The sequence below is a fragment of the Bacillus sp. LNXM65 genome (genome assembly GCF_002998575.1).
GTDB lineage: Bacteria > Bacillota > Bacilli > Bacillales > Bacillaceae > Bacillus.
Map to the genome: position 1 here is coordinate 227136 of NZ_PVRB01000004.1, position 57671 is coordinate 284806.

A 57671-nucleotide genomic window follows, 5' to 3' on the forward strand; every position below is an offset into this window, starting at 1 on the left:
TTCCGGGAAGCCTTTCTTTTCCATGAGTCCTCGATCCTTTAATTCTTTTTGAGGATACAAAAAGCCATCTGTTGTCACAAGACTCACTTTCAGCCCATCTCCAAGTCTCGATAAAAGCGTTTCAATGATACGAGCCGTTGTACTTTTCCCGACAGCCACACTTCCAGCAATCCCAATTAAAAAAGGGATTTTCGCATGATGCGGGTAGTTTAAAAAGGCATTCACATGCTGATTTTTTTGTTTTTCTGCAAAGACATGCAATGTCAGAAAACGAATAAGTGGTATGTAAATATCTTGAACTTCTTCAAGCGATAAATAGTCATTCAACCCTTGAAGTGCTCTCGCTTCCTCTTCTGAAACAGATACCGGCATATATTTCCCAAGAGCAGACCAAGCCTCTCTTGTATGCCGTGTATATAAAGTATTAAAATCTAGTCGCGTGTCACTCAAAGTCTTTCCCACCAATCTTCACTAAACTCGTAACCAAAAAGACGATAATCCGATTGTAGCTTAAAATGAAGGCGCTGTCTTTATTTTTCAACTAAAGTTTGCTTCTTTTGCGAAAAAAAGCATTAAAAAAAGGAAAATGAGGGTAAATAAGAGTATTCAGTTCGATAGATAGAAGGGAGCACACCAAATGAAATATGTGATGATTGGCGGAGATGCAGCAGGAATGAGCTGTGCTATGCAAATATATAGAGAGGATCCAGAGGCACATATTGTCGCTTTTGAAAAAGGAGAGATTTTCTCATATGGACAGTGCGGCCTTCCCTACTTGATCGGCGGTCTCATTGATCATCACAGCAAGCTGATTGCACGCAGCACTGAAACCTTTCGCGACAAATATGGAATTGATGCTAGATGCTTACACGACGTGACCTCCATTGACCCAAAGCAAAAAACGGTGTCAGGTCATCATACGAAAACAAAAGAACCATTTATCGAAAGCTATGACCGCCTCTTAATTGCGACAGGAGCAAGCCCCGTCACACTGGGTTTAGACAATCAGCCGCTAGAAGGCGTACACGTATTAAAAACCATTCCGCATGCGCTGTCCATTTTAGACCATTTAAAACAAAATATCACACATGTCACCATTATTGGCGGCGGGTATATCGGCTTAGAAATGGCTGAAAATTTAAAAAAGCTGGGAAAAAAAGTACATATCATTCAGCGGGGTTCAACACTAGGTCCGGGCTTTGACCCCGATATGGCAAAGCATCTGAAAGAAGAGGCGGATGCCCAAGGTATTCACGTGACACTTGGGGAAACCGTGCAGACATTAGAGGGCGAGTCACATGTAACAGCTGTTCAAACAGACAAACAAACCATTAAAACGGATATGGTCATCATGGCCATCGGCGTCACACCGCAAACATCCTTTTTAGACAAAACAGGAATCAAGCGTCTTCCAAATGGCGCCATTGTTGTAAACGAATACATGCAAACCAATGTAAAAGACATCTATGCTGCCGGGGATTGCGCAGCAACTTATCACCGCATCAAACAATCACTAGATTATATTCCGCTCGGCACAACGGCGAATAAACAAGGAAGAATCGCTGGTTTTCATATGACGGGAACAAACCGGGCGTTTCAAGGCGTGACTGGAACAGCAGTGATGAAATTTATGAGCATGACAGCAGGACGAACGGGCTTATCAGAAAAGGAAGCACAAGCAGCTGACATTCCTTATTCCACCATCACCATTGACAGTACGGATCACGCTGGATATTATCCAGATGCGCAGAAAATGAAAGTCAAACTGATTTACAGAAGTGATGACTACACCTTGCTCGGTGCCCAAATCATCGGAAGAAACGGTGTAGATAAACGGATCGATGTGATGGCAACTGTCCTTTACCAACAGCTGACCATAACAGATCTTGAAGATTTAGATATTAGCTATGCCCCGCCTTTTAACAGTGTGTGGGACCCGCTTCAGCAAGCAGCAAGGCGGAGATAAAAAGACGGTCACAATGGCGTCTTATCTCAAAAAAAGAAACCAGCTCACGACCGGTTTCTTTTTGTTATTTTTTCATCATCGCTTTGCGTGCTGCTTTTTCAAATAAAAACGGGAATAATTGATACAATTTACTGCCAGCGTTCATCCATCCAGGCAGATTAATCTCTCTTTTTTTCGTCATCATAGCGGATACGACCTTCCCAGCCACCTTGTCCGCACTAAGCATCATGAATTCAACATTCTTCACATATTCACCGCTGCGATCGGCGATGGTAAAAAAGTCAGTGGCGATCGGTCCTGGATTCACCGTGGTGACGTGAATGCCGAGGTCTGCCAGCTCCATTCTAAGGCTGTTTGAAAATCCAAGGACGGCATGCTTTGATGCCGAATAAATGGCTGATTTCGGAGTGGCAATCTTTCCTGCCTGAGAAGCAATATTGATAATATGTCCATGTCCTCTTTGTTTCATCTCTGGAATGACCTTTTTCGTGCAGGCGATTAAGCCAAACACGTTTACTTCAAACATCGACACCATTTCCTCAATGGACGCATCTTCAACGAGATCAAACGCACCAAAACCGGCATTGTTAACCAAAATATCAACAGCCCCCACTTCTTGATATGCGCGATCAATGTCCTCAAGGTGACTGACATCTAACTCCACGATGTGACACACCCCGCCAGCACTCATAATCTTTTCTTTTACACCCGTCAGCTTTTCGATTCGTCTTGCTGAAATAATGATTTCTGCGCCTTCTTCTGCTGCCAAGTACGCCATTTTTTCACCAATGCCCCCAGATGCGCCTGTAATCCATATCCTCTTTCCTGTTAATCTCCCCATGCGTTTCACTCCTTAGTTTGCCCTGTAATAGAGAATTCCGTCTTTTTGCACTTCTTCAATTTGTCCAGCTTCTAAGAGGACATCCAGCTGCCCAACTGTCTCCGACATCGTTAAAAATAAGGCCTCTTCATACAGCACTGGAAATAGCTTGCGGCAAAGATGAAAGGCAGTCATTTCTTTTCGTTTGAGCAGCTGATACATCGTATTTGCCCGTTTCTCTTGTTTCTTAAATCTTTCTTCGATCAATTCATGATGAGAGGTAATGAGCTCACCGTGTCCTGGATAAATCGTCTTGATTGGCAGATGCAATAATCGATTGAGTGATGCTTTATATTGAAGCAGCGATTTTTGGCGTTCCTCCCCTTCAAACGGCGCTTCCATTAACGGGTTTGAGGAAATGGTCGTCAAAAGCAGGTCTCCACCAATGAAATGGCCCGTTGTTTCATCTAGAAAGGAAAGATGAGATTGTGCATGTCCCGGTGTTTCCATCACGAAGAAGTGTTCATGCCCTTTCAACCGATCGCCTTCTTTGATGACGTCATCTACATGTGCAGTACAGGAATATGCATAAGATTGCTTCACGATTCTTTCACACTCACCTTGACGAAGCGGCACACCTAACTGCTGAAAAAAGCGTTCCATAAAAGCAATTTGACGCTCTTTAAACACAGGGTCCTGGCTAATATACGGCTCATTTAACTCGTGTCCGATCACACGGACATGAGGTTTCATCAGATTTAAAAGACCGACATGATCTGCATGATGATGGGTCAACACCACTTGATCAATATCGTCTATCGATAAACGATGCTCTTGTAATTGCGCGACAAAGGCGTGCTCCGCCTCTTCTGTCATCGGTCCGCAGTCCACTAAGGTCACGGCTTCTCCTTTTAATATATATGCATGTACATCCCCAACAGCAAACGGTGTAGGGATGGATAATTGAATGATGTCTTCTTTCACTTTTATATGTCATCTCCTGCTTTTTGACTCATGGTTCATTGTAACTCTGTCTTCTTTATTCATTGTATCTTGCAAAAGGCAGACTGTCATGCGGTTTAGGCGGTCAATTTTTTTATCTGTCCCTATTGACACAAACTTGTCCATCGTTGCATAATGAACAACAAATATAAGATGCGCGATGACAAGGATTAGTAAGCAAAATAATGATGAAAGAGAGTGAGGTCCGCCGGCTGTAAGGCCTCACCGTCCTCTTATTTGCTGAACCTGCCCTTTGAGCTGTTAGGCAAACCTAAACGTTTCCCGCGTTAAGGGACTAGAGCTGAGTATGCATGTCTGCATGCTAATTGAGGGTGGTACCGCGAAAAACCTTTCGTCCTTTTCAGGCGAGAGGTTTTTTTATTTTCTACAAGGAGGAGCAGCTTATGAGTAAAATTGGATTTATTGGTGCAGGCTCGATGGCAGAGTCGATGATAAAAGGTTTATTAAAAAGCGGCATCATGTCAAATGAAGATATTATTGTCACAAACAAAACGAATGAAAAACGTCTAGAAGAATTAAAGGTGCGTTATGGGGTCAAAACGGATTTCTCTCGTTCTTTTATTTATGAAGAAGCGGATATTCTCGTATTTGCTTTAAAACCGAAAGATGCGGAAAGCGGGATATCTGATGTGCGGCCTCATTTACAAGGACAGTTGATCATTTCGATTTTAGCTGGCATCTCCATTGAAACGATTCAGCACTATGCTGGCGAGAAGACTGCGGTGGTTCGCGCAATGCCAAATACATCAGCGGCGATTCAGCAATCAGCAACAGGCATTGCCGTAAGTCAAGAAGTGACAGAGGATCAAAAGAATAAAGCAATCGAGCTGTTTGAAACGATCGGTCATGTGACGGTATTGGATGAATCACAGCTGAATGCTGTTACAGCTATTGCAGGAAGCGGCCCTGCCTTCATTTATCATTTGATTGAAGGAATGGAGCGAGGCGCCTCGGAACTTGGGATGGACCAAGCAACAGCGAAGTTACTCATTTGCCAGATGATTGCGGGCGCCGCCAACATGCTTCAAAGCAGCGGTAAAGAACCTGCTGAATTGCGCAAAGAAATCACAAGTGAAGGCGGAACGACAGAAGCCGGCCTGAACACACTTGCTGCCTATCAATTTGAAGAAGCCGTTGTCGATTGTGTTAAAACGGCAACAAAACGCGCAGCAGAATTAAACGAAATGTTTTCAGCAAGCACGTATAAATGATAGAGAAAAGCACCTGTTTTGATGACAGGTGCTTTTTTACATACTGCTATCGTTCACTCTTTGACATGATGGCTTTGATTTGATCCAGATGATGTTGTTCATGTAAAGCGATGGTTTCAGCTAATATTTGCACTGTCATCACCCCTTCTTCAGGATGCACACCCGATTGCTCCCATGTATCCTTTTCTAATAGATGAAGTGTGTTGTTTCTTCTCTCTTTCAATCGTTTGATCAGTGCTTTGATCTCCTGTTCGTTATACCTTTCATAGCCTCTTTCCTTCACATATATTTCAGGATCATACGATTGAAAAGGCGTCTGCTCATCTGATATCGCCTGCTCTATCCGCTCTGACCAGACTTCTTCTGTATCATACAAATGCCCTGCGATTTGCTTGATCGACCACTTGCCCTCTCCCAAAGATTGATCTAGCGTGTGCTCATCACATATTTCCACTAGCTTTTCTAGTTCACGGATACTTTCCTGAAGCGATGTAATGATGTATGTTTTTGTTAATTTTCCAGTTTCCATTTCATCCTCACAATCTCCCTTCAAATAAGTGTAAGTCTTATTCTTTATCATACTCTATCTAAGTCGATGGATCGTCTATTTAAAAATAAAAGCCCTATCATCACGATAGGGCTCTTCATCATATACTTACTTTTTCTCTAACAAAGCATGAATCACTGATTCTAGTAATTCTGGCAAAATGCCGAATGAGAACGGGATGTGCAGCCGCTCTGTCCATTTGTGCGGGTCCTTTCCTAATGGCCCCACGTTGATAACTGGAACGTAAAGTGCTCCCTTTTCTCCTTCCGGTAAAGAATAGCCTTTTTGATAAAGCGGCATATTGGTCGTGTAATGACCTACTTCCTGTTTTTCGAGCTGTAAGTAACTTAAATCAGACAATCCAGGGAAATATTTCACTTCTTCTATTTCAAGTCCATAACTCTTTTTTGCCTCTATTTGAATCCTCTTTAAGGTTGCTTGGATATGCGGATCTTCCGTTGAAGAAACCGCAGGATAAAATGGCGGACTATAAAATAGAACAATCAGCGGCCCTTCTTCCTTACAAAGCGTCGTCAGCTCAGAGATGATTTTGGTTGAAAAATCACGATCTCCAAGCTCACCTCGATTGGCGAACGCATAGTTAACAATGCGTTCAACCTCCTGTTTACCTGAGCGTTCTGCAGCTTTTTGATACAGCTCATGATACGTGAGAACCGTGATCCTCGTATCAATCGGTGTAAAAGGTTTAAAGCGCTGAAATTCAACTGTTTTCTGTTTGAGATTTGCCTCGATTTCGTCTGCTGCTCGTTTCGCAGTGTCATAGAGAAGCCCGTGCAGTTCTTCACTTGAACGATTCATCATCAGCACATTAAATAAAGAAACAGCTGTGTGAGGTGTTTGAACGGAATAGGCTTCTTTTAAGTCCTTTTGCATCAAGTTGGTGGGCGGCGGCGTGACTTCACCGTCTACTTCCTCACAATAATCACTATTCAGCTCTAACAGCCGGTTTAATTCAGATACCATAAAATTCGCATTTAAGCCTGAGAATGGCTCTCCTACATGCGTTTCAATTCCTTTGCAGAAAAATCCGGCCAGCACCTTCCCTATACTGCCTGTATACATATATTTGTGTTCATCACCTGGATATTTTTCAAACATGGGCTCACTGTTTAAGCACGCGGTATAGTCAAGGTCATGCTTTTCCTTAAGCTCCTTTAGTTTCGGAACAGCTTCAAGCATTCCTTGAGAATTCACTTCTTCATCAGGGACTGTGACGAGCAGGACATTTCCATGAAAGGTTTCTGTCATCGCTCTTTCCAGCATAGAAAGCTGTACAGTAAGACCTGCTTTCATATCCATGGCACCTCTTCCAAACAACCAGTCACCTGAAGCTAGATCTTCTCTTGCTCTTTTTGGGAGAAGCGCACTTTTTTGAGAAAATGACGCCATTAACTCTTCTGGCTTGCATGCCATGTTTTGAAATTCACCGTAATCTTCTGTATCGACGACATCGAAATGACTAAGCAGCAAAACGGTACGTGGCAGCGTGCTGCGCTTTACAAGCGCCGTTAAATAATACCGGCCATCTTTCATCGGATGCAAAGCCAAATGATCAGGGTTCTGCTTGAAATAAGGCCGCTCCCTCAGCAAATAATATAAATATTCAGCTAACGCGACTTCTCCAGTTGTACCCGATATGCTTTCATACTGCATAAGAGCGGTGAGCAGTTCCTTTAGTTCACTCTCTGTTTGCCATTTCATCCCTTTTCCCCCTTTGTTGTCTCTATCTCTCCATTATACAAAAACGCGTATAAAAGCTATATTCTTTGAGCACCTTTTATGACGAAAGTTTGAATGGCTGTTATAATCGGCTATACAATTCCATGAGGAGGCGAAGGTATTTGGAAACAAAACTCTTTTCACCTTGGACATTAAAAGGTGTTACACTGAAAAACCGCATCGTGATGTCCCCGATGTGTATGTATTCATCCTATGACCATGATGGGAAATTACAGCCTTTCCACTTTACGCATTATATTTCCCGTGCCCAAGGTCAGGCTGGCCTGATCATGGTGGAGGCAAGTGCTGTTTCTCCCGAGGGAAGAATTAGTGATCAAGACCTCGGTATTTGGAGTGATGAGCACATTGAAGGATTTGCTTCATTAAACGAACAAATCAAAGCATACGGAACCAAGACAGCTATCCAGCTGGCTCATGCAGGGCGTAAGGCTGAACTAGGTGGTGTCATCCTGGCACCATCAAGCATTCCATTTGATGAACAGTCTAAAACCCCTGCCGAGATGTCTATCGATCAAATCAAAGATACCGTTCAGGCGTTTCAGGATGCAGCTGTCCGAGCAAAAAAGGCCGGCTTTGACATCATTGAAATTCATGGGGCGCATGGCTATTTGATCAATGAATTTCTTTCACCGCTGGCAAATCATCGAACAGATGACTATGGCGGTTCACCAGAGAACCGTTATCGTTTCTTAAGAGAAGTCATCGATGCAGTCAATGAAGTATGGGAAGGACCATTATTTGTCCGTGTGTCTGCTTCTGATTACACGACAAAAGGACTTGATATTGCAGATTACATTGGCATTGCTACATGGCTGAAGGAACAAGGTGTCGACTTAATCGATGTCAGCTCAGGCGCTGTCGTACAGGCGAAAATCAACACATTCCCTGGCTACCAAGTGACCTTCGCAGAAAAAATAAAAGAAGGTGCCGGTATTCAAACAGGGGCAGTCGGTCTGATCACATCTGGTGTACAGGCAGAGGAAATTTTACGAAATCAGCGTGCAGACTTAATCTTTATAGGCAGAGAATTTTTACGGGATCCATACTTTCCAAAAACAGCTGCTCAAGAACTTCGTACATCTATCGAAGGCCCGCGTCAATATGATCGCGCTTGGTAAAAGCTCATAGAAAAAAGGTGTCTATTTTTTGAAATAGGCATCTTTTTTGTTTTTAAGAGAAACATATCAGCCTTTTGTGCCGTCTTTTAGCTAAAGAACCACTTAGAGGAGATGGAAGAATGAACTCGGCAATGATTGAAAGAATGTATCATATAGATGGACATCATTTTTATACAAAACATCGTCAAGGCAAAAGGCAAGCCACCATTATCTTTGAAGCAGGCTACGGCATTTCGGGTGATACGTGGTCGAATATGGCCCGCGATATTGATCCTGAGCTTGGGGTTTTCTTATACGATCGATTAGGAAATGGAAAGAGCAGTGACAGCAGTGAAGGAAGAACATTGCATGATCTTGCAGATGATTTAGATGCGCTGCTAGAAGAAGCCAATATTCAGCCACCCTTTCTCATTGTGGCTCACTCATTTGGCTCTCTTGTTAGCCGGTTATGGGCAAGTCGCAGAGGAGATGACGTCATTGGCATGGTGATGTTAGACCCAGCAAGTGAGGAGCAAGAACAGGTCATCCTGCCGCTTTTATCAAAGGAAGAACACACCTCATATATGGCGCAATTCACAGCAGAATGTACGCATGAGGACTTTCAGCAAATGCTAAGTACAATGAAAGAGGAGCAAACCCATTATGGGATGATGCCGCTCCTTGTCATTTCATCAGGTAAGAGCCGATTGTTTCATCCAGCGCATGAAGCTTGGCTCAGACTTCATAAACGGATGCTGTCTTTGTCATCCCAAAGCGGATGGATTCAGGCGCAGAACAGCTCGCACTATATTCATCATGATGAACCGCATATTGTGCAGCTTGCGATCTATGATGTATGGTGCGCAGCCAAACAACCTGTTTCCTATTATCAAACAGCCAATTAAAAACAAAAACTCCTTGACTAGTTATCAGTCAAGGAGTTTTCTTTTCTTTATGCCGTTGGAGCAGACTGACTTTTTTTAGAAAGCAGCTTTTCAATGCTGACAAGCTGAACACATAATGTAAAGATGTCAATCGCTTGCTCTAGCTCTTCAAGTGTTGGGAACGTTGGCGCAATGCGAATGTTACGATCAAGCGGGTCTTTTCCATAAGGATATGTCGCGCCTGCACCTGTCATTGTAACACCTGCTTCTTTTGCCTTTTGCACAACAGCTTTTGCACAATGATCGAGCGTATTTAAACTAATGAAATATCCGCCATTTGGCTTGTGCCATTCAGCAATGTCTTTCCCGCCAAGTGTTTCATCAAGAATGGAAAGAACGAGGTCAAACTTTGGCTTAATGATCGCTGCATGTTTTTTCATATGTTCCTTCAAGCCTTCTGGATTCTTGAAGAAACGAAGATGTCTTAATTGATTGATTTTGTCTGGTCCGATCGTTTGAACCGATAATTGCTTTTGAGTGAAGCTTACATTGTCCGGGCTAGACGCCATCAGTGCAATACCTGATCCTGGGAATGTAATTTTAGAAGTAGACGCAAACATAAACACACGATTTGGGTGCCCTGCTTCCTCTACTGCTTGAAAAATATCTTTTAACGTATCAGGCGTATCAGTTAGATGATGGACTGCGTATGCATCATCCCAAAAAACGCGGAAGTCGTCTGCTTTTGTTTTCATAGAAGCGAGGCGGTCAACAACCTCATCTGAATACGTAATGCCATCTGGGTTGCTATATTTTGGTACACACCAAATGCCTTTAATCGCTTCATCTTCTGCGACCAATTTTTCTACCTGATCCATATCAGGTCCATCAGCCTTCATATCGACTGTGATCATCTCTATGTTAAATAGCTCACAAATGGCAAAGTGACGGTCATATCCTGGGCTTGGTGCAAGGAATTTTACTTTTGGCAGCTTTCCCCAAGGTGTTTTGCTGTCATATACGCCGTGAGTCATGGCACGGGCAATGGTATCGTGCATCATATTAAGGCTGGAATTACCGCCGATGATGATTTGTTCTGGCTTCAGATTGAGTACATCTGCAAAAAATGTCTTCGTTTCAGGAAGCCCTGTCAAGCCGCCATAGTTTCGCACATCTGTGCCATCCTCAGCAGTCATCGCATCCTTTGATGTCACAACATCGAGCATGCCCATAGACAAATCGAGCTGTTTTGGTGAAGGTTTTCCTCTAGACATGTCTAAGTGTAAGTTTTTACTTTTATAAGTTTCGTACTCATTTTGTAGTGCTGCATATAGGTCATTTAATTCTGCTTCACTTAACGCTGTAAAACCGCTCATCTTTGATTGTGCCTCCCGTATTCTTCATAGTTTCATTCGTCATTTGTTTTTTCTTCACCATTTTACCACTACCTGAAAAAGAGAGTCATTATAAATATCAAAAAAATCACACAACTTTTTTTGACGATTCTTCCAATTTTTACAGCGTGCGGTCAATGGAAAAAGAAAAGAAATCATGTGCAGCTTCTGTCAGCGGGAATATATCGCGGGCTTCTTTCAATAGTTGTTTCAGTGCCTCTTCTCCTTGGTAACGTGCACTAATATGGGTCAAAATTAATCTTTTTGCGCCTGCTTCCTGCGCCGTTTTCGCTGCTTGTTCTGTCGTGCTGTGATAATAATTGTAGGCTAGATCAGCATCTTCTTTACCGAATGTTGCTTCATGGACTAACACATCCGCATCTTTGGCAAGCCTTGTTATATTCTCGCATAAACGGGTATCTCCTGAAAATGCAACGATTCTCCCTTTTTTAGGGGGTTCCAAATAATCGGTTCCATCAATGATTCTTCCATCTTCGAGTGTCACGGTTTCCCCATTTTTTAACTTCTGATACAAAGGTCCAGGTTTTACACCGATTTCTTTCAGGTCTTCGGCTTTTAATGCACCTGGTACATCTTTTTCCACTACCCGATAGCCGTAAGCTGGAATACCGTGAGATACTCGTCTTGCTTCTACTTGAAAGGTATCATCTTCAAATATGATCCCTTCATCTATCTCTATGATATGCAGCGGATATGTCAAATGCGTTTGTGTAGCTGAAAGTGCTGCGTTCACAAACGCTTTGATGCCCTTAGGCCCATAGATCGTTAGTTCATCCTCTCCGCCTTGAAAGGATCTGCTGCCAAGCAGTCCTGGGAGACCGTATACATGATCACCATGCATATGAGTGATAAATATTTTCTCGATCTTTCTCGGTTTAATCGTTGTATGTAATATTTGATGCTGCGTCGCTTCTCCGCAATCAAAAAGCCACACTGCTTTTCTTTCTTCTAAAAGCTTTAGCGCAGTGCAAGTGACGTTTCTAGTTTTTGCAGGAATGCCTGCACCTGTTCCTAAAAAGAGCAGTTCCATTACTTTTCCTCCTAAAGCCGGTATACAATATCTTCATTCATATAGAATACATGAAGACAAGGTAAATGTGAATTCAGCGGAATTTTCGAAAAAAGTCAAACGAGAGCAGAAAAAGTCGAATCAAATGTTTGCTTTACGAACAATGAACCTTTAAAATAAAGAAAATGTACATACAATCTCGGTTTTTACAACAATGCTACGAATAAAGTGAGGTACTTTTCGTGAATACAGAAACTAACAATCCAAAAGCAGTCATTGTCATTTTTGGCGCAACAGGAGATCTTGCCAAACGCAAGCTCTACCCTTCTATACATAGACTTTTTCATAGCGGAAAGCTTGGTGATCAATTCGTCGTCGTCGGTGTTGGACGCCGTCCGTGGTCTCATGAGGATCTCAGAGCTGTGGTGAAAGAATCTGTTTCTTCTGATGATGCAGAAGCGAAAATAGAGGAATTCAGTTCGCATTTTTATTATCACGACTTTGACGTATCAAGCCCTGCTTCCTATCAATCGCTTAACACACTTTTAGCAGGCCTTGAAGATACGTACAGTATCCCAAATAACCGGATGTTCTATTTAGCGATGGCACCGGAATTCTTCGGAACGATTGCGAAGTTCCTAAAAAGTGAAGGCGTATCAAAAACAACCGGCTGGTCAAGACTTGTCATTGAAAAACCATTTGGCCATGACCTGCCAAGTGCCAAAACATTAAATGAAGAAATTCGAGATGCATTCTCTGAAGATCAAATTTATCGTATTGACCACTATCTCGGTAAACAAATGGTTCAAAACATTGAGGTCATCCGTTTTGCGAATGCCATCTTTGAACCACTTTGGACAAACCGATATATCTCAAACATTCAAATTACATCTAGTGAATCATTAGGGGTTGAAGACCGGGCTCGCTATTACGAAAGTTCAGGTGCACTAAGAGATATGGTCCAAAACCATATGCTTCAAATGGTGGCACTTTTAGCAATGGAGCCGCCAATTAAGCTGAATACAGAGGAGATCCGCAGCGAAAAACGGAAAGCATTACGCGCTCTTCGTCCTTTCTCTAAAGATGAGGTCGATCAATTCTTTGTCCGCGGACAGTATGATGCTGGTACGGTTGATGGCAGCATGGTTCCTTCCTATCTTGAAGAGCAAAATGTAGACCCGAACTCAAACACAGAAACATTCGTTGCAGGGAAGCTGCTCATTGATAACTTTAGATGGGCCGGGGTGCCATTTTACATTCGTACAGGAAAACGATTAGAAAAGAAATCTACTCAAATCGTTGTTCAATTTAAAGACATTCCAATGAACCTGTACTATGGAAACGGAAATTCCATGCATCCAAACTTACTCGTCATTCACATTCAGCCAGATGAAGGCATTACCCTTCACCTGAACGCTCGCAAGCTTGATGGCGGTACGTATGCGAAACCGATTAAGCTCGACTACCAAACAAACTATAACGACATCATGAATACACCAGAAGCATATGAAAAGCTGATTCATGACTGCTTGCTAGGCGATGCAACGAACTTTGCTCACTGGGATGAAGTGGCGCTTTCTTGGAACTTTGTTGATCCGATTTCTGAAAAATGGGCAGAAAACAAAACATTAAAACCAAATTATCCTGCTGGTTCAATGGGACCAAAAGAAGCCGATCAGCTTCTAGAAAAAGACGGATATCATTGGTGGAATATATAAAATGAAATAAAAAAAGAGCAGTCTCCCTCGGGGGTTCTGCTCTTTTTTTAACGTCCTGTTTTCGTAATTTCAACCGTTGAAAAGTCGAACTTATCATAGCGGTGATGACTAAAGGAGTACTCAAACGGCCGGCCTGTGTTTAAATAAGCAACCTGCTCGACTTCGAGCACAGGATCCGTTGGGTCACAGCCTAAATATTGCTGGTCCAGCTCATCTGATTTAGCCGCTCTAATTTTCTTGTGCGCTCCTGCCACTTTTAAATGGAGTTCATTTGATATGTAGCCATAGATCGATCCCAATAAAACCTCTTCATCTATGCCCTTAATGACATTGACCGGCATAAACGTTTTTTCTAATACATATGGCTCCTCATCCACGAGGCGGAGCCGGATGATGTCATAAACGGGTGTGGTTAAGTCAATGGATAGGTGGGCTGCCACTTCTTCGCTTGGAAAATGGACATCAAAACGAATGATTTGGCTCGTGACGTTTTTGTCCGCCATGACTTTCGTGAATCCTTTATTTTCATGACCAGATACATTAATAGCCCCTTGGTTTAGCGCTGCCTTCACAATAAATGTGCCGTGGCCTCTTTTTCTAAAGAGCAGACCTTCTGCTACGAGAAGATCGAGCGCACGCTTCATCGTCATTCGGCTGCATTGAAATTCAGCGGCAAGCGAGTTTTCATCTGGAATGGGTTGATCTTCTGGATAATATGCTGTTCCTATTCGTTTTCTGATTTCTTCTGAAATGAGTTCGTACTTTTTCATCTCACACCACCAACTGACTTGTTTTTTCATAGCTTCCTCTCATTCTACACTAAGCCTAGTGAGCTTAAAAGGTACCAGCCATTTTTGTTTCATCCACTTACCGTCACATAAGAAAAATACTTGCCCTTTTCAGGAAAGAGCAAGTATCTTGATTAAAAACCGTTATTCTCTGATACCGATTGAAACCAGTATCCGCTTTTCTTGATGGTTCGTTTCCCGTCTTCTTGAAGATCAACTGAGACAAATCCATAACGATTCTTATAGGCATTCGACCATGACCAGTTATCCATAAACGTCCACAGATGATAGCCTTTTACATTACTTCCTTCTTGAATGGCTTGATGCACCCATTTGAGATGCTCAGAAATAAAGTCAATGCGGTAATCGTCATGAATCATTCCTTCTTTATCCTTAAACCGCTCTTCTCCTTCGACACCCATTCCATTTTCAGAAATAAAGCATTCAATATTATCATAGTCTGTTTGAACTTTTTTCAATATATCATAAATACCTTTTTCATAGATTTCCCAGCCTCGATACACATTCATTTTTCTTCCCGGCATTTCAAACGCATCAAAATAATGATTTGGCATAAATGGTGCTTTCGGATGCGGCATATGCTCTTTCGCTTTCACTCTTCTTGGCTGATAATAGTTGATCCCAAGGAGGTCGACGGTATTCTCTTGAATGAGCTCAAGGTCTCCTTCTTCAATACTTGGCATAAAGCCTTCTTTCTTTAAGACCTCTACTAGTTTTTCTGGGAAATGTCCCTTCACCGCAGGATCTAGGAAGGAACGGTTAAAGAAAGCATCAGCCATCTCAGCTGCTTCTACATCGCACGGATTCTGGCTTCTCGGATAAGATGGGGTTAGATTTAGGATGATGCCAATCTTCCCGCCTTGCTGCAGCTTTTTATAAGCCGCAATCGCCTTAGCATTTGATAAAAGTTCATGAAAACCGACCTGTACAGCCTTTTGGAAATCGACTTCGTTTGGATAATGAAAGCTATACATATACCCGCCCTCTACAGGAACTATCGGTTCATTATGGGTAAACCATTTTTTCACCCGGTCGCCAAATAATTGAAAGCACAATTCCGCATAGCTGACATAATCATCTACTACCTGTCTGTTCACCCATCCGCCTTTTTCCTGCAGCGCCATTGGCATATCGAAATGGTACAGGTTCACAAACGGCTCAATATCATGTGCAATCAGTTCATTGATCACATCATTGTAAAAAGATACTGCTTCTTCATTGACCACACCTTTCCCTTCAGGTAAAAGACGTGACCATGAAATGGACAGCCGAAATGAATTGTGCCCAATTTCTTTCATCAGACGGATATCCTCTTTATATTTTCGATAAAATTGGGATGTCACGTTTGGGCCTACACCATCAAAAAAACGAGTCGGCTCTTGTTCAAACCAATGATCCCAAATATTCGGTCCCTTACCATCTCCAGGGACACTGCCTTCTGTTTGCGTGGCAGAGGCAGAAGATCCCCACCAGAAACCTTCTGGAAATGTATATGATTGCTTGTTATTTTCCATCGACATGTATTGAGTCTCCTTCGCCTTTGATGTTTGTTGTCTTCGTTTTTTCCGTTGGGGTTATTTTTTCATTCTTCACATTCATACGGTCAATAAACTTCAGGAACGGGAACCAAATGACAAACACAATCATCAGATTAAACAGCTGAAGCAGACCGCCCGCTAGTGAATTTGTTGCCATTATTCCGCTAATAAAGATCGGCACCGTCCATGGAATATTCACGCCTGTCGGCGGCGGTACAATGCCTGTTGCCATCGCAAAATAAGAAATACATGTAATGACCATTGGCGCCAAAATCCATGGAATGAGAATAAGTGGATTCATGACAATCGGTAAACCGAAAATAATCGGTTCATTGACGTTAAATAATCCTGGTCCTAAGCCGAGCTTTGCTACTTGTTTTAATTGCTTACTTTTCAGGAAAATTAAAATCGTAAACACAACAGCCAGCGTCATACCGGTTCCGCCCATGCCAACCGTATAGATTTCGATAAACTGCTTGCTGATGATATTCGGAACCTCACCAGTTTTTGTGTAGCTCTCTAGGTTTTGAATGGACAATGTATTCCAAATCGGGTCCATGACAGAGTTGATAATAATTTGGCCGTGGAGCCCAAAGAACCAAAGAATTTGTATAAAGAAAACAGCGATCAAGGTCGGGATGATACCGCTTCCAAGTCCAACAAGCGGCGCCTGAATGGCATGATAAATCAGGTCATGCATGTTTGTTTTGAAGCCTTGTGTAATGATGATATTGATCAGTAAAAAGGTTGTGAGTGTCAAAGTAGCCGGGATCAGTGCAGCAAAAGACTTTGAAACAGCTGGCGGAACCCCTTGCGGCATATTGATGACAAATTTCTTTTGGACAAAATAACGATAAATTTCAGCAGACAAAAAGCCTGTGATCATTCCTAGGAACATCCCCTTTGCTCCTAAACGATCGACTGGGATCACACCTGCAATAGATGCACCGCCTTCTTGTTCTAGTAAAAATGGCGTCAGAAGCAAGAAAGAGGCTAAAGCAATCACGCCGCCAAATACAGCTTCCACATCATAGCTTTTCGATAAATAGTAGCCAATCCCAAATACAACAAACACGCTCATAATGCTGATGGTCGCACTTGGCGCGATATTCAGTGCAGACTGGACTCCTTCCAGTGCGGTTTGACTCATGATTTTATCTAAAAATGGCAAATTCATTAGCACAACCATAATGGAACCAAAAATGGTGAGCGGGAACGCAAGCATAAAAGCATCCCGTAATACGCCTAAATAGCGGTTGTTGTTCAATCTCCCAGCAATCGGAACCAAAATGGCACTTATTTTATCAAACATTGGTTTCCCCCCTTGTTTACACCCTTTATTGTTTAAGCGATTGGAAAATCGGCAGGAGCTCTCCCACAAGCTCCTTGATCGTAATGGTGGACATTAAGTGATCTTCGGCGTGCATGAGCAATAAGGAGAAAGGCGTTTTCTCCCCGCCTGCCTCTTGCTGCACGAGTTGAAAATGGATACCATGAGCATGACGTAAATCTTCTTCCGCTTCTTTCATGAGACCAAATGCCTCATCTTCTTGACCTTCTCGAAATTGTTTAAGAGATTGAAGCAATTTGCTGCGTGCATTTCCACTGTGTAAGATCAATTGAAAACTGACTTGTTCCTCTGTGAGCCCTTCGAGTGTTTTCTTTTCCATTCTTTACGATTCCTCCATCAATGTAACGGCTTGTTCATACGCTTTTTGTCCATCGGCAAGCCCGTACGCCTGCATATCTATGACCTCTACTGCAATCCCGTATTTTGTTGCTTCTTTTTGAAGATCCCCTTTTAAAAAGCTCATTTGCGGTCCAATTAACACAACATCCGCATTCGCCATTTCTTTTCTCGCTTGATCTTGCCCAACTGCCCAAATTTCTGCCTCGTCCCCTATTGAGTCGGCATGAGCCTTCATCTTTGTAACTAGTAAACTCGTAGACATTCCTGAACTGCATGCTAATAAAATACGTTTCATTTCTCTCACCCCATTGTTGTAATAAAAGCGCTTCCATTTAATATTATATATTTTTATTTTTAAATGTCTAGACATTTAATTTTATTTGTCTGTATTTTATATAAAAAAAGAGCGTCATGTGTGTACGCTCTTTGTCTTTCTCCCTATCCTTTTCCTGCCTGGAAGCCAGGATACTTTGTCATGCCGCCGTCCACATAGAGCGTCAAGCCTGTGACATAGCTTGCCTCTTTTGACGCCAGCCAGACAGCACATGCTGCCACTTCTTCCGGCTTTCCAATATAGCCGATGGGGATCAATTCAATCACGCCTTTTTTCAATGCGGGATCATCGAATTTTTCCGCATTGATCGGGGTATCGATGGCGCCTGGTGCAATGCTGTTTACACGGATTTTTTTAGGGGCGTATTCTAGTGCCAGCGTTTCTGTCAGCAGCTTGGCGCCCCCTTTACTTGCTGCATAATGAACGAAATGAGGCCAAGGGATTTGCTGGTGAACCGACGACATATTGATGATCGATCCTTCTATCCCGTGATCTGTCATATACTTCAGTGCATCACGGCAGCCGAGAAACATACCTGTTAAGTTAGTCGACATGACTTTGTTCCAATTATCCAGCGTCATTTCTGTGGAAGGCACTTCGTTTTCAATACCTGCGTTATTGATCATGACATCAAGGCTGCCGTACGTATGAATGGCTTTATCAATCATTGCCCGCATATCCTCTTCCTTTGATACATCTCCCTTGATTTTCACAGCCTGGCCGCCATTTTTTTGAATATCCGCAATGGTGTCATCCGGATTTTCTTGATCTGAGAAATAATTGATCACCACATTGGCTTTTTCTTGTCCAAACCGGCGCGCCATTGCTTGCCCTATTCCTGTGCCGGCTCCTGTAATCAGGACTGTTTTTCCTTCTAAATCTGGATACATTCGTTTACCCTCCTATTTTGTAAAGCCTAGCAGCACGCCGCCTGCAATGATCATCAAGCAGCCTGCAATGACAAAGCTTGTTCTGGATGCTTTCTCTTTTAATAAGTAAATGCCGCCTAATGTTGAGATGACAATACCTGTCTGTGACATCGAAAAGCTTACGGCTACGCCAATGAGCGGAATGGCCAAAAGAAGCCCAAGATTTCCTGTCGACCAAACCAAACCGGCAATGATATTTTTAAACGTATATTTACTAAACGGGTTCTGTTTTAGACTAATCGCCAAGGATGAAAGCAGCATACCGACCGATTGCGGAACGAGGGCAGACCACCCATCAATATGAAACCATCTTAAAATGACGACATATCCGACATAGCCAACCGTTGAGATGAGCAGAATAATGATCCCTTTTTTGAAATTGCCTCCACCGTTCCCGCCGCCATTCTTCTTTTGACCGAGCGATGTCATCACAACACCTGCAATAATCAGTAAAATGGCGCAAGAACCAATGAGTATGACCGTCATCGTTTGCCATTCTTTAAAAACCATGACACCAAATAAAGTAGTGCTCACAAGCTGCATGCCTGTTGACAAAGGAACCGCCTTCGAGACTCCGAGAAACGCAACACTTGAAAGCTGATTCATTTGTCCAATGCTCCAAAAGATGCCTGAAATCACAGAAACCGCAAAAATAAACGGTGTCAGCTCTGGCATTTTGATGAAGAAGGCTGCAATTGAAAATAAAAATGCGCCAAGCGTAATGCCGAGCGTTTGCTGGTATGCATTCCCGCCAAGTTTGACACTGATCAGAACAATACTTCCCCAAAATATTGCTGGGAGAAGTGCATATAAGATGCCCACTTCTATCCCTACTTTCTTTTCTTTTTTACATAGCATCCCTCTTTTTCGCATTTTTAGCCGAAAAGATGCAAACACAAAAAAACCTTACCAATCCAATGGTAAGGTTTTTCTGACGTTCTATTTTATTTCATCCATTCCGTATGGAAGACGCCTTCTTTATCTGTGCGCTCATACGTATGTGCACCGAAATAGTCACGCTGCGCTTGAATTAAGTTCGCTGGCAGGACAGCTGTGCGATAGCTATCAAAGTAAGCAAGTGCACTTGAGAATGAAGGAACAGGAACTCCTTGCTCCACTGCAAGTGAAATGACTTTACGAAGTGATGATTGATAGCTTTGAGCAATATCCTTAAAGTAAGGATCTAGCAATAGGTTTTTCAGTTCAGGGTTACGGTCATATGCTTCTTTAATTTGTTGTAAGAAGGCTGCACGAATGATACATCCACCGCGGAAGATCATCGCAATTTCACCGTATTTTAAATCCCAGTTATATTCATCAGATGCTGCTTTCATTTGCGCAAAACCTTGAGCATACGAGCAGATTTTACTCATGAATAGGGCTTTTCTAACAGCTTCGATCAGCTCTTGTTTATTCTCAGCTGATTGCGTTGGCTCAGGACCTTGAATTGATTGACTTGCTTCTACACGCTCATCTTTCATTGCTGAAATATAGCGCGCAAAAACAGACTCAGTAATGATTGGAAGCGGGACACCTAGATCAAGAGAACTTTGGCTCGTCCATTTTCCAGTTCCTTTTTGACCAGCTTTATCTAAGATGACATCCACAAGCGGCTGGTTTGTTTCTTCATCCACTTTTGTGAAAATATCCGCTGTAATTTCGATTAAATAGCTGTCAAGCTCGCCTTTATTCCACTCTGAGAATACTTCATGAAGCTCCTCTGCTGATAAGCCAGCCACATGCTTCAAGATAAAGTATGATTCAGAGATCAATTGCATGTCTCCGTACTCGATGCCGTTATGGACCATTTTGACATAATGTCCTGCTCCATCTGGGCCGATATACGTTGTACATGGCTCGCCATCTACTTTCGCAGAGATCGCTTCTAAAATTGGTTTCACTAGCTCATGCGCTTCTTTTTGACCGCCTGGCATGATAGATGGACCTTTTAGTGCACCTTCTTCACCGCCAGAAACACCTGTACCAATGAAGTGGATACCACTTTCCGCAAGCTCTTGATTACGTCTTTGCGTATCCTTGTAATATGTATTTCCACCATCAATTAAGATGTCACCTTTCTCTAGGTGAGGAAGTAATGATTGAATGGTTGTATCCGTTGCTGCACCAGCTTTTACCATTAAAAGAATTTTACGCGGTGTTTCAAGCGACTGAACAAATTCTTCAATGCTGTATGTGCCTACAACGTTTTTTCCTTTTGATTCTTCGAGAAACTCTTCCGTTTTGCTGCTAGATCTGTTATAAACGGACACGGAGAAACCGCGGCTTTCAATATTAAGGGCAAGGTTTTTCCCCATAACGGCTAGTCCAACCACACCGATTTGTTGTTTTGACATAATTCTGACGTCCCTTCTAACACACTATATTGATTACTGCTGAAATGATGTACCCTTTGAAATTACCACAACACCACCTCTTTTATCAAGTTTTCAGGCTAGTCATTTCCTTTTTCGTCCTGAAAAAAGTCTTTATTAAAACTTGTTCCGCTTGTTTTGCTCTCTTTTTCCTTGATGGTCATTCCTCTTTGAATGAGTGATTTTCCATATTTTTCTTTCAGCCCTTCTAAAACGGTTTGGAGAGGCTCTTCTTTTGCATCTTCTGTATAGGAAAATAAATCAAGCTGTTTAACAGCTGCTTTTCGTTCTACAAGGTCTGTCCCCGTCACACCCAAGAGCCTCACGGGCTGGTCATTCCAATGTTTAAGGAATAACTGCTTTGCTGCCTCAAATAAGTCTTCCTTTCGATCCGTTGGATTCGTGAGTGTGACACTTCGCGTGATATTTTTCCAGCTTGCGTACCGTATCATGATGAGAAGCCGATTTGCCATCACTTCTTTTCTCCTTAATCTTGCACTCACAGATTGTGACAGCTTATCAATTAACGTGACAAGTTCATCTGGATCGTCAGAATCATGAGGAAGGGTTGACGAATTACCGACGGATTTAAATTCGTATATCCTTTCTGGGTCCACGATACTGTCATGTTCACCATTCGCCTTTTGCTTTAATCTCGGTCCATTGATGCCCAGTAATTCCTTTAGCGTATACTCATTTGCTTTCGCTAAATCTTCAATGGTATGAATGCCAATCGTTTTCAATTTATCTGCCGTTTTCTGTCCAACTCCGTGCATGTCACCGGCTGGCAGCGGCCATAGCATTTTCGGAACATCTCGTTTACGTAAAATCGTGATGCCCATTGGTTTTTTCCAATTAGACGCCATTTTCGCTAAAAATTTATTCGGTGCAATGCCAATACTTGAAGGAAGCATGAGCTCCTCTACAAGCCTCGTTTGAATATCATGAGCCGTTTTCACCGCATGCTCAGCATATGGCGTATGCGTTAAATCAATATAGCCCTCGTCAATGGATACGGGTTCGACTAAATCGCTGTATTCTCTTAGTATCGTAAACATCTCTTGTGAGGAGCTGCGGTACCGGTCAAAGTTAGGTGTACGGACAATCAGCCCCGGACAAAGCCGCTTCGCTTCCCATAACGGCATCGGGGGCTTTACACCTAGTGCTCTTGCCTCGTAGCTGCACGTCACAACAATCCCTTTACGCTCTTTCGCATTTCCGCTAATGGCTAAAGGTTTCCCTCTCAAAGAAGGATCATACGCCATTTCGACAGATGCATAAAAACTATTCATATCAATATGAAAAATAATTCGACCCTTCCTTTGAGAATCACCCATTTGCCTGCCTCCTACATTTATTGACTCTTGTTACTTCATGTTTGTTCCAATAGACATTTCATATAGTGTATAGTACACTGTGAGTAATGAAATGGATGTGATAATCATGATTATTGATACATTCAATGAAGTCTTTTTCCTTGTTGAATTCTTTACGATTATTCTTCCAGCGCTGACGGCTATCGGCATTGCGTTTTTATTAAAAGACTGCCGTATGAACGAACACCTCGGTGGACATCGTTTGGAAGAGTTGGACGCATCTTTATTGAACCGAACAGACTTTCTGTTTATCATATATGATCGCATTACAACTTGGATTAGTAAAGTCATTCGAATGAAACGATCATCAAATGATGATGAAGACCATTCGCTTCCTCTCTCTAATTAATTTTTTAAAAAATGAGGAGGAAACGAATTGAAACGTTTATTGACGATTTGTACGACTTTATGTTTAATGATGATTGCCTCACCTGCTTTTGCAGCGAGTGGGCAAACGAATGCGAGCTCTGATGGGTTTTTCCATCATTATTTTGTCCAGCCTTTTTCGGAGCTGATCATTTGGCTTGCGAACTTCTTCCATGATGATTATGGTTTATCGATTATGTTCGTGACCTTGATCGTCCGCCTGCTGATTTTCCCTCTTTTTGCGAACCAATTTAAGAAACAAAGAGTCATGCAGGAGAAAATGGCACTGGTGAAGCCTCAAATTGACCAAATTCAAAGCAAATTGAAGAAAACGAAAGAACCTGAAAAACAAAAAGAACTACAAATGGAAATGATGAAAGTATACAAAGAGAACAATGTGAACCCGCTGGCAATGGGCTGTCTGCCTATGCTGATTCAAATTCCAATTGTTCTTGGCTTTTACTCAGCGATCCGCTCAACACCTGAGATCGCAACACATTCGTTCCTATGGTTTAACTTAGGACAAACCGATCTATTGGTCGCGATCTTTGCAGGCGCCATGTATTTCTTGCAATTTTATGTTACGCAAAGATTTGCGAAGCAATCAGGCACCCAGACAGAAGCTGCGCTGAAGCAAGCCAAAGTCATGGGCATGATTTTCCCAATCATGATGCTGTTTATTTCAATCAATGCACCCGCTGCCCTTCCTTTATACTGGATGACAAGCGGATTACTACTCACAATCCAAACAATTATTTTGAATGTCATGTACCAAAAATCAAAATCGAAAGCTGAGGCAAACGACCAAGCTAGCCCAGCTGCTGAATAAAAATAATCCCCTTATCATCAGATAGGGGGATTTTCTTTATGCCAACTCTTCTTTTAACCGCTCTGGCAGTTGATCGAGGTCATCAATTCTCCCAAGGAACTTATTAGGGTCCACTTGTAAAATCATCTTGTTCTCTCTCTCCACAACGCCGAAGAAATATTCGGAGGCTTTCGTGTTCATATGAAATGGCTTGATCTCGCTTAGCTCGATATCGATAATATCTTTTGCATCTGAGACAAGACAGCCAATCATTTGATCGTTTAATTCAAATAGCAACACCTTGGACTGTTCGTTCACATCAAGAGGCTTTCCGTGAAGCATCACGCCTGTGTCACTGACAGGGATGACTTCTCCTCTTAATGACATCAGTCCTTTAATTTCTTTTGGAAGGTTCGATACTTCTTGTAAATAAGGGACCTTCTCAATCGAACGAATATGCTCTACACTGATGCCAAAATCCTCTTGCCCCACTTGGAAAATAATGATCTTTTGCGTGCTCACAGAGTCTCCTGCCTTTACGATAGATTTGTCGTTTCTTCGATAATGGCGAGAACCATTTCAGCTGTTTTGACTAATTCTTCAATCGGCATTTTCTCATTTTTCGTATGAATATCTTCATATCCAACAGCTAGGTTGACAGTTGGGACGCCGTTTCCTGCAATGACGTTTGCATCACTGCCTCCGCCGCTCGTCTGTAGTTCTGATGGACGGCCAATTTTCGCAGCCGCTTTTTTCGCCACTTCTACGACTTGATCGCCGTGAGAGAATTTGAAGCCTGGATACATGATGTCAATTTGTACATCGGCACTTCCGCCCATTTCTTTAGCGGTTTTTTCAAAGGCTTCTTTCATCTTCGCTACTTGTGCTTCCATTTTTGCAGGTTCTAAAGAGCGTGCTTCAGCAAGGATATCGACTTGATCGCACACAATATTCGTTTGCGTTCCACCTTCAAAACGCCCGATATTCGCCGTTGTTTCTTCATCAATTCGGCCAAGCGGCATGCTGGCAATGGCTTTTGATGCAATGGTAATCGCAGACACGCCTTTTTCAGGTGCCACACCTGCGTGAGCTGTTTTTCCGTAAATGGTTGCGCGTACTTTCGCCTGTGTTGGCGCAGCTACGATAATTGTCCCGACCTTGCCATCTGAATCAAGGGCATAGCCGTATGCTGCTGTCATCAATTTTGGATCTAACGCTTTTGCTCCAACAAGTCCTGATTCCTCCCCTGCTGTGATGACAAATTCAATCGTTCCATGCGGTAAATTCTTCTCTTTCAGCACGCGGATGGCTTCAAACATAGCCGCAAGCCCTGTTTTATCGTCAGCACCAAGAATGGTTGTTCCATCTGTCTTCACATAGCCGTCTTCAATGACTGGTTTTACGCCATTGCCGGGAACAACTGTGTCCATATGAGAAGTGAAATAGATAGTATCAGCCTCTTGATTGCCTTCCAGTGTACAGATGAGGTTGCCTGCACCGTGGCCAGTTTTCGCTTTTGAGTCGTCTTCCACCACTTTAAGACCAAGCTGCGAGAATTTTTCTTTTAAGACTTCCACAATTTTCTCTTCGTGTTTTGTTTCCGAATCGATCTGAACCAGTTCTAAAAATTCGTCTAGTAAACGTTTTTCATTGATCATGATGATGCTCCTCCTCTTATAGCGGCATGTTGCCATGCTTTTTTAACGGTCTATCTTCTTCCTTCCTGCGAAGCAAATCAAATGAGCGAATCAATCGCTCTCTCGTTTCAGCCGGCATGATAATATCGTCTATCAGCCCTGCCTGAGCCGCTTTTAATACACTTGGCTCCGTCTCAACCTCGCGCGAAGCAGGATGAACGATTTCGTCTGCGAACGTTTTCCCCATGACATCAATTTCTGCCGCTGGCCATGCATAAACAAAGTCAGCGCCTAAGCCCTTGCTATTCATCGCGACATATGCACCGCCAAACGCCTTTCTTAAAATCACCGTGATTTTTGGAACGGTCGCTTCAGCGTACGCATATAAAAGCTTTGCGCCGTGACGGATAATTCCCGCATGCTCGGCTTTCTCCCCTGGTAAAAAACCAGGGACGTCGACAAGCGTTAAGATCGGAATATGAAACGCATCGCAAAATCGAATAAACCTGGCCGCTTTATCGGCAGCGTCAAGGTCAAGGCTTCCTGCCAGCACCTTTGGCTGATTGGCAACTACACCAATTGGAGCCCCTTTTAATCTGGCAAACCCTGTGACGATATTTTTTGAGAAACAAGGCTGGGTCTCAAAGAATGAGCCTGGATCGATGATCGCTGTCACCACTTGTTTGACATCATAGGTGCGTGATGGATCCTTTGGCAAGATTTTGCCTGGATCAACGGCGTCATGCTTTTGCACTTCAGTGTGCATGTCAGGCTGTTTAGTCGTTGGTATGTACGTTAAAAGTGTTCGAACCGCCTTTAACACGTCCTGCTCATCTTTCCCAGTATAGTGCACATTCCCGCTTGTCTGATGCTGAACACTTGCACCGCCAAGACGGTCAGGACAGACCGTTTCTCCTGTTGCCTTTTCTATTACTTTCGGACCTGTTAAAAACATATGAGCTGTTTGTTCTGTCATGAAGACAAAATCAGTCAAAGCAGGAGAATAGACTGCACCTCCAGCACATGAGCCTAAAATAACGGATATTTGCGGGATTTGACCAGAGTACAGCACATTCCGTTTAAAAATCTGTCCGTATCCTTCTAATGATACCACACCCTCTTGAATTCTCGCACCACCTGAGTCTTTTAGACCGATGACCGGCATCTGATTTTTAGCAGCGAGATCCATTAGAGAAGCAATTTTTTTGGCATGTATTTCGCCTAAAGAGCCCCCATGCACTGTTGCATCATAAACACATACTGGCTTTCCATGAATAAGTCCCGTTCCAATGACGACGCCATCACCGACATGCTCTGACATGCGGCCTGTTGCAAACCTCTGAATTTCCATGAAACTGCCCACGTCAAGAAGTTCATGCAGCCGCTGGCGAACCGATAGCTTTCCTTTGTTTCTGTGTGCGGCTGCTCGTTTTTCACCGCCGCCCATTAACGCTTTTTCCCGCCATTTAGACAAGTCATTGAACGATTCATTCATTGCCATGTTTTTCTCCTTTCAAGGGCTCGCACAATTCGAATAACACACCAGATGTTTCTTTAGGTGAAATAAATGCAATCTGCTTGCCGCTTGCGCCCTTCTGTGCTGATTTTTGGAGAAGCTGCACGCCAAGGTGATCAAGATGGTTAAGATCTGCATGAATGTCACCTGACTTTAACGCAATATGATGGAGCCCCTCTCCTCTTTTTGTTAAAAAGGTATGTAGTTTACTGCTGTCTGACATTGGTTCAATTAATTCAATGTGCACATGATCAAGTGAAGCGAAGGACGCTTTAATCTCCTGCTCAGGAACCTCTTGTATGTCTGAAAAATGCCAGTTAAACAGCTGATGAAGGAGTTGAGATGTTTGTTTAATAGAAAAGACCGCAATGGCAATATGATCGATTTGATTCATCCGTTCACTTCCTTTGTTGATCACTTGTCGCATTTGAAAAAACCAGCTAGAATAAAGAAAGGTGCGTTCGTCGCAAAAAATCTTCGGTTATAGGGGTGCGATATGTCTCAGAAATTTATGAAATTCATGGTATTGCTCATGATTAGCCTGCTGTTAATTTCTTCACTTTTAGCAGGAGCAGCAACCTTTTTATAAGGTTTCAATAAAAGCAGACAAGCAGGTGATTCGTTCAATCAACGAATGGCCTGTTTGTCTTTGGCAAGCTTTTCAAATGAATCGCTTGATGTTGTAATCCATACTTTTGTTCCAATCGGAAGCTGGTCAAATAGAAGCTCTACATCTTGATTATGAAGTCTCACACAGCCTGCCGTGATAAATTTCCCAATCGATGTTTCGTCACTCGTCCCATGAATTCCGTACGTTCTGCCATCTGTTCCTCGTGCATCAAATCCAATCCACCTTCGGCCAAGAGGGTTATTCTTCGCACCGCCTTCAATATTCTTTTTTCTGTAATAGGGATCTTTCGCTTTGATCATAATGGTAAATTCCCCTTCTGGTGTTAAATCGGCTGTTTTCCCTGTAGAAGCAGGATATATTTTTTGGATTTGTCCTTGATCAATATAGGCAAGTTCATTTGTTTGTTTATTAATAATGACATACGGGTCTCCTGGAAGCGGGTTTTGTCCGAGCGGCCAGATAGGTGAAAGGGACATGGTCAATACGGTATAAAATAAAAGACGCATAGGCTCCTCCTTTTTTCATTAGATTGACCAATGAAGGAGGAACTCATGCGTCTCTATTCTTTCATCCCTTTAAAATAGCTTTTCAGTACTAAATATTGTTCCATTTCTCCGAGGAAATGAAAAAGTGCAGCTCTTGCCTCAAACTCTTCTCGTGTTTGCGGCAGCGGAAGCTTATCGAACTCTTCTTTCATATCAATGAGACGTCTTAAAAACTTATGCGCCGTGTTCCCTGGGTGAATATGTTCGCGTAAGTCTCTGACGTATTCGGCAATCATTTGCCCATGCTCTGTTGTGATGGAAATGGACGTGATTTTCGGAAGCACCCGCTCAATGATTTCGAATTGCTTTTGCCTCATATTAAAATAATGATAATACAGGTTTTCATGTCTTAGGACATGGTTTTCAACATCACGATATGCGAGAGCTTTCGCTTCTTTGATCAATTGATGTGTCTCTGGTATTTCTTTTCCTGTCCAGTCTTGTTTCCCTGTCATTAAGTATTGCTCGATTTCCTCAAAGATTTTTGCAAAGTTGGCTTCAATCTGTTCGCTGTAGCGTTTGAGCTTTTTATCGACACTTGGCATATACAAGTTCATGATAAGTGCTACGCCAACACCAATTGTTATCAGCAGTAGCTCATTCCAGATGAGGTGAAGGGTAATCCCGCCGGACATGTATAAATGGAGAATGATGACTGAACTTGTGACAATCCCTTCTTTAATGCGGAGCAAAACGGTTGTCGGAATAAAGACAAGCAGCATCAGACCAATCACAAAAGGATGATACCCAATCAGATCGAAAAATAGATAAGAAAATAAAATGGCAAGACTGCAAGCTGCAAAGCGGGCGCCTGATGCGAGGAGCGACCGTTTCTTCGTCACCTGAATACACAGGATCGTAATAATCCCGGCAGCGGAATAATTTTGAAGTCCGAGCAGTTGTGCAATATAAATGGCGATCGCTGTTCCTAGTGCTGTTTTCAGCGTTCGGTAGCCGATTTTAAACATGATGTGATTCACTCTTTTCTGTCTTGTTTCCATTCACTTTTGTGAAATGATGAACTTTTTTTACTTTCCCCATTATAATCAAAAAAAGAAGGAGATGTTAAGTCGCCTTCTCTTTTTTCTTTATAATATTTTTTGTAAGAAGTCTTGCGCACGCTGTGACGACGGCGATTCAAAGAATTGCACAGGGTTTGCATCCTCTACAATTTTCCCATCATCCATAAAGATCACGCGGTCAGCCACTTCTTTTGCAAAGCCCATTTCATGTGTGACGATCACAAGTGTCATTCCAGATTGAGCAAGCTCTTTCATGACCTCTAGGACTTCCTTGACCATTTCTGGATCTAGTGCAGAAGTTGGTTCGTCAAACAGCATGATGTCTGGAGTCATCGCAAGCGCACGTGCAATTGCCACACGCTGCTTTTGACCGCCTGACAAACGGTTCGGAAAATCATCTTTTTTCTCTAAAAGCCCTACCTTTTTCAGCAGATCTTCAGCTTGTTTGATGCTGTCTTCCTTCGATTGATTCTTCACATTCATTGGCGCATACGTGATATTTTCCAGCACGGTTTTATGCGGGAACAGGTGGAAATGCTGAAACACCATTCCGATGTTCTCACGCACTTTGAGTGCATTGGTTTTTGGGTTTGTGATTTCGGTATCCTGAATTGTAATGACACCAGAAGTCGGCTTTTCAAGCAAGTTGATGCAGCGAAGAAACGTCGATTTTCCTGAACCAGATGGTCCAATGACTGCCACAACTTCCCCTTCTTTAATGGTGGTGTCGATCCCTTTTAATACTTCATTTTTGCCAAAAGATTTTGTGAGTTTCTCTATGTTAATCATTTGATTTTAACTTCCTTTCCACCGATTTGCCGACAAAGGTGAGAACAAGCACGATGACATAATAGATGAGACCTGCAAAAATAAGCGGTTCAAGATAATTATACGTGACGGCACCTGCTTGGTAAGCTCGTCTCATGACATCTCCCAGTCCAATGACTGTCACAATAGCTGATTCTTTTGTCAGTGTAATCGTTTCGTTCACAAGTGCAGGTGAAATATTTTTAAATGCCTGCGGAAGCAATAAGTCCTTCATCATTTTAGCATAAGGGATGCCTAAAGCAACGGCTGCTTCTTTTTGACCTTTATCAATCGCATTAATACCAGCACGAATAATTTCAGATACGTATGCCGCAGAGTTTAGTGAAAATGCGGCTACAGCAGCCCAGTATTGATCGATTTGAAACCCGAGAAGCTGAGGCAGACCAAAATAAATAATGAGCAATTGAAGCACAAGCGGTGTGCCTCGGAAGATGGATGTATAAAAATCTGCAAGCCAAATGAGCGGCTTAAATACACTAATTTTGCAAAGCGTTAATAAAATCCCTAAGATAAATCCAAGAAAAAGTGATACCACAACAATAGAAAGTGTGACCTTAAGCCCTTCTAAAATAAAGGGCATCTGAGGTATTACATCTTTAAAATCTAACATGACAGTCTCCTTTTTTATGCCTTCATACGAAATCAAAAAATAAAACAGGAAAAAAGTTCAACATAAGTTGAACTTTTCAGCGCTTTCTACTGAATTTTCATGAATGACGCTGATCCTTTTCCTGACTTATTTTTCATCACCAAACCATTTTTTAATTAATTTATCAAGTTCGCCATTGTCTTGCATTTCTTTTAATGATTGATTAAATTTAGCTGTTAAGTCGCTATTTTTCTTGAATGCAATGGCTGAACCTTCGTTTGAACTATTCAATCCAAATGCTTGGAAGTCTTTTTCTTTTTTCAAATAACCAGCAGCTACTTTATCTTCAATAATGGCTGCATCAAAACGACCTGCTTTGATTTCTTGAATGATATCAGAGATTTTATTACGGTCTTCCACTTTTAAGTTATATTTCTTTTGCAAACCGTTTGCTTCATCCTGCTGGATTGAACCTAATTGAACGCCGACTGTTTTATCTTTTAAGTCTTTCTCTGTTTTCATTCCGCTAGATTTCTTTGAGACAACTAAGTTTTTAGCATTGTAATAAACATCAGAGAAATCTAATTGTTTTTTTCGTTTTTCTGTAGGGGTCATGCCTGCAAGGACGATATCAGCTTTATTTGTTTTAAGTGCTGATACAAGGCTTGCAAAATCCATATCTTGAATTTCTAGCTTGTAGCCGTTCTTTTTCGCTAGTGCTGTTGCAAGATCGACATCAAAACCGACAATTTCATCTCCGTCTTTTGATTCAAATGGCGGATAATCTGCTGATGTCGCCATAACGAGTGTTTTGTCATCTCCTGATGCGTTTGAATTATTAGAAGAAGTTCCGCAAGCTGCGAGTGCAGCTGCAAGACCAGCTGTCATAAGTAATAATAACCACTTTTTCATAAGATAATGCCTCCCAGTATTTAAAATCATGTATTGTTTTGAATATTTATTCACTATAATGTATTTTAAACACTTTCTTTTTAAGATGCAATAGTATTTTGCTAAAATTATTTTGATTCAATGGTCTTATAAAACAAAAAGCAGACCGATCTAAAGACCGGACTGCTTTTTATTTCATCATTCAAACGTCACACATTAAATTTCTTCGCAATGCTCATCGAATGCAGCTTGAAGCTTTGACACGACTTCCATTGGCTCGTGTCCTTCAATTTCATGACGTTCGACCATTTTAATGATCTTTCCATCTTTTAATAATGCAAAGGATGGTGAAGATGGCGGGAAGCCTTCAAAGTATTCACGGGCTCTTGCTGTTGCCTCTTTGTCTTGTCCAGCAAACACTGTCAGCAATTGATCTGGACGCTTATCGTAATGAACAGAATAGCCTGCAGCTGGTCTTGCAATACCGCCAGCACATCCGCATACTGAATTCACCATCACAAGTGCTGTGCCTTTTTTAGACAGTGCTTCATCTACCTCTTCAGATGATGTAAGCTCAGTATAGCCTGCCTGTTTGATCTCTTCTCTCGCTTGTTTCACAATATCATTCATAAATAAATTAAAATCAATATTCATTGTCCGTCCACTCCTTTAGCATGCCAAAACCATTTTAACAACATCATATCAAGGAAAACGCCTGCGGGCAAATGTGTTGTCTTTTCATTCCCCACTTTTTCTGAACATCGTTTATACGCCGCAAAATTGGGGAAAAGTGATGATAAAGAGATGAAAGGGAGAACTGCGTGATGGCACAATTCAAAAAAGCGATGCTCATTTATAATGGAAATGCTGGACAAAAAAACATGGAAAAAATTCTCGGTCAAACAGTACCTCTTCTTTCTCTACATATTGATGAACTCATTCTTAAACCAACAAAACAGCCAAATGATGCTTATCAATTCTGTCGTGCAATTGATGAGACGATAGAATTGCTTATCATATTAGGCGGAGATGGAACCGTGCATGAATGCATGAATGGCATCGGCGGTTTAGAAAAAAGGCCGGCTGTAGCGATATTACCAGGCGGGACATGCAATGACTTTTCTCGAACGCTTGGTATTCCGCAACAAATGCAAAAAGCCGCTCAAATAATTGTAGACGGCATAGAAAAGAAGGTCGACTTAATCAAAGCAGGAGATCGATACTTGTTAAACTTTTGGGGCATCGGGCTGATTGCAGACACATCCAACAATATTAATGACAAGGAAAAAGCTGTACTCGGCAAAATCAGCTACTTCACAAGTGCCCTGCGCACCTTGCAGCAAACAGATCCTTTTCACGTACGAATTGAAACAGAGGAGGAAAGCTGGGAAGAAGAAGCCGTCATCGTTCTTGTCATGAATGGACATTTCATCGGGACAAATAAAATTGATTTGCCCAATGCAGCAATTGATGATGGGAAAGCAGAAATCTTCATTTGCAGAAATACGAGCTTCTCTGCTCTAAAAGAAATCTTTTCTATGAACCGGGAAGAACTGGAGGATTTCACCGGCGATCTCTCCCTCATTCAAGCGTCCAGTATTCGGATCCACACAAAAGAGGAAATGGATGCCGATACGGATGGCGAAGTGTACATGACAGCCCCTGCTTCTTTAGAAGTGTTAAAACAGCATTTGACCTTTATTGTTCCAGCAGAATAAAGAAAACGCCCGAAATCATTCTTTTTCGGGCGTTTTTTTGATATAGCGTCTGTATAAATATTCAAGTGCATAGCCAAGCAGCGTCCCGGCAAGAAGAGAAATTCCTAAGAGACTATTTGCTGCTCCTTTAAATCCACCGACAATCAGCAAGCAATACACAATTTGAATCATTGAAACGATCGATATGATGAGTAGTAATCTTTCAGGGTGATTGCGTGATTTAGAAATATATCGAAGAAAAGCGAACGCAATTGCTGTGATAAACATGAGCCCAACCGTTAAAAACGCAAAAAAGTCTAATCCAGACATATCACCGCTCCTTTCTCATTATGTAGAAATCCCCCTCTCCATATCGGGAGGGGGACATTCTTGTTTTAGTAAACAGATGTCTGCTCGTCAATGCCTTCAAGGATTTGTTTTATTCGTTGAAGGAATCTGCCGCATACAAGACCATCAAGTACTCTGTGATCTAATGAAAGACAAAGGTTGACCATGTCTCTTGCTGCAATCATGCCGTTTACAATCATTGGACGCTTCACGATCGATTCTACTTGTAAAATCGCCGCTTGCGGGTAATTAATGATTCCCATGGATTGTATAGAACCAAATGATCCCGTGTTGTTTACAGTAAAGGTGCCGCCTTCCATGTCACTTTGATTCAGCGTTCCTTGTCTCACCTTGGAAGCAAGCTCATGAATTTCTTTGGCGATGCCCTTAATCGTTTTTTCATCCGCATCCTTAATGACTGGAACAAAAAGAGCGTCATCAGTCGCAACAGCAATCGAGACATTGATTGCTTTCTTTTGCACAATTTTATCTCCAGCCCACATGCTGTTCATTTCTGGGAATTCCTTTAAGCCCTGAGCCACTGCTTTGACAAAGAACGCAAAGAACGTCAAATTAAAGCCTTCTTTTGCTTTAAATTGGTCCTTGAGCTGATTTCTTCTTGTCACAAGGTTTGTCACATCGACTTCCATCATTGTCCATGCGTGCGGAATTTCATGTTTGCTTCTCAGCATATTTGCCGCAATCGCCTGCCTAATTGGCGTGATTGGCAGTTCAACATCACCAGGCATTGTAGAGACGGAAGGCGCCGCTTTTGGTTTTGATGGCTGCGCAGGCTCCGGCTTTACCGCCTGTTCATTAACAGGTGCTGCCTTCTCTTGTACGCCGCCGTTTTCAATGAGCTGAAGTAAATCTTTTCTTGTGATTCGTCCGCCTGCTCCAGTTCCTTGAACAGCCGCTAAATCAATGCTGTGCTCATCTGCTAAACGAAGGACTGCTGGAGAGTAGCGTTTCTTTTGACTTTGATTCTCTTTTGTTTGATCTGCTTCAGGTGCTTCACTTTGCTCAGGTGCTGCTTCTTCTTTCGCACTCTGCTGCGAGCTGCCCTCTACTTCAATTTCACAGAACACTTCTCCTACTTGCAGCGTATCGCCTTCTTCAGCCGATAGCTTTGTAATCGTTCCTGTAAAAGATGACGGGACTTCTGCGTTCACTTTATCCGTCATGACTTCCGCAATCGGATCGTATTTATTCACATGATCGCCAGGTGAAACGAGCCATTTGCTAATGGTTCCTTCTGTTACACTTTCACCTAGCTGAGGCATTTTCATTTGTTCAATTGCCACTTGAAACCCTCCTCTTTCTTAAAACGCCGCTAGCTCTCTCATTTCAGCTTCTACCTTATCTGGATTGACCATGAAGAATTTTTCCATTGGCGGCGCATAAGGCATTGCCGGGATTTCTGGTCCGGCTAGACGTTTGATTGGTGCGTCTAAATCAAATAAGCAATGCTCTGATATGATCGCCGCTACCTCACTCATGATGCTGCCCTCTTTTGTATCTTCCGTTAGAAGAAGCACTTTGCCTGTTTTTGATGCCGCTTCAATAATGGCTTCCTGATCGAGCGGATACACTGTTCTCAAATCGAGAATATGCGCAGAAATGCCGTCTTTCGCAAGGCGGTCTGCTGCTTGCAGCGCAAAATGGACACAGAGGCCATATGTAATGACCGTGATATCATCGCCTTCACGTTTCACATCTGCTTTTCCAATAGGGAGTGTGTAATCCTCCTCAGGTACTTCTCCTTTGATGAGACGGTAGGCACGTTTGTGTTCAAAGAACAATACAGGATCTGGATCACGCACCGCAGCCTTTAAAAGACCTTTTACATCATAAGGTGTAGAAGGCATGACAATCTTCAAACCAGGCTGATTGGCAAAAATCGCTTCAACCGATTGTGAATGATAAAGCGCCCCGTGTACACCGCCCCCGTAAGGTGCGCGGATGACCATTGGACAGCTCCAATCGTTATTTGAGCGGTATCTGATTTTCGCAGCCTCTGAAATGATTTGGTTGATTGCAGGCATAATGAAATCCGCAAATTGCATCTCCGCAATTGGGCGCATTCCATACATCGCTGCCCCAATACCTACACCAGCAATGGCTGATTCTGCAAGAGGTGTATCCATGACGCGCGCCTCTCCGAATTGCTCATAAAGACCCGCTGTCGCTTTAAATACGCCGCCCTTTTTCCCGACATCCTCTCCGAGCACAAACACTTTTGGATCTCGTTCCATTTCTTCTTTCATCGCCAGTGTAATGGCGTCTATATATGACATAACAGGCATTTTTCTTCCCCCTTACTCCGCATACACGTAACGAAGTGCGCTTTCTGCATCAGCATAAGCAGCGTTTTCCGCTTCATCAGTCGCTTCGTTTACGATTTGCATGATTTCTTTTGTCATCTCTTCTTTCATTTCAGAAGTCATGACGTTTCCTTCGATTAAATACGTTTCATATTGGATGAGCGGATCTTTCTTTCTCGCTTCGAGCACTTCTTCTTTTTCTCGATAGCTTGAATCATCATCATCACTTGAATGCGCAGTTAAACGGTAAGAGATCGTTTCAATCAACGTTGGCCCTTCGCCTCTTGCCGCACGGTCTCTCGCTTCTTTGACAGCGGCATATACTTCAAGCGGATCATTGCCATCAACGGTTACACCAGGCATTCCGTACCCAATTGCACGATCTGAAATGCGTTCACATGCCACTTGTTTGTCATACGGCACGGAAATCGCGTACTTATTGTTTTCACACATGAAAATAACAGGCAGCTTATGCACAGCAGCGAAGTTAGCGCCTTCGTGGAAATCACCTTGGTTTGAAGAGCCCTCACCGAACGTGACAAAGCTGACAAAGTTTTTCTGCTCCAGACGTCCAGCAAGTGCAATCCCCACTGCATGAGGAACCTGCGTTGTGACAGGTGAAGATCCCGTCACAATTCGATTTGATTTTTGTCCAAAATGACCTGGCATCTGTCTTCCGCCCGAGTTTGGATCGTCTTGTTTTGCGAAACCAGACATCATTAAATCTTTGGCTGTCATCCCAAATGCGAGGACAACCCCCATATCACGGTAGTAAGGTAAGACGTAATCCTCTTCTCTATTGAGAGCAAAAGCAGCACCGACTTGCTGCGCTTCCTGCCCTTGACAAGAAATCACGAATGGAATTTTACCAGAACGGTTTAAAAGCCACATCCGTTCATCAATTTTCCTTGCTAGAAGCATTGTTCTATATATATCAATTGCTTGTTCATCTGATAATCCTAATTCCTGATGACGCATGTTACTCATCCTATTTCCCTCCTTGATTAAAAATGGATCGCCTTCCCGTCAACAGCAAGAGCTGCCTCACCAATCGCCTCTGATAAGGTTGGATGCGGGTGGATCGTTTGCCCCACTTCCCACGGCGTTGCATCAAGTACTTTGGCTAATCCAGCTTCAGATATCATATCTGTTACATGAGGACCAATCATATGAATCCCTAAAATATCATCTGTCTTTTGATCGGCAATGATTTTGACGAATCCATCAGATTCCCCGTACACAAGCGCTTTACCGATCGCCATAAATGGAAATTTTCCCATTTTCACTTCGAAGCCTTGCTCTTTTGCCGCCTGTTCAGTGAGTCCAACACTAGCGGTTTCTGGGTGAGAGTAGACACATTTAGATACGAGCGTTTCATCGAGCGGCTTTGGATCTTTCCCAGCCATATGTTCCACAGCAATCATGCCTTCGTGTGAAGCCACATGTGCCAGCTGAAGCCCGCCAATGACATCTCCTATTGCGTAAATATGCGATTCTTTCGTTTGATAATGTTCATTCACGACAATGCCTTGTTTTTCTGTTTGGATGTCCGTGTTTTCAAGACCAATGCCTTCAATATTTGGTACTCTGCCGACTGAAAGAAGAAGTTTTTCCGCTTCAAACGTCTGAATGTCTCCATCCTTTTCTGCTTGAATCGTCACAAGATTCTCCTGCTTTTTGACGGTATCTGGCAGTACTTTCGCATTTTTCACAAAGGTGATGCCTTTTTTAGATAAAAGCTTTTCCATTTCTTTAGAAATGTCATGATCCTCAGTTGGCAATATGCGATCTGCAAATTCAATCACAGTCACCTTCACACCAAAATCATTGAGCATGGAAGCCCACTCAATTCCGATCACCCCGCCGCCGACAATGAGCATTGACTGCGGAAGCTCTGGCAGTTCAAGTGCATCATCTGATGAAAGAATGTGCGTCCCATCTGCTTCAAGCCCAGGCAGCACCCGCGGTCTTGAACCTGTCGCAATAATGACCTGCTTTGGAATGAGCATTTCATTTTCATCTCCATTTGCCATTTCTACGGAGATGGTTCCTGGCATTGGCGAAAAGATAGATGGACCAAGGATACGGCCAATCCCTTCATAGACATCAATTTTTCCTTGTTTCATTAAGTGTTTGACGCCGCCTGCTAGTTTCTCTACAATCTCTGTTTTTCTTTTCTGCACATTGGCAAATTGCAAGGCAATGCCGTTTGCCTCAACGCCAAAATCAGCAGCACGTTTGACGGTTTGATAGACTTCTGCACTTCTAAGCAGCGCTTTAGACGGAATGCATCCTTTATGCAGACATGTTCCGCCAAGCTTTTCTTTTTCTACAACTGCTGTTTTCAATCCAAGCTGTGAGGCACGGATGGCCGCTACATAGCCGCCTGTGCCTCCACCAAGAATGACGAGGTCATATTCAGTTGCCATGACTTGTCACTCCTTTCTTCATTCGTTGATCATTTGGGTATTCTTTCGGTGATTCTTCTTCTTTTAAAATACGAAGTGCACCTTCTGCTAAGGATTGCAGTTCATTTTCGCCTGGATACACGACAACATCTGAAATCCAGTCAATGTATCCTCTAATACTTGATGTAATTTGTTTGCTGTACGCAAGTCCGCCTGTTAACACAATGACGTCAACTGCTCCTTTTAAGACAGCACTAGCCGCACCGATTTCCTTGGCAATTTGATAGCACATCGCTTCATAAATCAGTGCCGCCCGTTCATCGCCTGCTTCAATCATGCGCTCCACTTTCACAGCATCTGTCGTACCAAGGTAGCCCGCAAGTCCGCCTTCACCAATAATGCGTTTCAGCATTTCCTCTTGGCTATACTCACCAGAAAAGCAAAGATTGACGAGGTCACCTGTTGGCAGGGTCCCCGCTCGCTCCGGGCTGAAAGGTCCTTCGCCATGCAGTCCGTTATTGACATCAATGACTTTTCCTTTTTCATGTACACCAATGGTGATGCCGCCGCCCATATGCGTAATAATCATGTTCAAATCTTCGTAACGCTTCCCAAAGGATGCAGCCGTTTTTCTTGCGACTGCTTTTTGATTTAATGCATGGAAGATGCTTTTTCTTTCAATCGTTGGCAGCCCTGAAATACGAGCAATTGGTTTTAGTTCATCCACCACAACTGGATCGACAATAAAAGCTGGGATGTTCAGGCCAAGTGCAATTTCTCGTGCAATGATACCGCCCAGATTTGATGCATGCTGGCCGGCATATCCTTCTTTCAGGTCTTCCACCATTTGCTCATTGACTTCATATGTGCCTCCTTCGATAGGCCGGAGAAGGCCACCGCGTGCGCACACTGCATCAAACTTTGAGATGTTCATCCCTTGTTCATGCAGCGTTTTCAGGATTGTTTCTTTACGAAATGAAAATTGATCAATGATATGTGGGAATTGCTTTAATTCCTCATCTGTATGTCTGAGTGTCGTTTCAAAAATAGATCGTTCATTGTGAAACACACCGATTTTTGTTGAAGTAGAGCCAGGATTAATTGTGAGAATACGCCATTCTTTTGTCAGCAAAAACAAAACCTCCGTTTCAACTCATTCTTCAAATTAGCGACGACTTAAAATATGTTGACCATTTTGCAGGAATTGGCTTCTTGATTTGCGCATTCTTTCAATTCGCTCCTCTGCCAATCGGTCTGCCGCTTTATAAGTTGGAATGGCATCACGGTTTGAAATTTCAATGACACGTTCAATATTTTGGTAAATACCTTCCACTTTTTTCATCGCACGATCTGCATTATAGCCATAAAGCTCATCAGCAACGTTAATCACGCCGCCTGCATTGATCACATAATCAGGTGCATAGACAATGCCCATTTCATGGATAAGATCGCCGTGATGCGTTTCTCTCAGCTGGTTATTGGCTGCACCTGCGATGACCTTTGCTTTCAACTTAGGAATCGTTACATCGTTAATCGTTGCACCAAGTGCACATGGTGCATAAATATCACATGCTTGATCATAAATATCGTCAGGGTCTACTGCTTTTGCACCAAAGTCTTCTACAGCTCGTTTTATAGAGTCTTTGTTGATATCTGTGACAATCAGCTGTGCGCCTTCTTCGTGCAGGTGTTTACACAGATTGTAGGCCACATTCCCAACACCTTGGACAGCAATTGTTTTTCCTTCTAATGAATCGGTCCCAAATGCAGCTTTGGCAGCAGCTTTCATCCCTTTATATACACCGTAAGCCGTAACAGGAGACGGATTTCCGGAAGAACCAAATGCAGGAGAAATACCTGTCACAAAGTCTGTTTCTTCATGAATAAGATCCATGTCTTCTACCGTTGTACCGACATCCTCCGCTGTGATATAGCGGCCATTCAATCCTTGAATGTAGCGTCCAAACGCACGGAACATTTCTTCATTTTTATCTTTTCTCGGGTCACCGATGATGACTGTTTTCCCGCCGCCAAGATTCAGGCCTGCTGCTGCGTTTTTATAAGTCATCCCTCTTGCTAGACGTAACGCATCTTCGATCGCTGCTTCTTCGTTTTCATACGTCCACATTCTCGTCCCGCCTAGTGCTGGCCCAAGTGTTGTATCATGAATAGCAATAATGGCTTTTAAGCCAGACTGTTCATCCTGACAAAATACAAGCTGCTCATAATCGTATCGTTCCATATATTTAAAAAGTTCCATTGTTTATTCCTCCTATGACTTCCGCTTAATTTGATGTACAGATGGCAAGTGCAATTGAATAAAGCTTACTTTCGGCTGTATCCGACCGGCTTGTTAAGGCAATCGGCGCCTTCGCTCCTGCCACCACAGCTCCCACCTTTGCATGTGCAAAATAGATGAGAGATTTATAAAGAATGTTCCCTGCTTCAATCGTTGGCACAAGCAAAATATCTGCATGACCGGCGACATCACTTGTAATATTTTTATGAGAAGCTGCCGTTTGAGAAATGGCATTGTCTAAAGCAAGAGGTCCATCAATGAGGCAGCCAGAAATTTGACCTCGCCTATTCATTTGTGCCAGACTTGCCGCTGTCAAAGTTGAATCCATTGCCGGGTTCACGACCTCTACCGCAGATAACACTGCCACCTTTGGCATGTCGTTTCCGACAGCTTGTGCTACTTGAACAGCATTGATCGTGATCTCTTTGAGCATATTTAAATCGGGCGCGATGTTCATCGCAGAATCCGTGACATAAATAAAACGATCAAAGCCCGGCACTTCGAATGCCGCGACATGTGATAGGACACTCGCTGTCCGCAGCCCGTACTCTTTATTCAGTACCGCTTTTAAAAGAACGGCTGTCGGGACATGCCCCTTCATCAATATATCTGCATGCTTCTCACTCACTGCCTGCACGGCAATTTTGGCTGATTCTTCAGGAGAATCCGAATGAATAATATCTATCCAGTCCTCATTGATCTCATGCTGTTTCACCAGCTCCTTCAGGTTGCGTTTGTTCCCAACCAGCAGGAAGCGAGCGACCTTTCGTTCAATTGCCATCTTGATGGCATGAAGCACTTCTTCGTCTTCTGCATGAGCCACAGCAGCAGTTTTATTTTGCAGCTGGGCGGCTTTCATAATCAGATCGTCAAGCTTCATATATGTCCACCTTTCCTTATGCTCGGTTCATGGTTTTCATATGCAAGTTCTGTGCCAGCTTGAAATGCAGCGACATAAGGCATTTCGCATGAAATACATGCAATTTTTTGCAGGTAACATGCATTTTATTGCATGCTATCTTTTGCAAGTTGATATTTATCCATTTTATAGTAAAGGTTTCGAATGCTAATCCCTAACGTTTTCGCTGTTTTCGTGCGGTTGAATTGATGCTTTTCAAGGGTTTGTTTAATCAGCTGCGCTTCAAATGCCTCAACAGCATCCGAAAGTGTCTCTCCCTCAAATTGACTGACAGCCAGTTCCTGCTGCTCTTTTTCTTCCTGCTCTTCTGACTCCATGAAGGAAATATGATCTTCATCGATCCATTCTTCTTGCGGGTTCAAAAAGATCATGGCTCGTCCAAGGACATTTTCCAGTTCTCTTACGTTTCCAGGCCAGCTGTAGGATCGAAGTCTATCGAGCGCCCCTTCCGTTAAGCCGCTCACATTTCGTCCATAGTCTAAATTGATCTTCTGGATGAGACGTTTGCTTAAGGAGTCAATATCTTCAAGGCGCTGCCTTAGCGGCGGAATAGAGATCGGATATCTGTTCATGCGATAATATAAGTCCTCTCTGAACTTTCCTTCCGCCATCGCTTTTTCAATATTGACATTTGTTGCGGTGATCACACGTACATCAACAGGGATGGCTTTTGTTCCGCCTACTCTGACAATTTCTTTCTCCTGCATGACGCGTAATAATTTCGCTTGTGTACTTGGCGTCATTTCACCAATTTCATCCAAAAAAATACTGCCGTGATTTGCCTCTTCAAACAGCCCTTTTTTACCGCCGCGCCTTGCACCAGAAAACGCTCCTTCCTCGTAGCCAAAAAGCTCTGACTCTAAAAGGGTTTCCGATAAGGCCGCACAGTTGACTCTTACAAAGCGATTATATTTCCGGTCACTTTCATTGTGTATAGCGTGCGCGAACAGCTCTTTCCCAGTACCTGATTCTCCCCTGAGTAAAATGGTGGCTGGTGTTTTTGCCCCTAGCTTTGCCTGCTCAAGTGCCACAAGCATTTGCTCACTTTCTCCAATAATGTCTTCAAAAGTGTACTTTGCTTCAAGTGTACGGATGAGCTGTCTTGCTTTATTCAATTCATTGGTGAGTGATTGAATTTCTGATACGTCATGAATGACGCCGACACTGCCTTTTAGAATGCCATCAACGATCACTGGCGCTACGTTGACGATCACATCCTTCTTATTTGGTCCGACTTTCATTCTAACGCCTCGAACCGGCCTTCTCGTTTCAAGCACCTTCAAATGCATGCTTTCGCCTTCAGAAATATCCGCACCTGCTGGTTTGCCCACAACCTCTTTGTCTGTTAACCCCGTCATTTTCGTGTAAGCTCGGTTGATTAAAATTCCTTTCCCCTGCTCATCTACGACGGATATCGCTTCATCCGATGATTGAATAATGGCCTCAAGCATTGTCCGCACTTCTTTGAGGTTTGTGACTTCCTCCGCAAGCTCCACCGCATCTGTAATATCTTTGAAGATCGATAAAGCGCCCAGCATTCTTCCTGCGTCATCAATAATTGGCAAACGCGTTGTGACAATTTGTATTTGCTGATTCAGAAATTGTTTTTGATTAAATTCAGGCTCCCTCGATCTTAAAATATCGGGAAGCTTTGTGTTTGGAATGACTTCACGTATGTGACGGCCAATCGCATCTTTTTGCGAACATCCAACCATTTTGGCAGCCGACCGATTAAATAGGACGACTTCTTCATCCATATTAATAAAAATCATGCCATCGTTCGTTGCATTAAAAATGCGGTCATGTTTATAGGTTTGTTCCTTTAATATTTGAATGAGCTGATGCTTTTCTGACATTAATTCTGATATGACGTATGCCATCGAACTCGGAACAATGACAGCATGCTCTCGTTTTTCTTTCATCAGTTCTTTAAGCACAGCTGAACTGCCCGTTGTTTCAATGATGATATCAATGTCATCTTTTATGTATTCTTTCCAATCCGTTGTCGTATCGATTCCATTCTTTTTCGCTTCTACCATCCCCGGTGCCCCAAGATCAAGGTCGGCGATCGCAACGATTTGAATCATATTTGTTTTCAGCAATGTTTCAAGCAATATTGATCCACCGTGTCCTGCACCGACAATCAAGACTCTCTGCATCCCGTTACCCCTTTATATGAAAAAATTTGCACACCATATTTTTCCGTTGCAAAAAATTGCACAACTCTTATATTACCACGTTTTCCTTTCTTGACAAAATATTTTTTGAATTAGACAATGGAAGTAAATGACGTTTAAGGGGACATTTGATGGGGAGAATACTTGCATTAGTGATTATTTTAATACCTGGCGCGCTTGCTGCACTTGGGATTAAGCTGCTGCGTGACACGGTTTTCGGCATCATCATTGCACCATTTCCATTTTTATGGCTGCAAGGAATTGCAGGGTTATTATTTTTAGGAGGAGGTCTTTATGTAGTCGCTGGCTTTATTTTATATAGAGACCGCAAACGCAATAAAGTGACCACCCGCTTTAAGCAGAGATAGACATGAAAAAAGACCCGCTTCTGATAGCAGGTCTTTATTTCATTTCTTCTCTTATTTTGACGGCTCTGTCAGGAAAATCAGTGAAAATTCCATCGACACCTAAGGAAAACATGCTTTTCATCTGCTTTTCACTGTTTACCGTAAACGGCCTGATCACTTGCTGAGCGGCACGGAGAGCCGACACGACTTCTTTTGTCACCCCTGCGCCCTTTATATTCGGATGATAACCTCTTGCAGGTACTGTTTTTAAGTATATCTCCGGCTGATGAATCACATCCATTGTGAGAACAGCAAGCTCAACATGCGGCATCAGCTTGTGAAAAAGAGCTAAACTCCCATGATGAAACGATGAGACAAGTACACGATCTTCTATTTGAAAGTGTTCAATTTGCTCCTTTACTTTCTCTTCAATACCAGGATATCGATAAATGGAATTTTTCAGTTCAATATTGATGATGAGTGATGATTGCTGCGTCACTAGCTCCAATACTTCCTCTAAAAGAGGAATGGATACAGCACCGGTTTCTTCATAGAAAGAATGACTCGCATCTCCTGCTTTTAACTCTTCATATGTATGGTCTTTCACTAAGCCCTTCATATTCGTTGTTCTGTTCAGCTTCTCATCGTGAATGACAGCAAGCTTGCCATCTTTCGTCAGCTGAACATCGAGCTCAATTCCGTCAGCTCCAGAATGGAGTGCATGCTCAAAGGCTATCATGGTATTTTCAGGGTAGATTCCTTTAAAACCTCTGTGTGCAAAAATTTTCGTCATAGGTCACCTCTAAGTATGATGCTTCCTTTCATTATGACGTGTCTCTTTTCGTTTTTCCAGTTTGAGCACATAAAAAAACCTCTTCTGATTAGTACGAAGAGGCTCACAGGTAAATTCGATCACGTAATCGCTCTGATGGCTTGCTCTGTCGTCTCTGCGTCAAGAGCAAAAAGGGAAGAAACAACTGCGACTGCTGTAACGACGGTTACACCTAACAACAACTTTTTCATAAGATAACCTCCACTTTCTTTTGAAGTATTTGTGCATCGAATTTCTTTTCAAGAAAACGAATGGCATTTTGATAGTCATTTCGTTCCTTGAAGTATTTCGATATTTGTTCAGACAAATCCTCAAGCTCCACATATAATCTATTTTTTTCTATGTAGTCTAATTTTTCAGAGAATACGTCTGCTGCTCCACTATTTTCGCACATCAAATCCAAAATTTCAAATTTTACTATATATTCATTATTTTGGATATCGCAGCTATACTGAATACCCTCTTTAATATATTCCTTCGCCTCTTGATCTCCTAGATGAACCAAGGCATTTGCCAGAACATATAAAGATTGGATGTAATAATGGCTATTGTCACGGTGAATTTGAATGCCCATCCCTTTTTTGGCATATTGTGCGCTTTTTTCATAATCAGGCTTCGCATAATAAAGAACGGCTAAATTGTGATAGCATTTCCCAATCAGCACTTCATTGTTAATGCGTTTACTTTTCTCAAGTGCTTCTTGGTATTTTTCTTCTGCTTCTTCAAATTGAAACAAATCAATACAATTACTTGCATGTAAAATCAAACTGTCAATCGCCTGCGCTGTATACTCTTCATGCGCTTTGAACGTATCGATGGCTTTTTTAATATGATTAATGGATATGAAATTTTGTTTCAGTTCGTAATAGATTGAAGCAACCTTATGGTGAAAAGTTCCTACTTCCAGGTCTTCATTCACACGTTTTAGGCGCTGTTCTGCAATTTTGTAAAAACTGATGGCTTCATCATACTTTTTCACATATGCAGCATATTGGCCTTTGTAAAAGTAAAAATAAAAATTAATAATGTCATCTGCTTTCTCATCGAGCGTTCCGACACTCTTCATAATGTGATTGGCTTTTTCAATATTTCCAAGTAACATTTCATGTCTGCCATTAACAAGCTGATAATAAAGGAGAACTTCACGGTCTTCATCTGTATTTTTTAGCAAATTCTGAATTTTCTCTTTATAGACAGCAGATTTTTCTAGGTCATTCTGAGAAATGACCCTCGTCCACTTGCTAATTTCGTTCGCTACCTCAGCAGAGTGGATTTTCAGCTTTCCCATAACCTCACCCTCTTCTTCTCATTATTATAGCATAGTAAAAGAATGTGAAAATTATTAAATTCGACAATGGGAATATTCAGTTCAAATGGCACAATCTCTAAGAAGCCAGTGACTTTAAAACGCCAACCAATCAGGCCAATAGAAATAGAACTTTCGATCTCATTTGCTTTATTTACCAAATCCATCAGACCTTTTCCTCTCATCCTTTTCCTTACGAATGAGCTTTTTCTTCTTCTATTTGAAGACCAAACAATTGATTGGCGTAGCTGATTACCACTAATTTATGACATACCCATTTCTTTCATGCTTTATTTTTCATTTTATTCCGAAAATAAAGCAAGCCGAGTTGTCCAAATTAAAACAATAAGATGATTGTATCAATACAACCAATTTTTAACAATATTTTTCGAAATAAAAAAACGCCTCTTTGCAGAAACGTTTTTTTAAGAAAATGAACTAGCTAGCTCTATGCTCTAAGCGCAGACGATCAGCCACCATAGCAATAAATTCAGAATTGGTTGGTTTCGCTTTAGACATGCTGACTGTATAACCAAAGAGTGAGGAAATGGAATCGATGTTTCCTCTGCTCCAAGCAACTTCAATCGCATGACGAATCGCTCGTTCTACCCTGCTGGCAGTCGTGTTAAATTTCTTCGCGATGTCTGGGTACAACACTTTTGTGATGCTTCCGAGAAGCTCAATGTCATTGTACACCATCGAAATCGCTTCTCTTAAGTATAAATACCCTTTAATATGAGCGGGTACGCCAATCTCATGAATAATCGTCGTAATGCTCGCATCTAAGTTTTTACGTTTCGGTTCAGGTTTGTTCCGAAGGACACTGTTTTGGATAGATGAAGATCGATGTGTGACATGTGTGCCGTTTCCACTGACTTGACGAATATGACCGACTAGGTTTTCCATATCAAATGGCTTTAAGATGAAATAGGATGCGCCCAAATCAACTGCTTTTTTCGTGACATCTTCTTGTCCAAACGCCGTTAGCATAATCACACTTGGCTGTTTGGTCATGTCATTGTTTTCACGGAGGCGTTCCAGTACAGCAAGACCGTCTAAATGAGGCATGATAATATCTAAGAGGAGAACGTCGGGCTCTTTATCTTTAAATAATGTCAGACATTCCTGACCATTATACGCCACGCCAAGTACTTCCATATCTTCCTGTCCCTCAATATACTCTGTCAAAAGGCCAACAAGCTCTCGATTGTCATCAGCTACACACACTTTAATTTTCTCCACGTTCTTTCCTCCCCAATGTCGATTCCTTTAGTCTTTTGCATTTCTCTTCTGAGTGTTCAATTCGACAAAACCATGCTATCCCCTTTAAAAAACTTTAATTTTCCGAATAATAGAGCATTATCTAGCTTTTTCTACGTTTTTCTTAACGAATCGACGATTATTGCAATTTGACAACACACTATTTTCCATTTTGTCGAAAAATCTCTTTTTCCTTATTTTATAACATGATGGCAGAGAAAGAAAGGGGAGAAAAAAACTGCCGGGAGATTCGCGGCAGTTTGATGATCAGCTTGCTTTTTTGTTTTTTTGATAAAGATCGATTCCTGCTTCTGACAGCATCCATTCAATGTGTACGCCGTACCCGCTTGTCGGATCATTGACAAATACGTGTGTGACCGCTCCAATGACCTTTCCGTTTTGGATGATGGGGCTTCCGCTCATGCCTTGGACGATACCGCCCGTTTTACTTAAAAGACGTTCATCTGTTATCTTCAATACCATCCCTTTTGTTGCCGGGAATTTCTGCGGTGTCGTGCTGACGATTTTAATATCAAACTTCTCCACTTTATCATGATCCACAACGGTTAAAATTTCTGCTGGACCTTCTTTTACTTCATTTGATAAAGCGACTGGAAGCGGTTTGTCTGATACATGATTTTCAAGCTTTTCGGTTAACGTACCAAAGATACCAAATGGGCTGTTGCGGGAGATATCCCCTATCGTTTTTCGTTCGGAAGAGAATCTCGCCAATTTTTCTCCAGGGTTGCCTCCTGTGCCTTTTTCAATTGATGTCACGGTTGATCTGACAATTTCACCATTGTTGACAACGATTGGTTTTTTTGTATCCATGTCAGAAATCACATGCCCAAGGGCACCATATTTTTTAGAAGATGGTTCAAAGAAGGTCATCGTGCCGATTCCTGCTGCGGAATCTCGAATGTAAAGACCAATTCGATAGGTGCCTTCACTTGCATCTTTTGCGGGTGTTAATGTTGTTTGAAAGGTTTTATGGTCTCTTTTTATGAGTAAACGAAGCGTTTCACCTGTTTTTCCTGCTTTCTGGATAAATGGGGTGAGGTCATTCATTTTCTCCATCTTTTGACCATTGATTTCAATGATCATATCCCCTGATTGAATGCCTGCGGCTTCGCCTGGTGATTTTTTGCCGTCTGCTGTTGTGATTTGATGAAAACCTACAACGAGAACTCCTACAGAGTGGAGCTTGACGCCAATGGATTGTCCTCCAGGAACGACTTTTAATTCAGGGAGAACGTCGACTTTTGTTTTCTTAATAGGAAATCCTTTAAAATCATAAACAATTTCGGCTTTTCCCGCCTTTTGTCCTGTCACTTCAAGCTGATTCTTTTTCTCTGAAAGACTAAAGGCTTGTGAAGAAGCATTGGCTGACGCTTCTATTGATGTGTCAATTGAGTGCTTCTGTTTTTCAAATACAGCAACATTTGTTGGAATGCTGATGTATTCCTTCACTATGCTCATAAACCCTGTACTTATTAAAGAAACAAGGAGAATCACACCAATGGCTTTTCTCATCTTTTCGGGCATTCATTTTTCACTCTCCTCGCTCCTTACCCACACCAGAACACTCATGTTTTGGCTACATCTTTACTTTTGCCTTCTTCGCTAGGATTTATAACCGGCACCTATAGAAAATGATTGGATAAATTGATAAAAGAAAAAGACGATTTCACGGGTATATACAGCGATTTTGACACAATATAAAAAAGGCAGCTGATTTTTCAGCTACCCTGTTGTTTTGACATCATTTGCTTGATGAAGCAATTCTTTTGCGTGCTGTTTTGTCAGCTCAGTGACTTCCACACCCGCAATCATCCTGCCAATTTCACTCACTTTTTCTTCATGACTTAATGGTTTGACGCTTGTCAGTGTTCTGCCGGCTTTAGAGCGTTTAGAAATGAAGAGATGCGTGTCAGCCATTGCTGCTACTTGCGGGAGGTGCGTAATGCAGAGCACTTGTGAGCCAGCCGCCACTTTGTAAATTTTTTCGGCAATCGCCTGTGCCACTCTGCCGCTTACGCCCGTATCCACCTCATCGAAAATAATGGACGTGACTTCTTGTTTGGCTGAGAAAATACTTTTCACGGCGAGCATGACACGTGAAATTTCTCCACCCGAGGCAACTTTTGATAAAGTTTTCATCGGTTCGCCAGGATTAGTAGAGATCACAAATTGAGCTTGGTCGATTCCGTTTTTTCCAAGCTGGACGGGCTTTCCATCTAGCAGCGGATTATCCGTGCTGCTAAAAGGCGCATACCGAATGGAAAAGGATGTATCAAACGTTGACTTCTCCATATACAAATCTTTTAGTTCTGTTTGAATTTGCTTCGCTAGTTTTTTGGCCCATTTTTTACGAAGCTCTGAAACGTTAAGTGCTTCAAGCAGGGCATCACGGCTCATTGCATCCAGTTTGTTTTTAAGCGTCTGCAGGTGGCTGTCTCGATTTTGAATTTGATCTATTTCTTCTTCAATCTTCGCCGCATACTCCAAAATTTCCTCAACCGTTGTCCCATATTTTCGTTTTAACTGCTTCATTTCATTCAGCCTAGATTCAATAAAATCAAGACGTGCTGGGTCGAACTCTAATTGATCCAACATGCTTCGCATTTGGAACGTCGAATCCTCTAATAAGTAATAGGAGTTCGACACTTGTTCGGATAGCTTTTTCAGATCGTCGTTGATCTCAGAAACCTGCTCGAGCTCGCTTGATGACATGCCAACCCAATCAAGTCCTCCCTGCTCATTGCGCAAGGCATTATATGCGTTTTGGAGTGAGGAAAAGATTTTTTCGTAGTTGCTGATCTGATGGCGCTCTTCTTGAAGCTTCTCATCTTCTCCCGGCTCTAATTGTGCCGCTTCAATCTCCTCTAGCTGAAATTGCAGTAAATCTAACCGGTGCACCATCTCTTGCTCATTCTCAGAGAGCTGTTTGAGCTTTTGGGCTGTCTTTGTATATTGCTCATATGCTTCTTGATATTGTGACAAAGCAGGTGCAATTTCTTCTGCTCCAAATTGATCGAGCAAATGCAGATGATTTTCATCCTCCATCAATAACTGGTTATCGTGCTGCCCATGTATATCGAGCAAAAGGCGTCCTACCTCGCGTAAAAGTGAGATCGTGACAAGCTTGCCATTGATGCGGCAGATGCTTTTTCCGTTATTGTTAATATCACGGCGAAGAATCATCATTTCATCCGATGCGTCAATTCCCTGCTCTTCGCATAAAGCAAATACAGGGTGATCGGCTGGCACAAGAAAAAGCCCCTCCAACTCTGCCTTTTTTTCACCATAACGAACAAATTCAGACGACCCTCTCCCTCCTACAAGAAGTGAGACTGCGTCAATCATGATGGATTTTCCAGCACCTGTTTCCCCTGTTAGGACTGTGAGTCCTTTTTCAAATGAAACCGTTAACTCTTCAATGATTGCAAAGTTTTTAATGGTTAGTTCTGCTAACACTCATTTGACACCTCTTTTTGTAAACCTGATTCTTTATAGAAGCTCTAAAATTTTGCTCGAAACTGTCTCCGTATCATCTGGTGTGCGGCAAATGATCAAAATGGTATCATCTCCGCAAATGGTTCCCATAATTTCTTCCCAATCTAAATTATCCATTAAAGCCCCAATGGCCTGAGCATTACCGGGCATGGTTTTGAGGACGATTAAATGACTGGCAGCATCCATTTTGATAAATGCATCCATTAAGGATCGCTTCAGTTTAGACAGCGGGTTAAACCGCTGATCCGCAGGAAGACTGTATTTATATGTTCCATTGTTCGTTGGCACTTTCACTAAATGCAATTCTTTAATATCTCTTGAAACGGTCGCTTGTGTGATGTTATATCCATCGGCTTTTAAAATATCGACTAGTTCATCCTGTGTTTCAATCTCTTGGCTCGCAATGATTTCTCTAATCTTAATATGCCTTTGACCTTTATTCATGTTTGACCCCCCTAGGCGTTTGATCTCAGTTTGTCTTTACGTTCTATGTTATATGAACCACTGTTCAAAAAACAAGCATTACGTGAGAAACGATGAATTCTCGTCTTTTGACCATGTAAAAAGGAATAATAGCGAGCTATTATTCCTTTTGTTTCGATGATCTCATGTGTCAGCCGGCTCAGGGCTGTTTTTCTTTTCTTTCAATACCGAATGGGCTTCCTTGACGACCTTTTCAAGCTCTGAAGCCGGAAGTGCCGCATTCTCTTCTTGATCGGAATGAAGCACTAAATGAAGAAGGAACTCAATATTCCCGTCTCCACCAGTAATAGGCGAAAATGATACATCCTTTACATCATAGCCTTCTTTTGCAGCAAACTGATTCATCTCTTCCAGTACACCGAGGTGGACGGACGGATCTCGCACAATGCCTTTTTTCCCAACAAGCTCTCTGCCTGCTTCAAATTGAGGCTTGACGAGTGCAATACAGTCTCCGCCTGGGACAAGAATGTGCTTTAAAGCCGGCAGGATGAGTTTAAGTGAAATAAAAGAGACATCAATTGATGCTACTTCTGGCAACCCTTCAGTAAAATCTGCTGGGACGGAGTGACGGAAATTGGTGCGCTCCATGACGATTACCCTGTCATCCTGCCTTAATTTCCACGCAAGCTGATTGTAGCCAACATCAACAGCATATGATTTGACCGCTCCATTTTGAAGAGCACAATCTGTAAATCCGCCTGTTGATGAACCAATATCGATTAGCAATTTCCCTTCAACGGTTAAGTCGAATTCTTTGAGCGCTTTTTCGAGCTTTAACCCGCCGCGGCTCACATATTTCAGAGGGTTCCCCTTCACAGTGAGCGGAGTATCACGAGCGATTTTCTCTCCTGGTTTATCCAAACGGTTTTCATTTGAGTAAACGATCCCTGCCATGATGGCACGCTTTGCTTTCTCTCTCGTTTCCATTAGTCCTTGTTCGACTAATAAAACGTCAAGTCGTTCTTTCTTTGATGTCATGATCCAATTCCTTTTCTTGGTGCTGCGGGAAGCAGGTCACGTAAAGAGTCAGCAACCTGTGCTTTCGTCAGACCAATTTCTTCAAGCAGGGCATCAACACTTCCATGCTCAATAAATTCATCTGGAATGCCCATACGTTCTACTTTGATATGAGATGCTTTCTTATCGTGTATATATTCTAAGACGCTGCTGCCAAATCCGCCTTGGAGCACAGCTTCTTCAATCGTTAAAATCGGAATACCTTCAGAAAGAATGTCATTTAACATCGCTTCATCAAGAGGCTTAATAAAACGAGCATTGACGACACGAATTGATTTCCCTTCTTTTTGAAGTTCTTCTGCTGCTTGAAGCGCCATTTTAATCGTCGTACCAAATGTTAAAATGACAGCGTCCTTCCCTGGACGAAGAACCTCCCAGGACCCAATCGGAATGGTTTTCAGCTGTTCATCCATTTTCACGCCCAGCCCATTACCGCGCGGGAAACGCATAGCAATAGGACCGTCATCGTACTGAATGGCTGTATTGACCATGTGCTGTCCTTCATTTTCATCTTTTGGCATCATAAGTACCATATTCGGCATATGACGCATAAAGGCAATATCAAACACACCTTGATGGGTTTCTCCATCTGCACCGACAAGTCCCGCACGATCAATGCCAATAAATACGTTGAGGTTCTGACGGCAAATATCGTGCAGCACTTGGTCATAGGCTCTTTGCAGGAACGTTGAATAAATCGCTAAAAATGGCTTCATGTCCTGCGTCGCAAGCCCAGCTGCCATTGTGGCTGCATGCTGTTCGGCAATTCCTACATCAAACATCCGCTCTGGAAATTCCTTCGCAAAGCCTTCAAGCTTTGAACCAACAGGCATCGCAGGCGTGATCGCAACAATCCGCTCATCTTCCCGCGCCAGCTTTCTGACCGTTTCACTGACGAGACCACTCCAAGACGGAGCTGCTGCTGCCGGTTTTACAAAATCACCGGTATCGATTTTGTATGGACCAGTACCGTGCCAAGTCCCGATTTTATCGGATTCTGCCGGTTGATAGCCTTTTCCTTTTTTCGTGATGACATGCAGAAGAACTGGACCTTTTGTTTTCTTTGCATATTCAAGATTTTCAAAAAGATCTTCATACGAATGTCCGTCTACAGGACCTAAGTAAGTAAATCCCATTTCCTCAAAAAACATGCCAGACACAAGTAAATATTTGAGGCTGTCTTTGATACGCTCTGCTGTGGCAGCAAGCTTTCCGCCTACAGCTGGAATGCGCTTGAATAAATATTCGAGCTCGTCCTTTACCCATTGGTATTTGCCTGCTGTACGTAATCTGCCAAGCATTGTATGAATCGCACCAACGTTTGGTGCAATACTCATTTCATTGTCGTTTAATATGACAATCATATCTTTCTTTTCATCACCGATATGATTCAAAGCTTCCAGCGCCATCCCTCCGGTTAGTGCACCGTCTCCGATAATCGGCAGGATATATTCATCTGTCCCTTTAATATCACGCGCTGCTGCCATACCCATCGCACCAGATAACGAGGTTGAACTGTGACCTGTCTCCCAAACGTCATGTTCGCTTTCATTTCGTTTAGGAAAACCGCAAAGCCCTTTATATTGACGAAGTGTATCAAACTCCGACCCTCTTCCCGTTAACAGCTTGTGAACGTAAGACTGATGTCCAACATCCCAGAGGAATTTGTCTTTTGGGCTGTCAAATACTTTATGAAGCGCAACAGTCAGTTCAACGACTCCCAGGTTCGGACCAATATGCCCGCCAGAGTTAGCTAAGGACTCAATTAAAAACATGCGAATGTCAGCGCTAAGCTCCTCTAATTCTGCATTTGACATTCCTTTTAGAAACGTTGGATTTTTTATTGATAAAAGATCCAATTAGGATCAACTCGCTTTCAACAAAATTTCTATATACATCTATAATGCCTTATTCCTTTGAAAACCAATAGGGAATAAGAGTTGTCTCATCATAATAAACTGTTTACAGTTTACCACAATTGCTCGAGGACCCTCAAATCTAGGCTGTTTTTAATGATCTCTTGAGGCAATTAGATCACATAAATCATGCAGCAATTTCTGCTCTAATTGAAGATTTGAGACAATTTCTTTTGCACGTGTGATGTGCTCATGCAGTTTTTCTTTTGCTCCTGAAAGCGTTAATAAAGAAGGATATGTCGACTTTTCATTTGCTGTATCAGAGCCGACCCGTTTTCCGATTTTTTCTTCGCTTCCTTCGAGATCTAAAATATCATCACGGATTTGAAACGCAATGCCAATATGATAGCTGAATTCCCTTAGCTTTTCGATATCGTCCTCTGATGCTCCTGCCAGTATTGCACCTGCTGCGACGCTGAACGTGAGAAGCTTTCCTGTTTTACGGGCGTGAATGGATTCTAGTTCAGCAAGCGATACTTGTTTTTGCTCTGCTTCCATGTCATCAAATTGACCGCCAACCATTCCTAGTGCACCTGCTGACTTCACAAGCTCATCTACAATTCTGAGCTTTTTGTCAGCAGAGACGCTGCTAGACAGCTGCGATGTAATCAGGCGGAAGCTTTCTGTTAAAAGGGCATCACCTGCGAGAACCGCTGTTGCTTCTCCGTACACTTTATGATTTGTCGGTATTCCTCTGCGAAGGTCATCGTCGTCCATGCAAGGAAGGTCGTCATGTATCAATGAATACGTATGAATCATCTCAACTGCACAGCCGACAGGTATACCGTCTTCTTCGTTTTTACCGTAGGCATGTAATAGAGCAAGAACGAGAACAGGTCGAAGCCTTTTCCCGCCCGCTTTAAGAGAATAGAGCATAGAAGATTTCAGGTCTTCTGGAATCGTCAATTCCTGAACATATGTAAATAAATAATCTTCAATGGCCTGTTTTCGTGTTGTTAAAAATTCATTTAAATTACTTGTCACCAGCATCTGCCTCCTTCACTGAGAAGGGAGCCAGCTCACCGTCCTCTTTTAAAATGAAATCCATTTGCTTTTCAACATGCTGTAATTTTTCATGACAAAGCTTCGAAAGGGTCATGCCTTCTTGGAAATAATGAATGGCCTGCTCAAGTGGTACATCTCCTTCCTCGAGCTTTCCCACAATCTCCTCAAGACCTTTCATCGCCTCTTCAAATGTCATTTGTTCTTCTTTTTGTTTATTGGATTCTGTCATGATGATTGCCCCTCCTTCTCAATAACCTCACAAATCAGACGTCCATCTTTCATCGTGATAGTCAGCTGATCCTTCGTCTCTACTTGGTTCACACTTTTTATCAGTTCATCTTCTTTATAGGCTAAGCTGTAGCCTCTTTCCATCACTTGAAGTGGATTTAATGCATTTAGTTTACCAAGAACCGATTGGAACTGCGAATGAATTGTTTTCATTTGCACATTCATACTGCGGATGAGCTGTTCTGATTCATTGGCGTGGCGTTTTTTCGCCTGAAGCAGCTGCTCTTTAGGATGAAGCGGCTTCAGCCTGTATGTTTGTCTGTCTAGTTGACTGCGTTTTTGCTCAATTTGTCTCGTCAGCTGTTTTTGAAAACGGTCAAATACCAAATCAAATTGCTGCTCTTTTTGCTCCTGTAATCGTTTTGGAAAACGGAAGGCATACGAGGATTGCAGCGCCACAAGATGGTCTTTCGCTTGTGAGGTTTGATTCTTTACCGCTCTTGTCAGCCGTATATCGATTGATTTGATTCGTTCAATTAAATCGGTCGTGCTTGGAACAGCAAGTTCGGCTGCTCCTGTTGGTGTGGGTGCTCTCATGTCTGCAGTGAAATCACTGATCGTAAAGTCTGTTTCGTGCCCAACTGCAGATATGATTGGAATGTCTGATGCGAAGATGGCCCTTGCGACAGCTTCTTCATTAAAAGCCCAAAGCTCTTCAATCGAACCGCCTCCTCTTCCGACAATCAAGACATCACAGAGCTGTTTTTCATTCGCTTCCTTGATCCGTTCTACGATTGAACGGGTCGCATGTTCACCTTGAACGAGCGCCGGAAGCACAATGATTTTCGCCTGCTGATAGCGCCGATTGATGGTCGTAATGACATCTCGAACAGCCGCTCCTGTTGGAGATGTAATCACACCAACAACCTCTGGATATTCAGGAATCATTTTTTTATAGCGCGCATCAAATAAGCCTTCACTTGCCAGCTTTTTCTTCAGCTCTTCATAAGCAAGATGAAGAGCACCAACACCATCAGGCTGCATTTCTTTTGCATATAATTGATAGTTGCCGCTTGGTTCATATACTTGAATCCCGCCGCGTACAAACACCTTCATTCCGCTCTTAGGAGAGAAAGGCAGCTTAGACGCAGAGCGCTGGAACATGACAGCTTGCATGCGTGCGTTTTCGTCTTTTAAGGTGAAGTACACATGTCCTCTTGAATGAATCTTTACATTGGATAGCTCACCTTTGATCCAAATATCTTCTAAATGCGGATCAACATCAAATTTTCTTTTTATGTATTTTGTAAGGGCTGTGACCGTCACAAAGGCTTTTTCACTCATGACGTATTCCTCCTCTTCAAAAACGCACATTCATCCACCAGCAGCATGCAGGTGGATGAATGGATAAAGCTTATGCTAATGTACGTTTTGCTGATTTAACCGTATTGTGTGCAAGCATCGTAATCGTCATTGGACCGACTCCGCCAGGGACTGGTGTGATATAAGAAGCTTTTTCTTTTGCCTCTTCAAAATCAACATCTCCAACAAGCTTCCCAGTATCTAAACGATTGACTCCTACATCAATAACAATAGCGCCTTCTTTAATTTGGTCAGCTTTAATAAAGTTTGCTCGACCGACGGCAACAACTAAAATGTCCGCTTTCAACGTATGTTCTGAAATATTCACTGTTCTTGAATGGCAATAAGTAACCGTTGCGTTTTCGTTTAACAGCAATTGCCCTACTGGTTTACCGACAATATTGCTGCGTCCCACAACAACGACTTCTTTTCCAGAAAGATTAACACCCGTTTTGTTTAGTAATTCAACAATGCCTGCTGGTGTACATGGAAGGAATGTGTCCTCCCCAAGCAGCATTTTCCCGATATTCAATGGATGGAAACCATCAACATCTTTTTCAGGTGAAATACGTTCAATAACGGCTTTTTCAGAAATATGTTTTGGCAGTGGAAGCTGAACAAGAATCCCGTGGAATTGGTCGTTCGCATTGTACTGATCAATCAGCTGAAGCAATTCTTCTTCTGTTAAAGAAGCATCTAAATGATCAAGCTGGAAATGCATCCCCATTGCTTCTGCTGCTTTCTTCTTCCCGCGCACGTAAGAAAGTGAAGCCGGATCATCACCGATTAGAATAACGGCAAGACCAGGTGTGACACCTTTTTGTTTTAGCTCTTCTACTTCTTTTGCTAATTGCTCACGCTTTTCTTTTGCTGTTTCTTTCCCATCGATGATTGT

Annotated in this window: 58 protein-coding genes and 1 other annotated feature (2 of these 59 cut by a window edge); of the genes, 10 read left to right on the forward strand and 48 right to left on the reverse strand. The window is 42.5% G+C overall.

Translation table 11 applies throughout. The features are described from left to right. Positions 1 to 450, reverse strand: partial view of a type I pantothenate kinase gene (gene coaA / locus C6Y03_RS09685; RefSeq protein WP_106039229.1) — the start only. 510 nt of this gene lie to the left of the window's left edge; the window shows 450 of its 960 coding nt (coding positions 1–450); the start codon lies at positions 448 to 450; its stop codon lies beyond the left edge, outside the window. 187 nt (positions 451 to 637) lie between these two features. Here coaA and C6Y03_RS09690 point away from each other — a divergent pair, with 187 nt between their 5' ends. Beyond that, positions 638 to 1966 carry a CoA-disulfide reductase gene (locus C6Y03_RS09690; protein ID WP_106031029.1) on the forward strand — a complete coding sequence of 443 codons (1329 nt, stop codon included), beginning with the start codon at positions 638 to 640 and terminating at the stop codon, positions 1964 to 1966. Positions 1967 to 2030: 64 nt separating this feature from the next. Here the strand turns inward: C6Y03_RS09690 and C6Y03_RS09695 are convergent, their stop codons facing one another. Next, positions 2031 to 2807 (reverse strand): SDR family NAD(P)-dependent oxidoreductase, encoded by a 777-nt coding sequence (locus C6Y03_RS09695; protein ID WP_106031028.1) that lies wholly within the window; start codon positions 2805 to 2807, stop codon positions 2031 to 2033. Between the two features lie 12 nt (positions 2808 to 2819). Beyond that, a complete protein-coding gene (locus C6Y03_RS09700) occupies positions 2820 to 3770 on the reverse strand; it encodes an MBL fold metallo-hydrolase (RefSeq protein WP_106039230.1) in 951 nt (316 codons plus the stop codon). A 169-nt stretch (positions 3771 to 3939) separates the two neighbouring features. After that, positions 3940 to 4151: a binding site (T-box leader), on the forward strand. A gap of 41 nt (positions 4152 to 4192) precedes the next feature. Between C6Y03_RS09700 and proC the strand changes: the two genes are divergently transcribed. After that, positions 4193 to 5020 carry a pyrroline-5-carboxylate reductase gene (gene proC / locus C6Y03_RS09705; protein WP_066030697.1) on the forward strand — a complete coding sequence of 276 codons (828 nt, stop codon included), beginning with the start codon at positions 4193 to 4195 and terminating at the stop codon, positions 5018 to 5020. Between the two features lie 46 nt (positions 5021 to 5066). On the opposite strand, the gene C6Y03_RS09710 is transcribed toward proC, so the two are convergent. Both C6Y03_RS09710 and C6Y03_RS09715 read right to left on the reverse strand, forming a co-directional pair. Then, a complete protein-coding gene (locus C6Y03_RS09710) occupies positions 5067 to 5549 on the reverse strand; it encodes a DinB family protein (RefSeq protein WP_060596791.1) in 483 nt (160 codons plus the stop codon). Positions 5550 to 5675: 126 nt separating this feature from the next. Beyond that, entirely contained in the window at positions 5676 to 7289 is a 1614-nt protein-coding gene (locus C6Y03_RS09715) for a M20/M25/M40 family metallo-hydrolase (RefSeq protein WP_106039231.1), read from the reverse strand. A 140-nt stretch (positions 7290 to 7429) separates the two neighbouring features. Here C6Y03_RS09715 and namA point away from each other — a divergent pair, with 140 nt between their 5' ends. Both namA and C6Y03_RS09725 read left to right on the forward strand, forming a co-directional pair. Continuing rightward, on the forward strand, positions 7430 to 8446 hold the full coding sequence (gene namA / locus C6Y03_RS09720) for an NADPH dehydrogenase NamA (protein WP_106039232.1): 1017 nt from the start codon (positions 7430 to 7432) through the stop codon (positions 8444 to 8446). Positions 8447 to 8565: 119 nt separating this feature from the next. Continuing rightward, positions 8566 to 9330 carry an alpha/beta fold hydrolase gene (locus C6Y03_RS09725; protein ID WP_060596794.1) on the forward strand — a complete coding sequence of 255 codons (765 nt, stop codon included), beginning with the start codon at positions 8566 to 8568 and terminating at the stop codon, positions 9328 to 9330. A 47-nt stretch (positions 9331 to 9377) separates the two neighbouring features. Here the strand turns inward: C6Y03_RS09725 and C6Y03_RS09730 are convergent, their stop codons facing one another. Both C6Y03_RS09730 and rnz read right to left on the reverse strand, forming a co-directional pair. Next, a complete protein-coding gene (locus tag C6Y03_RS09730) occupies positions 9378 to 10685 on the reverse strand; it encodes an aspartate aminotransferase type Ic (protein ID WP_060596795.1) in 1308 nt (435 codons plus the stop codon). Positions 10686 to 10824: 139 nt separating this feature from the next. Then, the gene (gene rnz / locus C6Y03_RS09735; RefSeq protein ID WP_034661203.1) at positions 10825 to 11754 is read right to left on the reverse strand and encodes a ribonuclease Z; all 930 of its coding nucleotides are present in this window, start codon (positions 11752 to 11754) and stop codon (positions 10825 to 10827) included. Positions 11755 to 11975: 221 nt separating this feature from the next. On the opposite strand from rnz, the gene zwf reads away from it, so the two are divergent. Continuing rightward, a complete protein-coding gene (gene zwf, locus C6Y03_RS09740) occupies positions 11976 to 13451 on the forward strand; it encodes a glucose-6-phosphate dehydrogenase (protein WP_106039233.1) in 1476 nt (491 codons plus the stop codon). Positions 13452 to 13498: 47 nt separating this feature from the next. On the opposite strand, the gene C6Y03_RS09745 is transcribed toward zwf, so the two are convergent. The 9 genes from C6Y03_RS09745 to C6Y03_RS09785 all read right to left on the reverse strand — a co-directional run bounded on the left by C6Y03_RS09745 (position 13499) and on the right by C6Y03_RS09785 (position 22460). Further along, positions 13499 to 14221 (reverse strand): GntR family transcriptional regulator, encoded by a 723-nt coding sequence (locus C6Y03_RS09745; protein ID WP_034661205.1) that lies wholly within the window; start codon positions 14219 to 14221, stop codon positions 13499 to 13501. Between the two features lie 152 nt (positions 14222 to 14373). Further along, complete coding sequence (locus C6Y03_RS09750; RefSeq protein WP_060596796.1) at positions 14374 to 15780, reverse strand: glycoside hydrolase family 1 protein; 1407 nt, start codon at positions 15778 to 15780, stop codon at positions 14374 to 14376. Beyond that, on the reverse strand, positions 15764 to 17110 hold the full coding sequence (gene celB, locus C6Y03_RS09755; protein ID WP_034661207.1) for a PTS cellobiose transporter subunit IIC: 1347 nt from the start codon (positions 17108 to 17110) through the stop codon (positions 15764 to 15766). The genes C6Y03_RS09750 and celB overlap by 17 nt, the downstream gene beginning before the upstream one ends. A 25-nt stretch (positions 17111 to 17135) precedes the next feature. After that, positions 17136 to 17468, reverse strand: coding sequence for a PTS sugar transporter subunit IIA (locus C6Y03_RS09760; RefSeq protein ID WP_060596797.1), 333 nt, complete (start codon positions 17466 to 17468; stop codon positions 17136 to 17138). Positions 17469 to 17471: 3 nt separating this feature from the next. Then, positions 17472 to 17783, reverse strand: a complete 312-nt coding sequence (locus C6Y03_RS09765) for a PTS sugar transporter subunit IIB (RefSeq protein ID WP_003215713.1) — start codon at positions 17781 to 17783, stop codon at positions 17472 to 17474. 143 nt (positions 17784 to 17926) lie between these two features. After that, positions 17927 to 18712, reverse strand: a complete 786-nt coding sequence (locus tag C6Y03_RS09770; RefSeq protein ID WP_034661209.1) for a glucose 1-dehydrogenase — start codon at positions 18710 to 18712, stop codon at positions 17927 to 17929. A 12-nt stretch (positions 18713 to 18724) separates the two neighbouring features. Then, positions 18725 to 19573: a GRP family sugar transporter gene (locus C6Y03_RS09775; RefSeq protein ID WP_181185461.1), complete on the reverse strand. Its 849-nt coding sequence runs from the start codon at positions 19571 to 19573 to the stop codon at positions 18725 to 18727. Positions 19574 to 19695: 122 nt separating this feature from the next. Then, positions 19696 to 21105 carry an NADP-dependent phosphogluconate dehydrogenase gene (gene gndA / locus C6Y03_RS09780; protein WP_106039234.1) on the reverse strand — a complete coding sequence of 470 codons (1410 nt, stop codon included), beginning with the start codon at positions 21103 to 21105 and terminating at the stop codon, positions 19696 to 19698. 98 nt (positions 21106 to 21203) lie between these two features. Beyond that, positions 21204 to 22460 carry a DNA polymerase IV gene (locus tag C6Y03_RS09785; protein ID WP_106039235.1) on the reverse strand — a complete coding sequence of 419 codons (1257 nt, stop codon included), beginning with the start codon at positions 22458 to 22460 and terminating at the stop codon, positions 21204 to 21206. 106 nt (positions 22461 to 22566) lie between these two features. On the opposite strand from C6Y03_RS09785, the gene C6Y03_RS09790 reads away from it, so the two are divergent. Together C6Y03_RS09790 and C6Y03_RS09795 are read left to right on the forward strand one after the other, a co-directional pair. Then, complete coding sequence (locus tag C6Y03_RS09790) at positions 22567 to 22848, forward strand: hypothetical protein (RefSeq protein ID WP_003215677.1); 282 nt, start codon at positions 22567 to 22569, stop codon at positions 22846 to 22848. A 27-nt stretch (positions 22849 to 22875) separates the two neighbouring features. Further along, on the forward strand, positions 22876 to 23694 hold the full coding sequence (locus tag C6Y03_RS09795) for a membrane protein insertase YidC (RefSeq protein WP_034661213.1): 819 nt from the start codon (positions 22876 to 22878) through the stop codon (positions 23692 to 23694). A 36-nt stretch (positions 23695 to 23730) separates the two neighbouring features. Here the strand turns inward: C6Y03_RS09795 and C6Y03_RS09800 are convergent, their stop codons facing one another. The 4 genes from C6Y03_RS09800 to mce are packed head-to-tail and all read right to left on the reverse strand — an operon-like array spanning position 23731 to position 27220. Further along, complete coding sequence (locus tag C6Y03_RS09800) at positions 23731 to 24195, reverse strand: chemotaxis protein CheW (RefSeq protein WP_034661215.1); 465 nt, start codon at positions 24193 to 24195, stop codon at positions 23731 to 23733. Between the two features lie 14 nt (positions 24196 to 24209). After that, positions 24210 to 25331, reverse strand: a complete 1122-nt coding sequence (locus tag C6Y03_RS09805; protein WP_060596804.1) for a M20/M25/M40 family metallo-hydrolase — start codon at positions 25329 to 25331, stop codon at positions 24210 to 24212. 16 nt (positions 25332 to 25347) lie between these two features. Then, positions 25348 to 26811: an acyl-CoA carboxylase subunit beta gene (locus C6Y03_RS09810; protein ID WP_189318318.1), complete on the reverse strand. Its 1464-nt coding sequence runs from the start codon at positions 26809 to 26811 to the stop codon at positions 25348 to 25350. Next, complete coding sequence (gene mce / locus C6Y03_RS09815; RefSeq protein WP_034661218.1) at positions 26798 to 27220, reverse strand: methylmalonyl-CoA epimerase; 423 nt, start codon at positions 27218 to 27220, stop codon at positions 26798 to 26800. The genes C6Y03_RS09810 and mce overlap by 14 nt, the downstream gene beginning before the upstream one ends. Positions 27221 to 27322: 102 nt before the next feature. On the opposite strand from mce, the gene prli42 reads away from it, so the two are divergent. Beyond that, positions 27323 to 27415 carry a stressosome-associated protein Prli42 gene (gene prli42, locus C6Y03_RS19050; RefSeq protein ID WP_149865350.1) on the forward strand — a complete coding sequence of 31 codons (93 nt, stop codon included), beginning with the start codon at positions 27323 to 27325 and terminating at the stop codon, positions 27413 to 27415. 38 nt (positions 27416 to 27453) lie between these two features. Here the strand turns inward: prli42 and C6Y03_RS09820 are convergent, their stop codons facing one another. The 6 genes from C6Y03_RS09820 to C6Y03_RS09845 form a co-directional block, all read right to left on the reverse strand. Beyond that, positions 27454 to 27963: a L,D-transpeptidase gene (locus C6Y03_RS09820; protein ID WP_034661220.1), complete on the reverse strand. Its 510-nt coding sequence runs from the start codon at positions 27961 to 27963 to the stop codon at positions 27454 to 27456. Between the two features lie 53 nt (positions 27964 to 28016). Continuing rightward, entirely contained in the window at positions 28017 to 28970 is a 954-nt protein-coding gene (locus tag C6Y03_RS09825) for an aromatic acid exporter family protein (RefSeq protein ID WP_034661221.1), read from the reverse strand. Positions 28971 to 29090: 120 nt separating this feature from the next. Beyond that, positions 29091 to 29813, reverse strand: a complete 723-nt coding sequence (artM, locus tag C6Y03_RS09830) for an arginine ABC transporter ATP-binding protein ArtM (protein ID WP_034661222.1) — start codon at positions 29811 to 29813, stop codon at positions 29091 to 29093. Then, a complete protein-coding gene (gene artQ, locus C6Y03_RS09835) occupies positions 29806 to 30462 on the reverse strand; it encodes an arginine ABC transporter permease ArtQ (protein ID WP_003215691.1) in 657 nt (218 codons plus the stop codon). Before artQ ends, artM begins: the two co-directional genes overlap by 8 nt. A 126-nt stretch (positions 30463 to 30588) precedes the next feature. Further along, on the reverse strand, positions 30589 to 31353 hold the full coding sequence (locus C6Y03_RS09840; protein WP_034661223.1) for a transporter substrate-binding domain-containing protein: 765 nt from the start codon (positions 31351 to 31353) through the stop codon (positions 30589 to 30591). 195 nt (positions 31354 to 31548) lie between these two features. Next, positions 31549 to 31986 carry a BrxA/BrxB family bacilliredoxin gene (locus tag C6Y03_RS09845; RefSeq protein ID WP_034661224.1) on the reverse strand — a complete coding sequence of 146 codons (438 nt, stop codon included), beginning with the start codon at positions 31984 to 31986 and terminating at the stop codon, positions 31549 to 31551. Between the two features lie 170 nt (positions 31987 to 32156). On the opposite strand from C6Y03_RS09845, the gene C6Y03_RS09850 reads away from it, so the two are divergent. Further along, positions 32157 to 33050: a YegS/Rv2252/BmrU family lipid kinase gene (locus tag C6Y03_RS09850; RefSeq protein WP_095285373.1), complete on the forward strand. Its 894-nt coding sequence runs from the start codon at positions 32157 to 32159 to the stop codon at positions 33048 to 33050. Between the two features lie 15 nt (positions 33051 to 33065). Here C6Y03_RS09850 and C6Y03_RS09855 read toward each other — a convergent pair whose 3' ends face one another. The 9 genes from C6Y03_RS09855 to C6Y03_RS09895 all read right to left on the reverse strand — a co-directional run bounded on the left by C6Y03_RS09855 (position 33066) and on the right by C6Y03_RS09895 (position 43486). Then, positions 33066 to 33359, reverse strand: a complete 294-nt coding sequence (locus C6Y03_RS09855; protein ID WP_034661226.1) for a YesK family protein — start codon at positions 33357 to 33359, stop codon at positions 33066 to 33068. Positions 33360 to 33424: 65 nt separating this feature from the next. Beyond that, positions 33425 to 34681, reverse strand: a complete 1257-nt coding sequence (locus C6Y03_RS09860) for a dihydrolipoamide acetyltransferase family protein (protein WP_106039236.1) — start codon at positions 34679 to 34681, stop codon at positions 33425 to 33427. An 18-nt stretch (positions 34682 to 34699) separates the two neighbouring features. Next, complete coding sequence (locus C6Y03_RS09865; protein ID WP_034661229.1) at positions 34700 to 35683, reverse strand: alpha-ketoacid dehydrogenase subunit beta; 984 nt, start codon at positions 35681 to 35683, stop codon at positions 34700 to 34702. Between the two features lie 12 nt (positions 35684 to 35695). Next, positions 35696 to 36688: a thiamine pyrophosphate-dependent dehydrogenase E1 component subunit alpha gene (locus C6Y03_RS09870; protein ID WP_060596813.1), complete on the reverse strand. Its 993-nt coding sequence runs from the start codon at positions 36686 to 36688 to the stop codon at positions 35696 to 35698. A gap of 17 nt (positions 36689 to 36705) precedes the next feature. After that, on the reverse strand, positions 36706 to 38130 hold the full coding sequence (lpdA, locus tag C6Y03_RS09875; RefSeq protein WP_106031016.1) for a dihydrolipoyl dehydrogenase: 1425 nt from the start codon (positions 38128 to 38130) through the stop codon (positions 36706 to 36708). Further along, positions 38120 to 39241, reverse strand: coding sequence for a butyrate kinase (gene buk / locus C6Y03_RS09880; RefSeq protein WP_060596815.1), 1122 nt, complete (start codon positions 39239 to 39241; stop codon positions 38120 to 38122). Before buk ends, lpdA begins: the two co-directional genes overlap by 11 nt. Positions 39242 to 39274: 33 nt before the next feature. Next, a complete protein-coding gene (gene bcd, locus C6Y03_RS09885) occupies positions 39275 to 40369 on the reverse strand; it encodes a branched-chain amino acid dehydrogenase (RefSeq protein WP_106039237.1) in 1095 nt (364 codons plus the stop codon). A gap of 25 nt (positions 40370 to 40394) precedes the next feature. Further along, entirely contained in the window at positions 40395 to 41288 is an 894-nt protein-coding gene (yqiS, locus tag C6Y03_RS09890) for a phosphate butyryltransferase (protein ID WP_034661238.1), read from the reverse strand. Between the two features lie 125 nt (positions 41289 to 41413). Then, complete coding sequence (locus C6Y03_RS09895) at positions 41414 to 43486, reverse strand: sigma-54 interaction domain-containing protein (protein WP_034661239.1); 2073 nt, start codon at positions 43484 to 43486, stop codon at positions 41414 to 41416. A gap of 149 nt (positions 43487 to 43635) precedes the next feature. On the opposite strand from C6Y03_RS09895, the gene C6Y03_RS09900 reads away from it, so the two are divergent. After that, positions 43636 to 43872: a DUF2627 domain-containing protein gene (locus C6Y03_RS09900; protein ID WP_034661240.1), complete on the forward strand. Its 237-nt coding sequence runs from the start codon at positions 43636 to 43638 to the stop codon at positions 43870 to 43872. A 34-nt stretch (positions 43873 to 43906) separates the two neighbouring features. On the opposite strand, the gene C6Y03_RS09905 is transcribed toward C6Y03_RS09900, so the two are convergent. From C6Y03_RS09905 to folD, 13 genes are all read right to left on the reverse strand, one after another. After that, positions 43907 to 44644 carry a glycerophosphodiester phosphodiesterase gene (locus C6Y03_RS09905; RefSeq protein ID WP_106039238.1) on the reverse strand — a complete coding sequence of 246 codons (738 nt, stop codon included), beginning with the start codon at positions 44642 to 44644 and terminating at the stop codon, positions 43907 to 43909. Positions 44645 to 44870: 226 nt separating this feature from the next. Beyond that, positions 44871 to 45971 (reverse strand): Rap family tetratricopeptide repeat protein, encoded by a 1101-nt coding sequence (locus C6Y03_RS09910; RefSeq protein ID WP_066030680.1) that lies wholly within the window; start codon positions 45969 to 45971, stop codon positions 44871 to 44873. Further along, positions 45959 to 46156 carry a hypothetical protein gene (locus C6Y03_RS09915; protein WP_106039239.1) on the reverse strand — a complete coding sequence of 66 codons (198 nt, stop codon included), beginning with the start codon at positions 46154 to 46156 and terminating at the stop codon, positions 45959 to 45961. Before C6Y03_RS09915 ends, C6Y03_RS09910 begins: the two co-directional genes overlap by 13 nt. A gap of 271 nt (positions 46157 to 46427) precedes the next feature. Further along, positions 46428 to 47231, reverse strand: a complete 804-nt coding sequence (gene spo0A / locus C6Y03_RS09920; RefSeq protein ID WP_106039240.1) for a sporulation transcription factor Spo0A — start codon at positions 47229 to 47231, stop codon at positions 46428 to 46430. Positions 47232 to 47516: 285 nt separating this feature from the next. After that, positions 47517 to 48794: a SpoIVB peptidase gene (gene spoIVB / locus C6Y03_RS09925; RefSeq protein ID WP_034661244.1), complete on the reverse strand. Its 1278-nt coding sequence runs from the start codon at positions 48792 to 48794 to the stop codon at positions 47517 to 47519. Positions 48795 to 48992: 198 nt separating this feature from the next. Beyond that, positions 48993 to 50726 carry a DNA repair protein RecN gene (gene recN / locus C6Y03_RS09930; protein ID WP_106039241.1) on the reverse strand — a complete coding sequence of 578 codons (1734 nt, stop codon included), beginning with the start codon at positions 50724 to 50726 and terminating at the stop codon, positions 48993 to 48995. Positions 50727 to 50759: 33 nt separating this feature from the next. Further along, the gene (gene ahrC, locus C6Y03_RS09935) at positions 50760 to 51209 is read right to left on the reverse strand and encodes a transcriptional regulator AhrC/ArgR (protein ID WP_024422938.1); all 450 of its coding nucleotides are present in this window, start codon (positions 51207 to 51209) and stop codon (positions 50760 to 50762) included. 162 nt (positions 51210 to 51371) lie between these two features. Next, positions 51372 to 52226, reverse strand: a complete 855-nt coding sequence (locus tag C6Y03_RS09940; protein WP_060596819.1) for a TlyA family RNA methyltransferase — start codon at positions 52224 to 52226, stop codon at positions 51372 to 51374. Then, positions 52223 to 54124 (reverse strand): 1-deoxy-D-xylulose-5-phosphate synthase, encoded by a 1902-nt coding sequence (gene dxs, locus C6Y03_RS09945; protein ID WP_106031013.1) that lies wholly within the window; start codon positions 54122 to 54124, stop codon positions 52223 to 52225. The genes C6Y03_RS09940 and dxs overlap by 4 nt, the downstream gene beginning before the upstream one ends. A 150-nt stretch (positions 54125 to 54274) precedes the next feature. Further along, positions 54275 to 55171: a polyprenyl synthetase family protein gene (locus C6Y03_RS09950; protein WP_411266087.1), complete on the reverse strand. Its 897-nt coding sequence runs from the start codon at positions 55169 to 55171 to the stop codon at positions 54275 to 54277. Next, on the reverse strand, positions 55155 to 55415 hold the full coding sequence (locus C6Y03_RS09955; RefSeq protein ID WP_003215880.1) for an exodeoxyribonuclease VII small subunit: 261 nt from the start codon (positions 55413 to 55415) through the stop codon (positions 55155 to 55157). The genes C6Y03_RS09950 and C6Y03_RS09955 overlap by 17 nt, the downstream gene beginning before the upstream one ends. Next, positions 55412 to 56758 carry an exodeoxyribonuclease VII large subunit gene (gene xseA / locus C6Y03_RS09960; protein ID WP_106039243.1) on the reverse strand — a complete coding sequence of 449 codons (1347 nt, stop codon included), beginning with the start codon at positions 56756 to 56758 and terminating at the stop codon, positions 55412 to 55414. Before xseA ends, C6Y03_RS09955 begins: the two co-directional genes overlap by 4 nt. Positions 56759 to 56828: 70 nt before the next feature. Then, positions 56829 to 57671, reverse strand: the 3' portion of a protein-coding gene (gene folD / locus C6Y03_RS09965) for a bifunctional methylenetetrahydrofolate dehydrogenase/methenyltetrahydrofolate cyclohydrolase FolD (protein WP_060596823.1). Its footprint extends 9 nt past the window's final position; only the last 843 of its 852 coding nucleotides appear in the window; its start codon lies off the right edge, out of view; its stop codon occupies positions 56829 to 56831.

Excerpts from the sequence above, each read along its gene's own strand:
- C6Y03_RS09790 (WP_003215677.1), top strand. The coding sequence starts at position 22,567 with ATGATTATTGATACATTCAATGAAGTCTTTTTCCTTGTTGAATTCTTT.
- C6Y03_RS09845 (WP_034661224.1), bottom strand. The coding sequence starts at position 31,986 with ATGAATATTGATTTTAATTTATTTATGAATGATATTGTGAAACAAGCG.
- C6Y03_RS09810 (WP_189318318.1), bottom strand. The coding sequence starts at position 26,811 with ATGGCAATGAATGAATCGTTCAATGACTTGTCTAAATGGCGGGAAAAA.
- C6Y03_RS09715 (WP_106039231.1), bottom strand. The coding sequence starts at position 7,289 with ATGAAATGGCAAACAGAGAGTGAACTAAAGGAACTGCTCACCGCTCTT.
- C6Y03_RS09825 (WP_034661221.1), bottom strand. The coding sequence starts at position 28,970 with ATGTTTAAAATCGGCTACCGAACGCTGAAAACAGCACTAGGAACAGCG.
- C6Y03_RS09850 (WP_095285373.1), top strand. The coding sequence starts at position 32,157 with ATGGCACAATTCAAAAAAGCGATGCTCATTTATAATGGAAATGCTGGA.
- C6Y03_RS09710 (WP_060596791.1), bottom strand. The coding sequence starts at position 5,549 with ATGGAAACTGGAAAATTAACAAAAACATACATCATTACATCGCTTCAG.
- celB (WP_034661207.1), bottom strand. The coding sequence starts at position 17,110 with ATGTTTGATAAAATAAGTGCCATTTTGGTTCCGATTGCTGGGAGATTG.
- yqiS (WP_034661238.1), bottom strand. The coding sequence starts at position 41,288 with ATGAAGCTTGACGATCTGATTATGAAAGCCGCCCAGCTGCAAAATAAA.
- C6Y03_RS09730 (WP_060596795.1), bottom strand. The coding sequence starts at position 10,685 with ATGAGCGGTTTTACAGCGTTAAGTGAAGCAGAATTAAATGACCTATAT.
- C6Y03_RS09915 (WP_106039239.1), bottom strand. The coding sequence starts at position 46,156 with ATGGATTTGGTAAATAAAGCAAATGAGATCGAAAGTTCTATTTCTATT.
- xseA (WP_106039243.1), bottom strand. The coding sequence starts at position 56,758 with ATGAGTGAAAAAGCCTTTGTGACGGTCACAGCCCTTACAAAATACATA.
- rnz (WP_034661203.1), bottom strand. The coding sequence starts at position 11,754 with ATGGAACTGCTCTTTTTAGGAACAGGTGCAGGCATTCCTGCAAAAACT.
- C6Y03_RS09905 (WP_106039238.1), bottom strand. The coding sequence starts at position 44,644 with ATGACGAAAATTTTTGCACACAGAGGTTTTAAAGGAATCTACCCTGAA.
- prli42 (WP_149865350.1), top strand. The coding sequence starts at position 27,323 with ATGTCTCAGAAATTTATGAAATTCATGGTATTGCTCATGATTAGCCTG.
- C6Y03_RS09785 (WP_106039235.1), bottom strand. The coding sequence starts at position 22,460 with ATGGGTGATTCTCAAAGGAAGGGTCGAATTATTTTTCATATTGATATG.
- C6Y03_RS09765 (WP_003215713.1), bottom strand. The coding sequence starts at position 17,783 with ATGAAACGTATTTTATTAGCATGCAGTTCAGGAATGTCTACGAGTTTA.
- C6Y03_RS09950 (WP_411266087.1), bottom strand. The coding sequence starts at position 55,171 with ATGCTGGTGACAAGTAATTTAAATGAATTTTTAACAACACGAAAACAG.
- C6Y03_RS09855 (WP_034661226.1), bottom strand. The coding sequence starts at position 33,359 with ATGTCTGGATTAGACTTTTTTGCGTTTTTAACGGTTGGGCTCATGTTT.
- C6Y03_RS09745 (WP_034661205.1), bottom strand. The coding sequence starts at position 14,221 with ATGAAAAAGTACGAACTCATTTCAGAAGAAATCAGAAAACGAATAGGA.
- C6Y03_RS09870 (WP_060596813.1), bottom strand. The coding sequence starts at position 36,688 with ATGAGTAACATGCGTCATCAGGAATTAGGATTATCAGATGAACAAGCA.
- C6Y03_RS09805 (WP_060596804.1), bottom strand. The coding sequence starts at position 25,331 with ATGATCAATGAAAAACGTTTACTAGACGAATTTTTAGAACTGGTTCAG.
- proC (WP_066030697.1), top strand. The coding sequence starts at position 4,193 with ATGAGTAAAATTGGATTTATTGGTGCAGGCTCGATGGCAGAGTCGATG.
- mce (WP_034661218.1), bottom strand. The coding sequence starts at position 27,220 with ATGAATCAAATCGATCATATTGCCATTGCGGTCTTTTCTATTAAACAA.
- C6Y03_RS09940 (WP_060596819.1), bottom strand. The coding sequence starts at position 52,226 with ATGACATCAAAGAAAGAACGACTTGACGTTTTATTAGTCGAACAAGGA.
- gndA (WP_106039234.1), bottom strand. The coding sequence starts at position 21,105 with ATGTCAAAACAACAAATCGGTGTGGTTGGACTAGCCGTTATGGGGAAA.
- C6Y03_RS09760 (WP_060596797.1), bottom strand. The coding sequence starts at position 17,468 with ATGGAAAAGAAAACACTCGAAGGGCTCACAGAGGAACAAGTCAGTTTT.
- ahrC (WP_024422938.1), bottom strand. The coding sequence starts at position 51,209 with ATGAATAAAGGTCAAAGGCATATTAAGATTAGAGAAATCATTGCGAGC.
- artM (WP_034661222.1), bottom strand. The coding sequence starts at position 29,813 with ATGATTAACATAGAGAAACTCACAAAATCTTTTGGCAAAAATGAAGTA.
- C6Y03_RS09840 (WP_034661223.1), bottom strand. The coding sequence starts at position 31,353 with ATGAAAAAGTGGTTATTATTACTTATGACAGCTGGTCTTGCAGCTGCA.
- C6Y03_RS09955 (WP_003215880.1), bottom strand. The coding sequence starts at position 55,415 with ATGACAGAATCCAATAAACAAAAAGAAGAACAAATGACATTTGAAGAG.
- C6Y03_RS09695 (WP_106031028.1), bottom strand. The coding sequence starts at position 2,807 with ATGGGGAGATTAACAGGAAAGAGGATATGGATTACAGGCGCATCTGGG.
- artQ (WP_003215691.1), bottom strand. The coding sequence starts at position 30,462 with ATGTTAGATTTTAAAGATGTAATACCTCAGATGCCCTTTATTTTAGAA.
- C6Y03_RS09900 (WP_034661240.1), top strand. The coding sequence starts at position 43,636 with ATGGGGAGAATACTTGCATTAGTGATTATTTTAATACCTGGCGCGCTT.
- C6Y03_RS09770 (WP_034661209.1), bottom strand. The coding sequence starts at position 18,712 with ATGTATCCAGATTTAGAAGGAAAAACAGTCCTGATTACAGGAGCCGGC.
- C6Y03_RS09910 (WP_066030680.1), bottom strand. The coding sequence starts at position 45,971 with ATGGGAAAGCTGAAAATCCACTCTGCTGAGGTAGCGAACGAAATTAGC.
- C6Y03_RS09750 (WP_060596796.1), bottom strand. The coding sequence starts at position 15,780 with ATGTCGATGGAAAATAACAAGCAATCATATACATTTCCAGAAGGTTTC.
- C6Y03_RS09690 (WP_106031029.1), top strand. The coding sequence starts at position 638 with ATGAAATATGTGATGATTGGCGGAGATGCAGCAGGAATGAGCTGTGCT.
- C6Y03_RS09895 (WP_034661239.1), bottom strand. The coding sequence starts at position 43,486 with ATGCAGAGAGTCTTGATTGTCGGTGCAGGACACGGTGGATCAATATTG.
- lpdA (WP_106031016.1), bottom strand. The coding sequence starts at position 38,130 with ATGGCAACTGAATATGACCTCGTCATTCTTGGTGGAGGCACAGGCGGC.
- C6Y03_RS09725 (WP_060596794.1), top strand. The coding sequence starts at position 8,566 with ATGAACTCGGCAATGATTGAAAGAATGTATCATATAGATGGACATCAT.
- C6Y03_RS09820 (WP_034661220.1), bottom strand. The coding sequence starts at position 27,963 with ATGCGTCTTTTATTTTATACCGTATTGACCATGTCCCTTTCACCTATC.
- spoIVB (WP_034661244.1), bottom strand. The coding sequence starts at position 48,794 with ATGCCCGAAAAGATGAGAAAAGCCATTGGTGTGATTCTCCTTGTTTCT.
- bcd (WP_106039237.1), bottom strand. The coding sequence starts at position 40,369 with ATGGAACTTTTTAAATATATGGAACGATACGATTATGAGCAGCTTGTA.
- C6Y03_RS09865 (WP_034661229.1), bottom strand. The coding sequence starts at position 35,683 with ATGCCTGTTATGTCATATATAGACGCCATTACACTGGCGATGAAAGAA.